Annotated in this window: 50 protein-coding genes, 1 tRNA gene and 1 pseudogene (2 of these 52 cut by a window edge); 27 read left to right on the plus strand and 25 right to left on the minus strand. The window is 69.8% G+C overall.

What is annotated here, in order from left to right; genetic code table 11:
* Nucleotides 1-1,409: the 5' portion of a bifunctional metallophosphatase/5'-nucleotidase gene (locus OG746_RS31080; RefSeq protein ID WP_266720729.1), read on the minus strand. Its footprint begins 397 nt before the window's first position; the window shows 1,409 of its 1,806 coding nt (coding positions 1-1,409); its start codon is at nucleotides 1,407-1,409; its stop codon lies beyond the left edge, outside the window.
* Nucleotides 1,410-1,559: 150 nt separating this feature from the next.
* Here OG746_RS31080 and OG746_RS31085 point away from each other — a divergent pair, with 150 nt between their 5' ends.
* Together OG746_RS31085 and pyk are read left to right on the plus strand one after the other, a co-directional pair.
* The gene (locus OG746_RS31085; protein ID WP_266720731.1) at nucleotides 1,560-2,255 is read left to right on the plus strand and encodes an SIMPL domain-containing protein; all 696 of its coding nucleotides are present in this window, start codon (nucleotides 1,560-1,562) and stop codon (nucleotides 2,253-2,255) included.
* 131 nt (nucleotides 2,256-2,386) lie between these two features.
* A complete protein-coding gene (pyk, locus tag OG746_RS31090; protein WP_266720733.1) occupies nucleotides 2,387-3,823 on the plus strand; it encodes a pyruvate kinase in 1,437 nt (478 codons plus the stop codon).
* A 123-nt stretch (nucleotides 3,824-3,946) separates the two neighbouring features.
* Here pyk and OG746_RS31095 read toward each other — a convergent pair whose 3' ends face one another.
* The 3 genes from OG746_RS31095 to OG746_RS31105 form a co-directional block, all read right to left on the minus strand.
* On the minus strand, nucleotides 3,947-5,908 hold the full coding sequence (locus tag OG746_RS31095; protein ID WP_266725547.1) for an alkyl/aryl-sulfatase: 1,962 nt from the start codon (nucleotides 5,906-5,908) through the stop codon (nucleotides 3,947-3,949).
* Nucleotides 5,909-6,044: 136 nt separating this feature from the next.
* Nucleotides 6,045-6,833, minus strand: a complete 789-nt coding sequence (locus OG746_RS31100; protein ID WP_266720735.1) for a helix-turn-helix domain-containing protein — start codon at nucleotides 6,831-6,833, stop codon at nucleotides 6,045-6,047.
* Nucleotides 6,834-6,917: 84 nt separating this feature from the next.
* Nucleotides 6,918-7,000 (minus strand) — tRNA-Leu (locus OG746_RS31105).
* Nucleotides 7,001-7,102: 102 nt separating this feature from the next.
* Between OG746_RS31105 and OG746_RS31110 the strand changes: the two genes are divergently transcribed.
* Nucleotides 7,103-7,759 carry an ANTAR domain-containing response regulator gene (locus OG746_RS31110; protein ID WP_266720737.1) on the plus strand — a complete coding sequence of 219 codons (657 nt, stop codon included), beginning with the start codon at nucleotides 7,103-7,105 and terminating at the stop codon, nucleotides 7,757-7,759.
* Nucleotides 7,760-7,842: 83 nt separating this feature from the next.
* On the opposite strand, the gene OG746_RS31115 is transcribed toward OG746_RS31110, so the two are convergent.
* The 6 genes from OG746_RS31115 to OG746_RS31140 form a co-directional block, all read right to left on the minus strand.
* The gene (locus OG746_RS31115) at nucleotides 7,843-8,559 is read right to left on the minus strand and encodes an ABC transporter ATP-binding protein (protein ID WP_266720739.1); all 717 of its coding nucleotides are present in this window, start codon (nucleotides 8,557-8,559) and stop codon (nucleotides 7,843-7,845) included.
* Nucleotides 8,556-9,410 (minus strand): ABC transporter ATP-binding protein, encoded by an 855-nt coding sequence (locus OG746_RS31120; RefSeq protein WP_266720741.1) that lies wholly within the window; start codon nucleotides 9,408-9,410, stop codon nucleotides 8,556-8,558. Before OG746_RS31120 ends, OG746_RS31115 begins: the two co-directional genes overlap by 4 nt.
* Nucleotides 9,411-9,415: 5 nt before the next feature.
* Nucleotides 9,416-11,209, minus strand: coding sequence for a branched-chain amino acid ABC transporter permease (locus OG746_RS31125; protein WP_266720743.1), 1,794 nt, complete (start codon nucleotides 11,207-11,209; stop codon nucleotides 9,416-9,418).
* Between the two features lie 5 nt (nucleotides 11,210-11,214).
* Nucleotides 11,215-12,144 (minus strand): branched-chain amino acid ABC transporter permease, encoded by a 930-nt coding sequence (locus OG746_RS31130; RefSeq protein ID WP_266720745.1) that lies wholly within the window; start codon nucleotides 12,142-12,144, stop codon nucleotides 11,215-11,217.
* A 117-nt stretch (nucleotides 12,145-12,261) separates the two neighbouring features.
* Nucleotides 12,262-13,500: a branched-chain amino acid ABC transporter substrate-binding protein gene (locus OG746_RS31135; protein ID WP_266720747.1), complete on the minus strand. Its 1,239-nt coding sequence runs from the start codon at nucleotides 13,498-13,500 to the stop codon at nucleotides 12,262-12,264.
* A gap of 342 nt (nucleotides 13,501-13,842) precedes the next feature.
* Nucleotides 13,843-14,235 carry a hypothetical protein gene (locus tag OG746_RS31140; protein ID WP_266720749.1) on the minus strand — a complete coding sequence of 131 codons (393 nt, stop codon included), beginning with the start codon at nucleotides 14,233-14,235 and terminating at the stop codon, nucleotides 13,843-13,845.
* Between the two features lie 273 nt (nucleotides 14,236-14,508).
* On the opposite strand from OG746_RS31140, the gene OG746_RS31145 reads away from it, so the two are divergent.
* The gene (locus tag OG746_RS31145) at nucleotides 14,509-16,437 is read left to right on the plus strand and encodes a Xaa-Pro dipeptidyl-peptidase (RefSeq protein WP_266720751.1); all 1,929 of its coding nucleotides are present in this window, start codon (nucleotides 14,509-14,511) and stop codon (nucleotides 16,435-16,437) included.
* A gap of 81 nt (nucleotides 16,438-16,518) precedes the next feature.
* Here OG746_RS31145 and OG746_RS31150 read toward each other — a convergent pair whose 3' ends face one another.
* Nucleotides 16,519-16,989, minus strand: coding sequence for a PaaI family thioesterase (locus OG746_RS31150; protein WP_266720753.1), 471 nt, complete (start codon nucleotides 16,987-16,989; stop codon nucleotides 16,519-16,521).
* Between the two features lie 98 nt (nucleotides 16,990-17,087).
* Complete coding sequence (locus OG746_RS31155) at nucleotides 17,088-19,382, minus strand: FdhF/YdeP family oxidoreductase (RefSeq protein WP_266720755.1); 2,295 nt, start codon at nucleotides 19,380-19,382, stop codon at nucleotides 17,088-17,090.
* Nucleotides 19,383-19,673: 291 nt separating this feature from the next.
* On the opposite strand from OG746_RS31155, the gene polA reads away from it, so the two are divergent.
* Nucleotides 19,674-22,343, plus strand: a complete 2,670-nt coding sequence (gene polA / locus OG746_RS31160; protein ID WP_266725549.1) for a DNA polymerase I — start codon at nucleotides 19,674-19,676, stop codon at nucleotides 22,341-22,343.
* An 81-nt stretch (nucleotides 22,344-22,424) separates the two neighbouring features.
* Here the strand turns inward: polA and OG746_RS31165 are convergent, their stop codons facing one another.
* Complete coding sequence (locus OG746_RS31165) at nucleotides 22,425-23,234, minus strand: DUF4184 family protein (protein WP_266720757.1); 810 nt, start codon at nucleotides 23,232-23,234, stop codon at nucleotides 22,425-22,427.
* Nucleotides 23,235-23,414: 180 nt separating this feature from the next.
* On the opposite strand from OG746_RS31165, the gene OG746_RS31170 reads away from it, so the two are divergent.
* The 3 genes from OG746_RS31170 to pgfA all read left to right on the plus strand — a co-directional run bounded on the left by OG746_RS31170 (nucleotide 23,415) and on the right by pgfA (nucleotide 26,485).
* Nucleotides 23,415-25,136 carry a lytic transglycosylase domain-containing protein gene (locus tag OG746_RS31170; RefSeq protein WP_266720759.1) on the plus strand — a complete coding sequence of 574 codons (1,722 nt, stop codon included), beginning with the start codon at nucleotides 23,415-23,417 and terminating at the stop codon, nucleotides 25,134-25,136.
* Between the two features lie 170 nt (nucleotides 25,137-25,306).
* On the plus strand, nucleotides 25,307-25,441 hold the full coding sequence (locus OG746_RS31175) for an SPW_0924 family protein (RefSeq protein WP_266720761.1): 135 nt from the start codon (nucleotides 25,307-25,309) through the stop codon (nucleotides 25,439-25,441).
* 39 nt (nucleotides 25,442-25,480) lie between these two features.
* Nucleotides 25,481-26,485: a cell envelope lipid trafficking protein PgfA gene (gene pgfA / locus OG746_RS31180; RefSeq protein WP_266720763.1), complete on the plus strand. Its 1,005-nt coding sequence runs from the start codon at nucleotides 25,481-25,483 to the stop codon at nucleotides 26,483-26,485.
* Here the strand turns inward: pgfA and hrpB are convergent.
* Nucleotides 26,475-29,048: an ATP-dependent helicase HrpB gene (gene hrpB, locus OG746_RS31185; protein ID WP_266720765.1), complete on the minus strand. Its 2,574-nt coding sequence runs from the start codon at nucleotides 29,046-29,048 to the stop codon at nucleotides 26,475-26,477. The genes pgfA and hrpB overlap by 11 nt on opposite strands.
* A gap of 47 nt (nucleotides 29,049-29,095) precedes the next feature.
* Entirely contained in the window at nucleotides 29,096-29,926 is an 831-nt protein-coding gene (locus OG746_RS31190; RefSeq protein ID WP_266720767.1) for a class I SAM-dependent methyltransferase, read from the minus strand.
* Between the two features lie 363 nt (nucleotides 29,927-30,289).
* Between OG746_RS31190 and rpsA the strand changes: the two genes are divergently transcribed.
* From rpsA to OG746_RS31220, 6 genes are all read left to right on the plus strand, one after another.
* Nucleotides 30,290-31,813 (plus strand): 30S ribosomal protein S1, encoded by a 1,524-nt coding sequence (rpsA, locus tag OG746_RS31195; protein ID WP_266720769.1) that lies wholly within the window; start codon nucleotides 30,290-30,292, stop codon nucleotides 31,811-31,813.
* A 357-nt stretch (nucleotides 31,814-32,170) separates the two neighbouring features.
* Nucleotides 32,171-33,697, plus strand: coding sequence for a flavin monoamine oxidase family protein (locus OG746_RS31200; protein ID WP_266720771.1), 1,527 nt, complete (start codon nucleotides 32,171-32,173; stop codon nucleotides 33,695-33,697).
* 105 nt (nucleotides 33,698-33,802) lie between these two features.
* On the plus strand, nucleotides 33,803-34,741 hold the full coding sequence (locus OG746_RS31205) for a PAC2 family protein (protein ID WP_266720773.1): 939 nt from the start codon (nucleotides 33,803-33,805) through the stop codon (nucleotides 34,739-34,741).
* A gap of 23 nt (nucleotides 34,742-34,764) precedes the next feature.
* The gene (coaE, locus tag OG746_RS31210; RefSeq protein ID WP_266720775.1) at nucleotides 34,765-35,373 is read left to right on the plus strand and encodes a dephospho-CoA kinase; all 609 of its coding nucleotides are present in this window, start codon (nucleotides 34,765-34,767) and stop codon (nucleotides 35,371-35,373) included.
* A complete protein-coding gene (locus tag OG746_RS31215) occupies nucleotides 35,370-35,762 on the plus strand; it encodes a DUF3592 domain-containing protein (protein ID WP_266720777.1) in 393 nt (130 codons plus the stop codon). The genes coaE and OG746_RS31215 overlap by 4 nt, the downstream gene beginning before the upstream one ends.
* A gap of 104 nt (nucleotides 35,763-35,866) precedes the next feature.
* Entirely contained in the window at nucleotides 35,867-36,229 is a 363-nt protein-coding gene (locus OG746_RS31220; protein WP_266720778.1) for a tetratricopeptide repeat protein, read from the plus strand.
* 14 nt (nucleotides 36,230-36,243) lie between these two features.
* Here OG746_RS31220 and OG746_RS31225 read toward each other — a convergent pair whose 3' ends face one another.
* Nucleotides 36,244-36,534, minus strand: coding sequence for a DUF6343 family protein (locus OG746_RS31225; RefSeq protein ID WP_266720779.1), 291 nt, complete (start codon nucleotides 36,532-36,534; stop codon nucleotides 36,244-36,246).
* Nucleotides 36,535-36,646: 112 nt separating this feature from the next.
* On the opposite strand from OG746_RS31225, the gene OG746_RS31230 reads away from it, so the two are divergent.
* On the plus strand, nucleotides 36,647-37,327 hold the full coding sequence (locus OG746_RS31230; RefSeq protein WP_266720780.1) for a class I SAM-dependent methyltransferase: 681 nt from the start codon (nucleotides 36,647-36,649) through the stop codon (nucleotides 37,325-37,327).
* A 144-nt stretch (nucleotides 37,328-37,471) separates the two neighbouring features.
* Here OG746_RS31230 and hslR read toward each other — a convergent pair whose 3' ends face one another.
* Nucleotides 37,472-37,909 carry an Hsp15 family ribosome-associated heat shock protein gene (gene hslR / locus OG746_RS31235; protein ID WP_266720781.1) on the minus strand — a complete coding sequence of 146 codons (438 nt, stop codon included), beginning with the start codon at nucleotides 37,907-37,909 and terminating at the stop codon, nucleotides 37,472-37,474.
* Between the two features lie 139 nt (nucleotides 37,910-38,048).
* Between hslR and OG746_RS31240 the strand changes: the two genes are divergently transcribed.
* The 5 genes and pseudogenes from OG746_RS31240 to pip all read left to right on the plus strand — a co-directional run bounded on the left by OG746_RS31240 (nucleotide 38,049) and on the right by pip (nucleotide 44,021).
* A complete protein-coding gene (locus OG746_RS31240) occupies nucleotides 38,049-39,425 on the plus strand; it encodes a M20/M25/M40 family metallo-hydrolase (RefSeq protein WP_266720783.1) in 1,377 nt (458 codons plus the stop codon).
* Nucleotides 39,422-40,954, plus strand: a complete 1,533-nt coding sequence (locus OG746_RS31245; protein WP_266720785.1) for a YfcC family protein — start codon at nucleotides 39,422-39,424, stop codon at nucleotides 40,952-40,954. The genes OG746_RS31240 and OG746_RS31245 overlap by 4 nt, the downstream gene beginning before the upstream one ends.
* A 16-nt stretch (nucleotides 40,955-40,970) precedes the next feature.
* Nucleotides 40,971-41,766, plus strand: a pseudogene (locus OG746_RS31250) (uracil-DNA glycosylase).
* Between the two features lie 9 nt (nucleotides 41,767-41,775).
* Entirely contained in the window at nucleotides 41,776-42,978 is a 1,203-nt protein-coding gene (locus OG746_RS31255; protein ID WP_266720787.1) for a nitrate/nitrite transporter, read from the plus strand.
* Between the two features lie 41 nt (nucleotides 42,979-43,019).
* On the plus strand, nucleotides 43,020-44,021 hold the full coding sequence (gene pip / locus OG746_RS31260) for a prolyl aminopeptidase (protein ID WP_266720789.1): 1,002 nt from the start codon (nucleotides 43,020-43,022) through the stop codon (nucleotides 44,019-44,021).
* Here the strand turns inward: pip and OG746_RS31265 are convergent.
* Nucleotides 43,999-44,412 carry a (2Fe-2S) ferredoxin domain-containing protein gene (locus OG746_RS31265; RefSeq protein WP_266720790.1) on the minus strand — a complete coding sequence of 138 codons (414 nt, stop codon included), beginning with the start codon at nucleotides 44,410-44,412 and terminating at the stop codon, nucleotides 43,999-44,001. The two genes, pip and OG746_RS31265, sit on opposite strands and share 23 nt — an antisense overlap.
* Nucleotides 44,413-44,432: 20 nt before the next feature.
* On the minus strand, nucleotides 44,433-45,098 hold the full coding sequence (locus OG746_RS31270) for a GntR family transcriptional regulator (protein ID WP_266720791.1): 666 nt from the start codon (nucleotides 45,096-45,098) through the stop codon (nucleotides 44,433-44,435).
* 146 nt (nucleotides 45,099-45,244) lie between these two features.
* Here OG746_RS31270 and OG746_RS31275 point away from each other — a divergent pair, with 146 nt between their 5' ends.
* The gene (locus OG746_RS31275) at nucleotides 45,245-46,705 is read left to right on the plus strand and encodes an NCS1 family nucleobase:cation symporter-1 (RefSeq protein ID WP_266720793.1); all 1,461 of its coding nucleotides are present in this window, start codon (nucleotides 45,245-45,247) and stop codon (nucleotides 46,703-46,705) included.
* 32 nt (nucleotides 46,706-46,737) lie between these two features.
* The gene (locus tag OG746_RS31280) at nucleotides 46,738-47,523 is read left to right on the plus strand and encodes a nucleotidyltransferase domain-containing protein (RefSeq protein WP_266720794.1); all 786 of its coding nucleotides are present in this window, start codon (nucleotides 46,738-46,740) and stop codon (nucleotides 47,521-47,523) included.
* Here OG746_RS31280 and OG746_RS31285 read toward each other — a convergent pair.
* Nucleotides 47,511-48,050, minus strand: a complete 540-nt coding sequence (locus tag OG746_RS31285; RefSeq protein WP_266720795.1) for a 2'-5' RNA ligase family protein — start codon at nucleotides 48,048-48,050, stop codon at nucleotides 47,511-47,513. The two genes, OG746_RS31280 and OG746_RS31285, sit on opposite strands and share 13 nt — an antisense overlap.
* Nucleotides 48,051-48,186: 136 nt before the next feature.
* On the opposite strand from OG746_RS31285, the gene OG746_RS31290 reads away from it, so the two are divergent.
* Nucleotides 48,187-49,998, plus strand: coding sequence for an FUSC family protein (locus OG746_RS31290; RefSeq protein WP_266720796.1), 1,812 nt, complete (start codon nucleotides 48,187-48,189; stop codon nucleotides 49,996-49,998).
* Nucleotides 49,999-50,027: 29 nt separating this feature from the next.
* On the opposite strand, the gene OG746_RS31295 is transcribed toward OG746_RS31290, so the two are convergent.
* Nucleotides 50,028-50,993, minus strand: a complete 966-nt coding sequence (locus OG746_RS31295) for an endonuclease/exonuclease/phosphatase family protein (RefSeq protein WP_266720798.1) — start codon at nucleotides 50,991-50,993, stop codon at nucleotides 50,028-50,030.
* A 259-nt stretch (nucleotides 50,994-51,252) separates the two neighbouring features.
* On the opposite strand from OG746_RS31295, the gene OG746_RS31300 reads away from it, so the two are divergent.
* Both OG746_RS31300 and OG746_RS31305 read left to right on the plus strand, forming a co-directional pair.
* Nucleotides 51,253-51,945, plus strand: coding sequence for a DUF899 domain-containing protein (locus OG746_RS31300; RefSeq protein WP_266720800.1), 693 nt, complete (start codon nucleotides 51,253-51,255; stop codon nucleotides 51,943-51,945).
* A 172-nt stretch (nucleotides 51,946-52,117) separates the two neighbouring features.
* The gene (locus OG746_RS31305; protein WP_266720802.1) at nucleotides 52,118-52,300 is read left to right on the plus strand and encodes a DUF8839 family protein; all 183 of its coding nucleotides are present in this window, start codon (nucleotides 52,118-52,120) and stop codon (nucleotides 52,298-52,300) included.
* A 21-nt stretch (nucleotides 52,301-52,321) separates the two neighbouring features.
* On the opposite strand, the gene OG746_RS31310 is transcribed toward OG746_RS31305, so the two are convergent.
* Together OG746_RS31310 and OG746_RS31315 are read right to left on the minus strand one after the other, a co-directional pair.
* Nucleotides 52,322-52,798: a hypothetical protein gene (locus OG746_RS31310; RefSeq protein ID WP_266720804.1), complete on the minus strand. Its 477-nt coding sequence runs from the start codon at nucleotides 52,796-52,798 to the stop codon at nucleotides 52,322-52,324.
* A gap of 58 nt (nucleotides 52,799-52,856) precedes the next feature.
* A complete protein-coding gene (locus OG746_RS31315; protein WP_323179754.1) occupies nucleotides 52,857-53,294 on the minus strand; it encodes an ATP-binding protein in 438 nt (145 codons plus the stop codon).
* Nucleotides 53,295-53,635: 341 nt separating this feature from the next.
* On the opposite strand from OG746_RS31315, the gene OG746_RS31320 reads away from it, so the two are divergent.
* Nucleotides 53,636-54,505, plus strand: a complete 870-nt coding sequence (locus OG746_RS31320; RefSeq protein ID WP_266720808.1) for a Sco1979 family transcriptional regulator — start codon at nucleotides 53,636-53,638, stop codon at nucleotides 54,503-54,505.
* A complete protein-coding gene (locus tag OG746_RS31325) occupies nucleotides 54,506-54,778 on the plus strand; it encodes a DUF397 domain-containing protein (protein WP_266720810.1) in 273 nt (90 codons plus the stop codon).
* A gap of 43 nt (nucleotides 54,779-54,821) precedes the next feature.
* Here the strand turns inward: OG746_RS31325 and gltD are convergent, their stop codons facing one another.
* Together gltD and OG746_RS31335 are read right to left on the minus strand one after the other, a co-directional pair.
* The gene (gltD, locus tag OG746_RS31330) at nucleotides 54,822-56,402 is read right to left on the minus strand and encodes a glutamate synthase subunit beta (RefSeq protein ID WP_266720812.1); all 1,581 of its coding nucleotides are present in this window, start codon (nucleotides 56,400-56,402) and stop codon (nucleotides 54,822-54,824) included.
* Between the two features lie 111 nt (nucleotides 56,403-56,513).
* Nucleotides 56,514-56,740, minus strand: partial view of an anthrone oxygenase family protein gene (locus tag OG746_RS31335; RefSeq protein ID WP_266720813.1) — the 3' end only. 259 nt of this gene lie beyond the right edge of the window; only the last 227 of its 486 coding nucleotides appear in the window; its start codon lies off the right edge, out of view; it ends in the stop codon at nucleotides 56,514-56,516.

The following is a 56,740-nucleotide window of genomic DNA, read 5'->3' on the forward strand; positions in this document are numbered from 1 at the left end:
GCCGAATACTCCAGATACGCCCGCACCTGCGCACCCGTCAGCAACTTCGCCACCAGCGTGTTGTCGTACACATACAGGCTCGACAGATCCCGGATGGTGACGTCCCCCGCCGGAATCTCCGACGTACGCGAGAACGGCGACGCCTGTGACAGGACCGGCAGCGACGCGTACTCCGTCGACGCCAACGCCTTCGTCACCACATCCGCCTGCACCTTGTTGATCAGATCGATGATCGGTGCATCCTTGTACCGGGCATCAACCGTCGTCAGCGCCTGCTTCGCCGTCCCCACGACCTGATTGACGTACTCCACCACCGTCTCGTGCTGCTCCCGCAGCAGCTTCGAGATCTCCGGATCGTCCGCCACCGCATTCGTGTTCCGCAGCGACGCCTTCACCGACTCGACGGTCCAACGACCCTTCTCCCAGACCAGATCGAAGTCGAACAGCGCCAACCGCTCGGCAAAACACAGAGGTTCGGAGAGAACGACCGTCTTCCCGGTCTTCTCGTTCGCCACCAGCTGCTGCTCGATCTCGACGTGCGCGTGCCCCACCAGAATCGCGTCGACCCCCGGCACCTGCTTCGCGACATTCGCCGCCGCGTTCTCCACATACGGCACCTGATCCCCGTACGAGGACTGCCCCGACGCCCCCGAATGCGCCGACACGATCACCACATCCGCGCCCATCGACCGCAGCTTCGGCACCCACTTCGCCGCCTGCTCCTCAAGCCCCGGGAACTTCAACACGCCCTGCACATACGCCTTGTCCCAGATCGCGATCCCCGGATTCGTCAGCCCCAGAACCGCGACCTTCACATCCTTGCCGTGCGGAGTACGCAGCCGCTTCATGAAGTACGGAGGAAACGCCGGCTTCTCCGTCTTCGCATCCACCGCATTCGCACCCAGCAGCGGAAACTCACACTGCGACTCGAACTTCCTGAGCGTCTCGATGCCGTAGTTGAACTCGTGATTGCCCAACGCCACCGCGTCGTACCCGATCGCGTTCATCGCCCGCGCCATCGGATGCACCGGACCACCGGCCGCCGTGATCGGATCGACCTTCGCGTAGTAGTACGTCAACGGGGTGCCCTGAATCGTGTCCCCGGCGTCGATGAGAAGGGTGTTCCCTCGGCCCCTCTCCGCACGCACCTGATCCACCAACGTCGAAACCCGCGCCAGGCCCTGCGCGTTGCCCGCCGCATCCACGTAGTCGGCGTTCTTGAAGTAGTCCCAGTTGAAGACGTGACCGTGCAGATCCGTCGTCCCCATCACCGTGAACGCGTACCGCTTCTGCTTCTTCGGCTTCCTCTGCTGCGCCGCCACGGCCGGCGAGGCCACGGCACCGGTCAGCGCGACACCCGCACCGGTCGCGGCTGATCTCTCCAGAAAGGACCTGCGGTTCAACGGCATCGAAGCTCTCCTCAGTCACGGAACGTGCGAACCCGAACGAACAGTTGCAACGCGCGTAGATTCTGGCGCAGAACCCACAACCCGCAACAGCCCCAACAGGTTTCGTTTCGATGACCAACCGCCGACCCCGCCCAGTGACAAGGTGGGCGCATGACCAACGACCACCCCACCGCCACCCCCAACGCACCGCGCATAGCGGTACGCGGAGAAGCCCACATCGAAGCCGAACCCGAACTCGCCCGCATCGGCATCACCGTCACCGCCCGCGGCACCGACCGCCGCACCGCCCTCGAAGACCTCACCCACCGCAACACCCACGTACTCGACCTCATCAAGGGATACGGAGACGCCGTCGACACAACCGCCACCGGCGCCCTCTCCATCACCCCCGAACTCACCAAACGCGGCCGCGGCGAACGCATCCGCACCTACCACGGCCGCGTCCACATCACCGCCGACCTCACCGACTTCACCGCACTCGGCGAACTCACCACCCGCCTCGCCGACCTCGACCTCACCAGCGTCGAAGGCCCCTGGTGGTCCCTGCGCCCCACCTCACCCGTACACGCCCAAGCAAGGCAACAAGCCGTACGCGAAGCCGTCCAACGCGCCCGCGAATACGCCGAAGCCCTCGACACCACCCTCGCCGCACTCATCGACATCGCCGACATCGGCGCCGACGACCCCACCATGTCCGACCGCGCCATGCCCCGCGCCATGATGCGCACGGCCGCCTTCGCAGGCGCCGAACCCGAACCCGCCCCCGCACTCGACCTCGAACCCCAACGCCAACGCGTACGGGCCCAGGTCAACGCCCGCTTTACGATGCACCCACCGACACTCTGAGCCACTCCGCCGCTCATCAGAGCGCAGTGTCGCCCAAATTCAAGCCTTGTCAATAGCCCTTCACGCAAAGGTCGTTGAGTAGTCATGACCGACCAAATCTCTACCCGTCGGTAAGGTTTAGGCTCGAAAGTATGCGCCGAGCAAAGATCGTCTGCACCCTGGGCCCCGCCACCGACTCGTACGAGCAGATCAAGGCACTCGTCGAAGCCGGAATGGACGTAGCCCGCTTCAACCTCAGCCACGGCACCTACGCCGAACACGAGGAGCGCTACCAGCGCGTGCGAAAGGCCTCCGACGAGACCGGCCGCAGCGTCGGAATCCTCGCCGACCTTCAAGGCCCGAAGATCCGACTCGGCCGATTCAGCGAAGGACCCGTACTACTCGAACGCGGCGACGAGTTCACCATCACCGTCGAAAGCGGCATCCAAGGCGACCGCCAAACCTGCGGCACCACCTACGACGGCCTCGCCCAAGACGTCACCACCGGCGAACGCATCCTCGTCGACGACGGCAAAGTCACCCTCGAAGTCACCGCAGTCGACGGACCCCGCGTCCGCACCCGCGTCATCGAAGGCGGCATGGTCTCCGACCACAAGGGCCTCAACCTCCCCGGAGTCGCCGTCTCCGTCCCCGCCCTCTCCGACAAGGACGAAGCCGACCTCCGCTGGGCCCTGCGCACCGGAGCCGACATCATCGCGCTCTCCTTCGTCCGCAGCGGCCGCGACATCGAAGACGTCCACCGCATCATGACCGAAGAAGGCCGCCACCTCCCCGTCATCGCCAAGGTGGAAAAGCCCCAAGCCGTCGACAACATCGACGACATCGTCGCCGCATTCGACGGCATCATGGTCGCCCGCGGCGACCTCGGCGTCGAAATGCCCCTCGAACAAGTCCCGATCGTCCAAAAGCGCGCCATCAAACTCGCCAAGCGCAACGCCAAGCCCGTCATCGTCGCAACCCAAATGCTCGACTCGATGATCGACAACTCCCGCCCCACCAGGGCGGAAGCGAGCGACGTGGCAAACGCCGTCATCGACGGCACCGACGCCGTCATGCTTTCCGGTGAAACCAGCGTCGGCAAATACGCGATCGAAACCGTCAAGGTCATGGGCCGCATCGTCACCGCAGCCGAAGAAGACATCCTCGCCAAGGGCCTCCCGCCCCTCACCGAACGCAACAAGCCGCGCACCCAAGGCGGAGCAGTCGCCCGCGCCGCAGCCGAAATGGGCGACTTCCTCGGCGCGAAATTCCTGGTGGCCTTCACCCAGTCCGGCGACACCGTCCGCCGCCTCTCCCGCTACCGCTCCCCGATCCCCCTGCTCGCCTTCACCCCGCAGGCAGCAACGCGGTCGCAGCTCAACCTCACGTGGGGCGTAGAGACGTTCCTCGGCCCGCACGTCGACTCCACCGACGCGATGGTCGCCCAGGTCGACGAACAACTCCTGAAGATCGGCCGCTGCAAAAAGGGCGACACCGTCGTCATCACGGCCGGCTCCCCTCCCGGCGTCCCCGGCTCCACGAACCTCGTCCGCATCCACCACATCGGCGAGGACGACAGCCCCAAGTAGCAGGCAGTTGTACGTAATTGGGGCCGCGACCCATCGACAAGGGTGCGGCCCCTACGCATGATCCTGGGCATGAACCCCGTACATGCCCAGGACGACTACGGGGCCCCGATTACGAGGCCACGACTACGGGGTCACGATCGCGAAATTCGGATCCGGCTTCTCCACCACGCCCAGCAACTTCTGCAACAGCGACGCATCACCCGACACCTCGATGTCCCCCAGCCCCTTCCCGCCCAACAAGGCGAGCAACTGCGGCTTGGTCATGGACAGCGTCACACCCGCACCGCTGTCGGCCTTGTCATCGCTCTTGTACGTCAACACACCGTTCTGCAACGTCAGGTGATAGACGACACCCAGCGCCGGGAAGCTCCAGTCCATCCTGATCTTCAGATCCCACGCCTTGGGCCCATTGATCCGGATCGCGACCGAGTCGATCAGCTGGTCGATGCTCAGCGCCATCATCATCGTCGGACTCACCGACGTCGACCTACCGGGCGTGACCCCGTCCGTCAGCTCCATCGCACCCGTGAGATAGAAGTTCCGCCACACCGCGTTCTCGGTCGCGTACCCCAACTTCGTGTAAATCGCCGCCAGTTCAGTCTTGGCCGCCTTGTGCTCCGGATCCGCGAACACGACATGATTGAGCAGCGTCGCCGCGAACCGCAGATCCCCGTCCCTCACGAACCCCTTCGCCTTCGCGACCGTCGCAGTCCGCCCACCCAGGGCCTTCACGTACCGCTTCGCCTCATCGACCGGCGTGTGCTCCCAGAGATGGGCCGGATTGGCGTCGAACCAGCCCATGTAACGCTGATAGATGCCCTTCACGTTGTGGCTCAGCGAACCGTAATAACCGCGGTTCGCCCACACGTTCAGCGCGGGCGGCAGCTGAATCTCCTCCGCGATCTCCCTACCGGTCATCCCGATATTGATCATCCGAAGCGTCTGATCATGCATGTACGCATACAAGTCCCGCTGCACCGCCAGCAGTTCGGAGATCTCCTCACCACCCCACGTCGGCCAATGATGCGACGCGAACGCCACATCCACCCGACCGGCGAACAGATCGATCGACTCGTTCAGGTAATGCGCCCACTCACGGGCATCCCGCACCTGCGCACCACGCAGAGTGATGATGTTGTGCATCGTGTGCGTCGCGTTCTCCGCCATACACACCGCACGCAGATCAGGGAAGACGAAGTTCATCTCGGCCGGCGCCTCGGTCCCCGGCGTCATCTGAAACTCGATCCGCACCCCGTCGAACGTCTCGACCTGCCCGGTCTTGGTGATGCTTTTGGTGGGCGGGATGAGCCCGACAGTCCCGAGCGATACGTTCTGCCCGAGGCCGCAACCGATCTGCCCCTTGGCCGACTTGGGCAGCTGCGCGCCGTACATGTACGAGGAACGGCGCGTCATCGCCGTACCCGCGTACACGTTCTCCGAGACCGCGTGCTCCAGGAACCCTTCGGGCGCGACGACCGGAACATCGGCCGAGGCCCCGTCCGGCAGAATTCCGTACGCGCCACCGAAGTGATCGACGTGCGGGTGCGTGTAGATCAGCGCCGTGACCTTCTTGTCCGCGGCGTCACGGTGGTCCCGGTACAGCTTCAGTGCGGCGGCGGCCGTCTCGGCGGAGATCAGCGGGTCGATGACGATGAGCCCCGTGTCGCCCTCGACGATCGTCATGTTCGACAGGTCGAGCCCACGGACCTGGTAGATCCGGTCGGTGACCTTGTACAGCCCCTGCTTGCTGACGAGCTGCGACTGCCGCCACAAGCTCTTGCTCGCGGTCTTGGACGCGCCTTCCTTGAGGAAGTCGTACCCGTCGGCGTCCCAGACGACCTTGCCGTCCGCGTTCTTGATCACGCCCGGGGTGAGCGCCGCGATGAAGCCCTTGTCGGCGTTGGTGAAGTCGGTGTCGTCGTCGTAGTTCAAGTCGCCCTCGTCCGTCGCGCTGATGCTGTTCCCTGAGGCCTGGCCGCCGCCGGGTCTGTGTGCGGCAAACGCGGACTCCGGGCTCACGGCAACGGCAGCCGCAGCGGCACTTGCCGCGGCCGCGACGAAGCGGCGCCGGTTGATCGGGCTCATGCGTACCTCTTCGGGCGGGTGGTGGGTGTGAACCCGAACTTCCGTTGAGGCGGGTGGGGTGGTCAAGGGTTCCTGGGGGAATTGGGGCAGGTCCCAGGGGGTGGGTGGGGCGGGTGTGACGGGTCCTATTGCGGGGTCAGTACTTGGGGCCTACGTGGGTGTCCATGAGGGCGACGTCCGCTTTGCGGGCGACCGAGATGTTGTACGGGTTCCCGTGCCGCGTGCAGTGCGTCCACGCGACGCCGAGCCGGTCGAGGGTGTCGGTGTACAGCTGCCGGATGCAGTCCGACTTGTTGGTGAAGAAGTACCGCGGGTACTCGTAGCGCTTGCGCTCACCACCGACGAGCCGCGTCGTCCAGTTCGTGATCCGGCACCCGTCGGAGTGGATGAGCCCCCGGACGAACTCCCACGGGTGGGCATCGACGATCTCCTGCTGCCAGGAGGCGAGCGTGATCTTGCGGTCGTGCTTCTTGCCGGGGCCGTGCTGGGGGAAGAGGCAGGGGAGGTGCTTCGAGTACACCTTGACGTTGTGGCAGCCGGTCCGCTGTACGCGGCAGACGCTGTTGTCCGGGAGGACGGCCCGCATCGCCCGTTCCGTCTCGTCCGCGATGCCCGGCCAGGCGTCGGCGCAGGTGATCATCAGGTTGGGGACGCGGTGCCCCGAGTAGTGGCTGATGTGGCCGTCGCCCAGGTACTGGCCCAGCAGGTACGAGTACGCGGCCGCGTCCAGCGGCCGACCGTCACAGCGCGGGCAGGTCGGATCGTGTGAGCCGGGGCATTCACCCCGTTTCGCTCGGTCCATGTGGAGCCAGTACGAGACTGTGCCGAGAGGGACGGCGAGGCTGCGCGCCACGTCTGCGTTCTTGGCGCCGTCCCTGAGCAGTGTGAGCGCCCGCTGTCGTACGGCTGTTCCGTGATAGTTCATGTGAGCACAGTGCGTGACGGCCGGTGACGCCATGCAGCAAAAAGCGGATGTTCACGAGAACGTGAACATCCGCTTCTAGCGAAGTGCCCGGTGTGGGATTCGAACCCACATGCCCGTAGGCACGGTGGTTTGAGCACCGCGAGTCTGACCAGTTCCTCCAACCGGGCGGGCTGTCGAACTGTCGGGAAGTGTACCGGGTCATCGGAGGCAGTCGCAGCTAGGTAGGCTCTAGGGGCAGCCCCTAGCCTGCCCAAACAAGGAGCGCCCCCGTGACCGCCCCCGAGACGCCCGAGCCCGTAGACGCAGTCGACGACGACAAGTCGCACGTCCCGCCGCTGACGACCCGCGTCGTCATCGCCGAGGACGAGGCCCTCATCCGCCTCGACCTCAAAGAGATGCTCGAGGAAGAGGGCTACTCCGTCGTGGGCGAGGCCGGCGACGGCGAGCAGGCCGTTGAGCTGGCCCGTGAGCACAAGCCCGACCTGGTGATCCTGGACGTGAAGATGCCGAAGATGGACGGCATCAGCGCGGCGGAGAAGATCGCCGGTGAGTCGATTGCCCCTGTTCTGATGCTGACCGCGTTCTCGCAGCGCGATCTGGTGGAGCGTGCGCGCGACGCCGGTGCGATGGCGTATCTGGTGAAGCCGTTCAGTAAGAGTGACGTCGTCCCGGCGATCGAGATGGCCGTGTCGCGCTTCACGGAGCTGAAGACGCTGGAGAACGAGGTCGCGGATCTTACGCAGCGTCTTGAGACGCGGAAGCTGGTGGACCGGGCGAAGTCGGTTCTTCAGACGGAGTACGGGCTCACCGAACCCGCCGCGTTCCGTTGGATTCAGAAGACGTCGATGGATCGCCGGTTGTCGATGCAGCAGGTGGCCGAGGCGGTCATTCAGGATGCCGAGGAGAAGAAGGCGTCGAAGGGCTGACGTAACCCGTCACGTGTATGAGGCCCGCGCCCCGAACCTGGAGCGCGGGCCTCAGCCACATCCACGTAAAGCACGTAAAGCCATCAGTCCTCGCCGAGGTAGGCCTTCCGTACGGATTCGTCGTGCAGCAGGTCTTCGCCGCTGCCGGAGAGGACGATGGAGCCGACTTCCATCACGTGTCCTTGGTCGGCGAGTGACAGCGCCGCTTGGGCGTTCTGCTCGACCAACAAGATGGTCGTGCCTTGGGCCTTGAGTTCCGAGATCGTCGACATGATCTTCTGCATCATGATCGGTGAGAGGCCCATGGACGGTTCGTCGAGCATCAGCAGCTTGGGTTGGGACATCAACGCCCGTCCCATTGCCAGCATTTGCTGCTCGCCGCCGGACAGCGTTCCCGCCGCCTGCTTCCTTCGCTCGCCGAGGATCGGGAACAGCTCGTAGGCCCGCTGCATGTCCTTTTCGACGGCCGCCTGGTCGCGGCGGAGGAACGCGCCGAGTTGGAGGTTCTCCGCGATGGTGAGGCGGGGGAAGATGCGGCGGCCTTCGGGGGAGTGGGCCAGCCCCATCGCGACGATCTTGTGCGCGGGTACGGACGCCAAGGGTTCCCCGGCGAAGCTGATCTTGCCGGCCGAGGGTTTCAGCAGTCCGGAGAGGGTGCGCAGCGTGGTGGTCTTGCCGGCGCCGTTGGTGCCGATCAGGGTGACGACCTGGCCTTCTTCGACGCTGAAGGTGATGCCTTTGACGGCTTCGATCTTGCCGTAGGCGACCTTGAGGTCCTCGACCTCGAGCAGTGCGGTCACTGGTCGTTTCCTTCCCCGCCGGCCTGGGCTTCCGCGGCCTGGACTTCTTCGATCGCGGTGTCTTCGGGGGCGCCTTCGAAGGGGGTGCCGAGGTAGGCGGCGATGACGCGTTCGTCGCCCTGGACTTCTTCGCTGGTGCCTTCGACGAGTTTTTCGCCTTGGACGAGTACGGCGACGCGGTCGCAGAGGTTGAAGATGAAGCGCATGTCGTGCTCGATGACGAGGACGGCGATGCCCATGTCGCGGATGGCGACGACCAACTCTTCGGTGGCGCGGGTCTCTTGGGGGTTCATGCCGGCCGTGGGCTCGTCCAGGAGAAGGAGACCCGGTTCGCTGGCCAGTGCCCTCGCGATTTCGAGCTTGCGCTGTTCTCCGTAGGGGAGGTTGCGGGCGAGGTGGTCGCGTTTGTGGGAGAGGCCGATGAAGTCGAGGAGTTCCATGGCGCGTTCTTCGCTGCCGCGTTCGGCTTTGCGGAAGCCGGGGCCGCGGAGGAGGGCCGACCACAGGCCTTCTTTGGTCCGTGTGTGGCGACCCACCAGCACGTTTTCGAGGACGGTCATGTTGGCGAAGAGGCGGATGTTCTGGAAGGTGCGGGCGACGCCTGCCTGGGTGACGAGGTGGGGTTGGGGCGGCAGGGTGTTGCCCTGGAAGGAGACTTTGCCTTCGGTGGGGACGTAGAGGCCGGTGAGGCAGTTGAAGAAGGTGGTTTTTCCGGCGCCGTTGGGGCCGATGAGGCCGACGATTTCGCCTTGGTCGACGTGGAGGTCGACGCCTCGTACTGCGGTGAGGCCGCCGAAGCGCATGGTGACGCCGCTTGCCTGGAGCACCGTGTTGGTCGTCGCTGTGGTCATGGTGGTCACGCTCCGGCCTTGGTGGGTGCCGTACCGGCGCCGGTGAGGCTTGTTTGTTCGGGGACGTCGAGTTGGCCGGTGTCGTGGAATTCGAGTTGCCGGCGTTTGTCGGCGACGAGGCCTTCGGGGCGGAAGCGCATGAGGAGGATCAACGCGATGCCGAAGAGGAGGAGTTGGTAGTCGCCGATGAATTGGAGTTTCGCCGGGATGAGGTAGAGCAGGGCCGCGCCGATGAGGGGGCCGCTGACGGTTCCCATGCCGCCGAGGATGACTGCGGCGAGCAGGAACGCGGAGTTCGGTGGTGCGTTCTCGACGAATTTGTACTGGTCGGGGGTGACCGAGTATTGGACGTGGGCCTGGACGCTGCCGGCCATGCCTGCGAGGGAGGCGCCGAGGGCGAAGGCGAGGAGTTTGAGGCGGAAGGCGTTGATGCCCATGGCGCGGGCGGCTGTTTCGTCTTCGCGGATGGCGACCCAGGCGCGGCCGATGCGGCTGGCGCTGGCGCGGCGGAAGACGGTCACGACGATGATCGTGAAGAACAGCATCAGTAGGTAGTAGTTGGCGAAGCGGCCGAGGTCGACGCCGAGGACGGTGTGGGTTTCGCCGAGGTCGAAGCCGAAGATTTTGAGGTCGGGGATGTTGGGGATGCCGTTGGGGCCGTTGGTGACGTCGGGTCCTGAGTCGCCGTCGAGGTTGTTCATGGTGATGCGGAAGATTTCGCCGAAGCCGAGGGTGACGATGGCGAGGTAGTCGCCTCGGAGGCGGAGGGTGGGTGCTCCGATGGCGATGCCGAAGACGAGTGAGGCTGCGGCGCCGGTGAGTACGGCGGCCCAGAAGGGGAAGTGGACGCCGATGGTGGAGTCGGGGCTGCCGGAGACGAGGGCTGCGGCGTAGGCGCCGACGCCGAGGAAGGCGACGTAGCCGAGGTCGAGGAGTCCTGCGAGGCCGACGACGACGTTGAGGCCGAGGGCGACGGTGGCGAAGACGAGGATGTTGGCGGCGACGTTGGTGTAGGTGTCGTTGGTCTGGGTGAAGGGGAAGGCTGCTGCGGCGACGAAGGCGGCGGTGAGGCTGATGTTGCGGTGTTTGTTGGTGAGGCCGGTGATGCGGGCGAGGAGGCCGGCTTTGGCGAGGCCTGCTGCGCCGAAGGAGACGAGGATGAGGTAGCCGACGAAGAGTTCGCCGTATTCGGTGTCGATGCCGTACGTGAAGACGTAGAGGCCGATGCCGAAGGCGACGGCGATGAGGAGGATTTCGGCCCACGCGGGGAGCTTGATGGTGCTGGGGCGTGGGGCCGGGGCTTTGAGGGCGGCCCGGAAGCGGCGCCAGGGGTTGGTGGCTTCGGGGTCGGGGGTGTCGGCGGGGAGGCCGAGGGCGAGGAGGGTGGTGGCGAGGGCGACGATGCCCGCGATCCAGGCTCCGGGTTCGAGGTTGGCGGTGCCGCCGAGTTTCGCGGAGATGGCGCCCATGGTGTAGCCGGTGGTGCCGAGGGTGCCGAGGGCGAGGAGGAGGGTGGGGGCGGTGGTGCCGCCGGGGGTGAGCCATTGGAGGCCGCGGGTGCCGAGTCCGGAGAGGGCGAGCAGCAGGGTGAGGAGTGCGCCGACGAGGGTGAGGACTTGGAGTCCGCCGGGGTAGCCGGTGACGGTGAGGTCGCCGGGGAATTCGTCTGTCCAGGTCCAGGCGAGGAAGGTGCTGGCGAGGGTGAGGAGGGCTCCGGCGGCGGTGCCGTAGCGGGCTGCTTTTTCGGGGAGCGGGAGGGCGGCGGTCTTGGCGCCGGCTGTGGCTGTGTTTGTCGTCATGGTGGTCACGCCCTGTCCGAGACGCGTTCGCCGAGTAGGCCTTGGGGCCTCAGCAGGAGGACGAGGATGAGGAGGGCGAAGGCCCAGACGTCCTTCCAGGCTCCGCCGCCGAAGAGTTCCATGCCGGGGATGTCGCCGATGTAGGCGGTGGCGAGGGCTTCGGCGAGGCCGAGGGTGAGGCCGCCGATCATGGCGCCGTAGATGTTGCCGATGCCGCCGAGTACGGCTGCGGTGAAGGCTTTGAGGCCGGCGATGAAGCCCATTTTGAAGCCGACTTGGCCGTATTTGAGGCCGTAGGCCATGGCGGCGACGGCTGCGAAGGCGCCGCCGATGGCGAAGGCGGTGACGACGATGCGGTCGGTGTTGATGCCCATGAGCTTGGCGGTGTCGGGGTCTTGGGAGGTGGCTTGCATGGCGCGGCCTGTGCGGGTTTTGGCGACGAAGTAGGCGAGGCCGGCCATGCAGATGGGGGCGGCGATGATGAGGAAGAGGTCGCCGCGCTGGAGGGTGATGGCGCCGAGGTCGATGGGCCCGCCCTCGAACTGGGGGAAGGTGCGGTCGGCCTTGGCGTCGGGGTAGAAGGCCCAGACGGCTTGCTGGAGGGCGATGGAGAGGCCGATGGCGGTGATGAGCGGGGCGAGGCGTGGGGCGTTTCTGAGGGGCCGGTAGGCGAAACGTTCCGCGCCGACGGCGATGAGGACGGAGCAGGCGATGCCCATCAGGAGCATGAGGGGCAGGGCGACGATGAGTGATGTTCCGCCGGGGAGCAAGAGCCACATGGTGAGGGCGCCGAAGCCGCCGATCATGTAGATCTCGCCGTGGGCGAAGTTGATGAGCTGGATGATGCCGTAGACCATGGTGTAGCCGACGGCTATGAGGCCGTACAGGGCTCCGAGGATCAGGCCGTTGACCAGCTGTTGCGGCAGATCGTGCACCGCTGGGCCTCCGTGGGTGGTGGTGTCGAGTACAGGTGCGCGGGGGGCTGTTGGTGGGCCCCCCGCGCTTGCTGCGGTACTGGGGGAGCGTCCGGGGTGCCGGGCGCTCCCTTCGCGTTACTGCGCTTCCAGCTCGCCGGTCTTGACCGGGGTGTGCTCGCCGCCCTTGACCTGGTAGACGGTCAGGGTGCGGTTGGTGGTGTCGCCGTACTTGTCGAAGGAGACCTGTCCTGTGACGCCGTTGAAGGAGACCTTCTGGGTGGCTTCGCTGATCTTCTTGCGGGCTTCCTTGGGGTCGCTGGGAAGCTTGCCGTCGTTGTCGGCCATGACCTGCTTGACGGCCTGGATGATGGTCCAGGCGGCGTCGTAGGAGAGGGCGCCGTAGGTCTCGTAGGGCTCGTCGTAGCCTGCGGCCTTGTAGTCGGCGATGAACTTCTTGGCGGTGTCGAGCTTCGCGGGCGGGGCGCCGACGGAGGTGGCGAAGTCGCCTTCGGCGGCCTTGCCTGCGAGCTTGGTGTAGTCGGCGCTCTGGAGGGCGTCGCCGCCGATGACGGGGATCTTGGCTCCGGCGTCCTTGATCTGCTTGGACAGGGGCGCGCCGGCCGGGTATTCGCCGCCGTAGTAGACGAAGTCGGCCTTGGAGTTCTTGATCTTCGTGGCGATGGCGCCGAAGTCGCGGTCGTCGGGGTTGATGTGGTCGGTGGTGATGACCTTGCCGCCGAGCTTGGTGAATTCCTGGCGGAAGGTGCGGGCGAGGCCTGCTCCGTAGGTCTTCTTGTCGTCGACGGAGTAGACGGTCTTCAACTTGAGGGTGTTGTACGCGTATTGGGCGGCGTAGGGGCCCTGCAGCGCGTCGGTGGTCGCGGTGCGGAAGTATGTGTCGAACTGGCGCGCCTTCTTGGTCGCGTACTTGGCGCCCTGGGTGAGTTCGGGCGCGGTGTTCGCGGGGGAGACCTGGACCAGGTTGGCGGAGGCGAAGGTCTTCTGCATCGACTGGGCGACGCTGGAGTTCAGCGGGCCCACGACGCCGAGGACGTCGTCCTCGCCGACGAGTTTCGTGGCGTTCTGTCCGCCGGTGGAGGGGTTGGCGACGTCGTCGAGCGGCTGGGTCTTGAAGGTGACGCCGTTGACTTCTTTGTTCTTGTTGGCGGTCTTCGCGGCCAGGTCGACGGAGTTCTTGATGCCGATACCGATGGCCGAGAGGTCGCCGCTGAGCGGGGCGTCGACGCCGATGACCACGGTGGTGTTGTCTCCGCCGCTGGACTTCTTGTCGTCGTCGCGCGAACCGCAGGCGGTGAGCGTGAGTGCTCCGGTGGTGAGCACGGAAGTGAGTATGAGCAAAGAACGGTGTCGCACGATCATTCCTCTCCCTGGCGCGGTCCCCTGGTCCAGGGGCCGTGTGTCTCGCCGGGCCGTACGGAGTGGTACAGGGGCCGTGCAAGTGGAGCGCCCGGCGGCGCGGTGACTGGCCGTGACTATAAGCGCAGGTGGCGGGGTGGAGCGTGGGTGCGGAAGAGGCTGTGACGTTCTTGTTATGCCGGGCGTCCCGGCTGGGCGGGGCGGACCAAGATCACCTCAAGTCCCGTCGTGGAGCGGGGTGTTCTCAAGATCGACATGGTCGGGTACGCCCCGTGTGCGTCGACAGGGCTACGCGGTGCGACGTTCGCATTGCTTCGTTGCGGCAGAGGTAACCGAGTGTTACCGCTGTGTGAGTTCGGTGCGAGGTTCTTTGCAGCGGGCGCGCAGCAGGGTGAGCAGGTCGTGCGGATAGCGCTCGACGAAGATGAAGCTGTGCAGTTCTCTGGCCCGCCGGTTGGTGAGCGTGAGGTCCAGGTAGGTCATGTCGAGGGCGCGGGGCAGGGGTCGGGTGGCGCCGGGGTGGGGCCGCTCGGGGCGGGGGAGTAGGAGGGTGCCCGCGGCGGCGGTCACGGCGAGGAGTCCGGCGAGGAGGCGGCGCCTGCGCGGGGGCTGTGCGGTCCAACGGTCGTACGGGCGCGGGGAGTCGGCGCCGAAGACGTCGGTGGGGTGCGGCGCGCGGGGGTGGCGGTCGGCCGCCGGTTCGTGCGGCTCGACGGGCCCGATGCCGGTCATGCTCGACGGTAGGGCGGAGGGGGTGGGTCCGCCAATGGTGGGGCGGGGTGGGGGAGTTGGAGCGGGTCCGTTGATGTCGGTACAGGGTGCGTGAGTTGGAGCGGCTCTGTCGGTGTCGGTACAGGGTGCGTGAGTTGGAGCGGCTCCGGCGGTGGCGGTACAGGACGCGTGAGTCGGGGACGCCCCCTGGCCGGACAGGGCGTGGCGCGATGGAATGCCTCACGTCACCTCCCGTCCCATGAGTGAACTCCTGAACGCGCCCTTGGAGGCACGATGGTGAGATCCACCGGTAAGAGACGCTTCGGCCTGGCCCTGGTGTGTGCGCTGGTGGCGGCCGTGGCCGCCCCGTCCGCGTATGCCGTGCAACCCTCCGCCGGGCAGGCGGAGTTGAAGATCAAGGATCGTGAGACGCAGCCCGTCTTCTCGCGCGCGGACGCCGTGCTGCAGAAGGTCGACGTCCAGACGGAGGCCGACAGTGACGGCGACGGTAAGCGCGACACCGTGCGCATGCGGATCCTGCGGCCCAAGGAGACGGAGACGGCGGGCCTGAAGGTCGCCACGATCGTCGAGGCGAGCCCGTACTGGGCGGGTGGTAACGATGTCCCGAACCATGTCGTCGACCTGGACGAGGACGGGCTTCCGGAGTCGGGCGGAAAGTTCCAACAGGCTCCGGACAAGGCAGGGTTGACGGGACCGGCCGTGGCGTACGGCGGGTACTACGACAACTACTTCCTGCCGCGCGGCTACGCCGTGGCCGAGGTCGACAGCCTCGGTACCGGCGACTCCACCGGCTGTCCGACCTCGGGTGGCCGCAACGAGACGCTGGGCGCGAAGGCCGCGATCGACTGGCTGAACGGCCGCGCCAAGGGCTGGGACACGGAGGGCGACCCGATCCGCGCGGACTGGTCGACCGGTGACTCCGCCATGATGGGCATCTCCTACAACGGCACGCTGCCGACCGCGGTCGCCAGTACGGGAGTTGAAGGCCTGAAGGCGATCGTGCCGATCTCCGGGATCTCCTCCTGGTACGACTACTACCGCGCGAACGGCGGTGTCGTGGCGCCCGGCACGTACCAGGGCGAGGACACCGACGTGCTCGCCAGGTACGTGTACTCGCGGGCCGACCGGGAGATCTGCAAGCCGGTGCTCGACTCGCTGGAGCGTGATCAGGACCGGGCGACCGGTGACTGGTCGCCGTACTGGCAGGAGCGCGACTATCTGAAGGACGCGGGCCGGATCAAGGCGGCGACGTTCGTCGTGCACGGCCTCAACGACTGGAACGTGAAGACGAAGAACGCGGGCCAGTTGTGGGAGGCGCTGAAGAAGAACCATGTGCCGCGCAAGCTGTGGCTGCACCAGGCCGGGCACGCCAATCCGATGCCGCTGCGCATGGAGGAGTGGCTGAGCCAGGTCCACCACTGGTTCGACCACTATCTGTACGGCATCGACAACGGCGTCACGAAGGAGCCCAGGGTCGACGTCGAGCAGGCCGACTTCAGCTGGAAGCAGCAGAGTGACTGGCCGGCGGCCGGTACGCGCTCGACGACGCTTCGGATGCGCGCCGACGGCACGCTGGGGAGCAAGGCGGGCCCGAAGCGTGTGCAGTCGCTGACGGACGCGGGCCGGACGGTCGCCGCGGAGAAGCTGGTGACGTCGCCGGACGACGCGAACCCGAACCGGCTCGCGTACACGACGGGGGCGCTCGACAAGGACGTCCGGCTCAATGGCGTGCCCGAGGTCGATGTGCGGGCCTCGCTGGCCGGTACGTCGCCGTACGTGACCGCGCTGCTCGTCGACTACGGGCGGGACACCCGCGCCACCTCCGGCACGGTCACCGACACCTCGCAGCAGGTCTGCTACGGCGAGGGCGTGCCGGGCCTCGCCGGTGAGACGGGGTGCGCGTACCGCTCGAAGCACCGCACCGAGACGGCCGACTACAAGATCGTGACGCGGGGCTGGCTCGATGCCCGCAACCGGGTGTCGTACGCGCGTCAGTCGAAGGTCGTCGAGGGCCGCGAGTACCGGCTGAAGTGGGACATGCAGCCCGAGGACTATGTCTTCAAGGCGGGGCACCGGCTCGGTGTCGTCCTGATCTCCACCGATTACGACTACACGCTGCGCTATCCGGCGGGCACGAGGATGACCGTGCGCGCCGGGGACAGTGCGGTGACGCTGCCGGTGGCGCCGACCGCCAAGCGGTAGGCGTCCGGCTGTCCTCCGCTGTGCGGTGGGTGCTCCGGTGCTTCCTCCGTTATGGGGTGGGCGCGTCCGGGGCTTCCTCCGCTATGCGGTGGGCGCGTCCGGGACTTCCTTGAGCATGCAGGTCAGGCGGGCCGAGCAGACCCGTCTGTCCTGCTCGTCGGTGATGACGATCTCGTACGTCGCCGTGGAGCGGCCGCGGTGCAGCGGGGTGGCGACGCCGGTGACGAGGCCGGAGCGGGCGCTGCGGTGGTGCGTGCAGTTCAGGTCGACGCCGACGGCGATCCTGCCGCTGCCGCCGTGCAGCATCGCGCCGACGGAGCCGAGGGTCTCGGCGAGCACGGCGGAGGCGCCGCCGTGCAGCAGCCCGTAGGGCTGGGTGTTGCCCTCGACGGGCATGGTGCCGACGACGCGCTCGGCCGAGGCCTCCTTCATCTCGATGCCCATGCGCGTGCCGAGGTGTCCGGCGGAGAACAGGGCGACGAGGTCGATGCCGAGTGCCGCGTACTCGTCGATGACCTCTTGCGGGAACTGCGTGTGGTTCTGCTCGCCCATGGCGCCCGGCTCCGTTCGTCGTGCCTTGCTTGAGTCGTCTACGTGGCTTGAGTCGTCCGCGTGGGCGTCTTGAGCCGCCCACGCGGCTGAGCAAACGCTCAGTCGGTCCTGGATTGTTCCAGGCGGATCACGACGGACTTGCTCGCGGGTGTGTTGCTGGTGTCGGCGGTGGCGTCCAGCGGCACCAGCACGTTCGTCTCCGGGTAGTAGGCGGCCGCGCAGCCGCGGGCCGTCGGGTAGTGCACGACGCGGAAGCCGGGCGCGCGCCGCTCGACGCCGTCGCTCCACTCGCTCACGAGGTCCACGTAGGAGCCCTCGGCGAGGTCGAGGTCCTTGGCGTCGTCGGCGTTGACGAGGACGACGCGGCGGCCGTTCTTGATGCCGCGGTAGCGGTCGTCGAGGCCGTAGATCGTGGTGTTGTACTGGTCGTGGGAGCGCAGCGTCTGCAGGAGCAGGCGGCCCTCGGGTACGCGCGGGTACTCGACGGGCGCGGCCGTGAAGTTGGCCTTGCCGGTGGTGGTGGGGAAGCGGCGCTCGTCGCGCGGGGCGTGCGGGAGCGCGAACCCGTTCGGATCGGCGACCTTCTTGTTGAAGTCCTCGAAGCCGGGGACCACGCGCGCGATGCGGTCGCGGACCGTCGCGTAGTCCTTCTCGAACTCCTCCCAGGGCGTGGCCGATTCGGCGCCGAGGACGCGGCGGGCGAGGCGGGCGACGATGGCCGGTTCGGACAGCAGGTGCGGGCTCGCCGGGTCGAGGCGGCCGCGGGAGGCGTGGACCATGCCCATGGAGTCCTCGACGGTGACGAACTGCTCGCCGCTGCCCTGGAGGTCGCGCTCGGTGCGGCCGAGGGTGGGCAGGATGAGGGCGCGGGCGCCGGTGACGGTGTGCGAGCGGTTCAGCTTCGTGGAGACGTGGACGGTGAGGCGGGCGCGGCGCATCGCCGACTCGGTGACGTCCGTGTCGGGTGAGGCCGAGACGAAGTTGCCGCCCATCGCGAAGAAGACCTTGGCCTGGCCGTCGCGCAGGGCGCGGATGGCGCGCACGACGTCGAAGCCGTGCTCGCGCGGCGGGGCGAAGCCGAACTCCTTCTCCAGGGCGTCGAGGAACGCGGGCGCGGGGCGCTCGAAGATGCCCATGGTGCGGTCGCCCTGCACATTGGAGTGGCCGCGGACGGGGCACACGCCGGCACCGGGCCTTCCGATGTTGCCGCGCAGCAGCAGGAAGTTGACTACTTCGCGGATCGTCGGCACGGAGTGCTTGTGCTGGGTGAGGCCCATGGCCCAGCACACGACGGTGCGCTTGGAGGCGAGGACCATCTCCAGGGTGCGCTCGATGTCGGCGCGGGACAGGCCGGTCGCCGCGAGCGTCTCGTCCCAGTCGGCGGCGCGGGCGGCCGCGGCGAACTCCTCGTAGCCGTGGGTGTGTTCGGCGATGAAGGCGTCGTCGGTGGCGCCTCCAGTGTCGAGGATCATCTTGTTGAGGAGGCGGAAGAGGGCCTGGTCGCCGCCGAGGCGGATCTGCAGGAACAGATCGTTGAGCGCGGCGCCCTTGGTCATCCCCTTCGGGGTCTGCGGGTTCTTGAACTTCTCGAGCCCCGCCTCCGGCAGCGGGTTGATCGAGATGATCTTCGCGCCGCCGGCCTTCGCCTTCTCCAGGGCGGAGAGCATGCGCGGATGGTTCGTGCCCGGGTTCTGCCCGGCGACGATGATCAGATCCGACTTGTAGAGGTCCTCCAGGAGGACGCTGCCCTTGCCGATGCCGATGGTCTCCGTGAGCGCGGAACCGGACGACTCGTGGCACATGTTCGAGCAGTCGGGCAGGTTGTTCGTGCCGAACTCGCGGGCGAACAACTGGTAGAGGAACGCCGCCTCGTTGCTGGTGCGCCCCGATGTGTAGAAGACGGCCTCGTCGGGGGAGGCGAGCGCTTCGAGTTCCTTGCCGATGATGTCGAAGGCGCGCTCCCACGAGACGGGCTCGTAGTGGGTGCCGCCCTCGTCCGGACCCCCTCCTTCCAGAAGCATGGGGTGGGTGAGCCGGCCCTGCTGGCCCAGCCAGTACCCGGAGCGCGTCGCGAGGTCCTTGACCGGGTGCGCGGCGAAGAACTCCGGCGTCACGCGGCGCAGCGTGGCCTCCTCGGCGACCGCCTTCGCCCCGTTCTCACAGAACTCCGCCGCGTGCCGGTGCTCCGGCTCGGGCCAGGCGCAGCCGGGGCAGTCGAAGCCGTCCTTCTGGTTGACGCGCAGCAGCGTCAGCGCGGTCCGCTTCACGCCCATCTGCTCGCGGGCCATCTTGAGCGAGTGCTTCACGGCGGGGAGCCCGGCGGCATGGTGCTGCGGCGCCGCGACCTGCGGCGCGTCCTGTACCGGGTCGGATGCGGGCGGCTTGCTTGCCATGGTTCGGCTCCCCTTTGAGCAGGTCCTGCGATGCTGCGATGCCGTGCTGTGAGCTACGTCTCCGATCTTCGCACGGGGGTGTGACAACGCCGGTGGCGGTCCGAGGTGGAGTCAGGAGGGGCATCGCGCAGCGATTCTTTGCAAGGGCGGGGGTGGGAGACGGGCGGGCTGTCAGTGGGGCGTGGCAGGATCGTGGGCGTGGCAGAGAAAGCAGCAGCGAAGACGGCGAAGAAGACGGTGGATCCGGTGGCGAAGGCAGCAGACAGCAGCTCGGGCGGGCGCCCCCGCCTGATGCTCATGGACGGGCACTCGCTGGCGTACCGGGCATTCTTCGCGCTGCCCGCGGAGAACTTCACGACGGCGACGGGGCAGCCGACGAACGCGATCTATGGTTTCGCGTCGATGCTGGCGAACACGCTGCGCGACGAGGAGCCCACGCACTTCGCGGTGGCGTTCGACGTGTCCCGCAAGACGTGGCGCTCCGAGGAGTTCACCGAGTACAAGGCGAACAGGTCGAAGACGCCGGACGAGTTCAAGGGCCAGGTCGAGCTGATCGGCGAGCTGCTCGACGCGATGCACACGCCGCGCTTCGCGGTCGACGGCTTCGAGGCCGACGACGTCATCGCGACGCTCGCCACGCAGGCCGAGGCCGCGGGCTTCGAGGTGCTCATCGTCACCGGCGACCGGGACTCGTTCCAGCTGGTCTCGGAGAACGTGACGGTGCTGTACCCCACCAAGGGCGTCTCCGAGCTCACGCGTTTCACGCCGGAGAAGGTCGAGGAGAAGTACGGGCTCACGCCGGCCCAGTACCCGGACTTCGCGGCGCTTCGCGGCGACCCGTCGGACAACCTGCCGGGCATCCCCGGAGTCGGCGAGAAGACGGCCGCGAAGTGGATCAACCAGTTCGGTTCGTTCGCGGAGTTGGTCGAGCGCGCCGAGGAGGTCAAGGGCAAGGCGGGGCAGAACTTCCGGGACCACATCGAGGCCGTGAAGCTGAACCGGCGCCTCACCGAGATGGTGCGTGACGTCGAGCTGCCGAAGACGGTCACCGACCTGGGGCGCGAGGCGTACGACCGTACGGCGATCGCGATGATCCTGGACACGCTGGAGATCCGTAACCCGTCGCTGCGCGAGCGCCTGTTCGCCGTCGACCCGGGGGCCGAGGAGGCCGAGGAGACCCCGGCGGAGCCGGGCGTCGAGCTCGACGGGAAGGTCCTTGCGTCGGGCGAGGTCGCCCCGTGGCTGGCCGAGCACGGCAAGGCCGTCCTGGGCCTCGCGTCCGTCGACACCTGGTCGCTGGGTACGGGCTCGGTCACCGAGGTCGCGCTGGCCGCCGCCGGGGGAGAGGCTGCCTGGTTCGACCCGTCGACGCTGGACGAGGGCGACGAGAAGGCCTTCGCCGCGTGGCTCGCCGACGCGAAGAAGCCGAAGGTGCTGCACAACGCCAAGTCCGTGATGCGGGTCTTCGCCGAGCACGGCTGGAGCGTCGACGGCATCACCATGGACACGGCGCTCGCCGCGTACCTGGTCAAGCCGGGCCGCCGCTCCTTCGCGCTCGACGCGCTGTCCCTGGAGTATCTGGGCCGCGAGCTGGCCCCGGCCGGCGCGGCCGACGGTCAACTCGCGTTCGGTACCGACGAGGACGACCAGGCGGAGGCCGACGCCCTCATGGTGCAGGCCCGCGCGATCCTCGACCTGGGCGAGGCCTTCGGCACGCGCCTGGGCGAGGTCGGCGCGGCCGATCTGCTCACCGACATCGAGCTGCCCACGTCCACGCTCCTCGCGCGCCTGGAGCGGCACGGCATCGCCGCCGACCGCGCCCACCTGGAGTCGATGGAGCAGATGTTCGCGGGCGCCGTGCAGCAGGCGGTGAAGGAGGCTCACGACGCCGTCGGGCACGAGTTCAACCTCGGCTCCCCCAAGCAGCTCCAGGCCGTCTTCTTCGAGGAACTCGACCTTCCGAAGACGAAGAAGACCAAGACCGGGTACACGACGGACGCCGACGCGCTCGCCTGGCTGGCCACGCAGACCGACCACGAACTCCCCGTGATCATGCTGCGCCACCGTGAGCAGGCCAAGCTCCGCGTCACCGTCGAGGGCCTGATCAAGACGATCGCGGCGGACGGCCGCATCCACACCACGTTCAACCAGACGGTGGCGGCGACGGGACGACTGTCGTCGACCGACCCGAACCTGCAGAACATTCCGGTCCGCACCGACGAGGGCCGCGCGATCCGTCGCGGCTTCGTCGTCGGGGAGGGCTACGAGTCGCTGATGACGGCCGACTACAGCCAGATCGAACTGCGCGTCATGGCGCACCTGTCGGAGGACGAGGGCCTCCTGGAGGCGTTCAACTCCGGCGAGGACCTGCACACGACGGTGGCCTCGCAGGTCTTCGGAGTGGAGCGGGACGCGGTCGACGCGGAGATGCGCCGCAAGATCAAGGCGATGTCGTACGGGCTCGCGTACGGCCTCTCCGCCTTCGGCCTCTCCGGCCAGCTGGGCATCGACCCGGGCGAGGCGCGCGGCCTGATGGACACGTACTTCGAGCGGTTCGGCGGGGTGCGGGACTACCTGCGGCGGGCCGTCGACGAGGCGCGCGCCACCGGGTACACGGAGACGATGCTGGGGCGCCGCCGCTACCTGCCCGACCTGAACTCGGACAACCGGCAGCGCCGCGAGATGGCCGAGCGGATGGCGCTCAACGCGCCGATCCAGGGCACCGCCGCGGACATCGTGAAGATCGCGATGCTGAACGTGGACAAGGCGCTCACGGAGGCGAAGCTCAAGTCGCGGATGCTGCTTCAGGTCCACGACGAAATCGTGCTTGAGATCGCCCCCGGTGAGGCCGCTGCGGCGGAGGAGCTGGTGCGGCGTGAGATGGCGGGGGCGGTTGAGCTGCGCGCTCCGCTGGATGTGTCGGTGGGGCTTGGTGCGGACTGGGAGTCTGCGGCGCATTAGCCTCCGGCGGTCGGGTGTGGGTTGCGTTGTCGCGGCCCGCGCCCGGCTCACGTCACGGGGCTCCGCCCCGGACCCCGCGCCTCAATCGCCGGCGGGGCTAGAGGTGCGCGGCCTGACGTGGCTCACCAGTGCGTACAGCACCACCCCCACGCCGAGGCCCGCCCCCGCGCCGAAGCACAGCGCCGGGATGATCTCCCACGGTTGCCAGGTGAGTCCCGCCCCGTCGACGTACGACAGCCAGTTCGCCACCCGCAACGCGCCCGCGACACAGGCGCAGCCCGCGATCAGGGTCCACGCCAGCCACCGCTCGCCGGGGGACGGTGCCGGGCCCGTCTCGGCGGGGGTGGCGCCCCGTACCGCCCACCACGCGAACGCGGCGAGTACGGCGAGGGCGGCGGCCGAACCGGCGTACTGGACGTACCAGTAGAGCGGCGACCCGACGAACGTCTCGCCGAGGACGGGGAAGAGGCGCAGGCCCCAGCGGCCCGGGTGCGTGAAGGCGTCCCACACGACGTGCGTCGTGGCGCCGAGCGCCGCGGAGACGTACCACCACAGCGGCCACCATCCCGTACGCCGCCGAGAAGGCCGGAGCACCGCCCCCACCCGGCCCCGCACCCGCCCCGGTACGAGCCCGAGCACCGGCTCCCGGATCAGCGCCCACAAGGCCACCAGCGCGAGCGCGAGCCCCACGTCCACGGTGAACACACCCGTGAACGAGTGCGTGAACGAGCCGAATCCCATCGCCCCCGGCAGCACGCCCGCCGCGTAGTACGTGAGGTCGGGCGCGAACGACCCGGCGACGAGCAGCGCGGGAACGAGCGGACCGCGCCCCGAGCCGTCCCGCCGCACAAAAGGCAGCACAGCCGCTGCATGGCTGATGGTGAACGGCACATGGCCCCCTGTCGTCCCGTACGTGCAAGCGTGGAATCGTACGGCAGCCGTTGTGGCGCAATCGTTCAATACCGGGCACGAACGGGTGTCTGTGCGGCGGAAGTTGTCGTAGGGTCGGCGGGATCCGTGCGCTGGGGAGCGTGGCGGGTCGGTAAAGGCGACAAGGGGAGGGCTCGCGGAATGGCGGCGGTATTCGGCAGGCGACTGCGCAGAGGAGTCATGACGGCCGCGGTCGCCGCCGCGGCGGTGGCGGCCCTGTCCGCGTCCCAGGCACCCGGAGTGAGCCCTCCGCACCCGGACGGCGGCAGTTCCGCGGCGGACCGCTCCGGCGACACTCCGCCGGACTCGGCGACGGACCCGGACTACTACAGCGACCTGCCCTCGCTGGACAGCCCCACCGACGACCCGACCACCTCGCCCGGCACGGGCGGGAAGGGCGGCGACGACTCCGGCATACCCGCGACCGTCCTCGACGCCTACAAGAAGGCTGCATCCGAGATAGGCACCACGAAGCCCGGCTGCAATCTGGACTGGCAACTGCTCGCCGCGATCGGAAAGGTCGAGTCGGGCCAGGCCCGCGGCGGCGACGTCGACGCGGACGGCACCACGCTCCACGCGATCCTCGGCCCGCCCCTGAACGGCAACGGCTTCGCGAAGATCACCGACACCGACGGCGGCTCCTACGACGGCGACACCACCCACGACCGGGCGGTGGGCCCCATGCAGTTCATCCCCTCCACGTGGGAGTGGGCCGGCCGCGACGGCAACGGCGACGGCAAGAAGGACCCGAACAACGTCTACGACGCCGCCCTCGCCGCGGGCCACTATCTGTGCCGCGCCGACCGCGACCTGTCGAACGCCTTGGATCTCAACAAGGCGATCCTCAGCTACAACAACTCCTCGGACTACCTCGCCACCGTCCTGAAGTGGCTGGAGTTCTACCGCAAGAACTCCCACTCGGTCCCCGACGGCACCGGCGTGCTGCCCAGGCACCCGAGCGGCGGCGCGAGCACGTCGCCGAGCCCCACCGGCCGCCCGTCGGACTCGCCGACCACGAAGAACCCGTCCAAGCCCCCGTCCGGCGGCGGTTCGACGTCTCCCGGCGGCTCGACGAGCCCCGGTGGCGGTTCGACCACGCCCGGCGGGAACACCGGCGGTGGCGGCTCGGAGAGCCCGGGCGGGACCACTCCGCCGCCCACCACCAGCCCCACCGCGTCCGTCACCAAGCTCGCCGACGCGGGCACCGGCACCCTCGCCGCGTTGCAGGACGACTCCTTCAGCGCGCGGGTCAAGGTGAAGGCGAAGAACGCGGCGGGCTCCGCCGTCGGCTCCGCGAAGATCCGCTTCGCGATCGTCGGCGCCACGGACGCCACGTTCTCCGGCGGCGCCACCAGTGCCACCGTCACCACGAACAGCTCGGGCGTGGCCACCGCACCGGCGCTCAAGGCGGGGAAGAAGACCGGCCAGTTCAAGGTCAGCACCACCGTCGTCGGCCGCAATGTGAGCGGCCCCGCCCACACGGCGACGGTCACCGCGCGCGCCGACAAGCTGGAGCGGGCCGACGCCGACGCGCTGACCTGCGAGGCGGGCGGCACCTTCGCCAAGGCCGTCGAGCTGAAGGCCACATACAAGGGCGCCGCGGCCGACAAGGTCGCCGCTTCCGCGACCCTCATCACGTCCAAGGAGGACGCGACCGAGGCGGACAAGGGCCCCTACTTCAAGGACGCGGACGGCAAGACGATCCGCACCCTCAAGGGCCTGAAGGCCGACGCCGACGGACACTTCACGCTGCCGAAGCTGTACGCGGACGACACGGCCGGCACGTTCCTGCTGCGCGTCACCACGACGGGCGGCGCGACGCTCGACGTCGAACTGAAGGTGACCGCGCCCGCTTCCTCGTAACACCTGCCGCACGGCCCCGAGTTGAGCCCCCGACCGGACACCGGTCGGGGGCTCAACTACGTCCCGTACAACGTGTTCTCATTCCCGCTCCGCGTTGCTACGGTGCACCGACCCAGAGGCCTGACGCCTCATCAGATTCCGTGTGCCGCAAGGCTGCAGGGAGGTCGGACATGCGTGCTCTCGTCGCCGCGGCGATCGGTCTCGCCGCGGCGCTCGCCCTGGTCCTCACCATGACCGCGGTCGGTGCCCCGCCGGGCGAGACATCCCCGAAACCACTGCTGCACTCCGTGCCCAAACACCCGTAAGAGCCCGTGCCACGACCGTAGTTGAGGAGGGCCGCCGCGATGCGCCGCAAGGCCAGCCTGATCCTGCTCGCCTTCGCCGTGTTCTTCACGGCGATGTCCCCGCTGATGCGCTGGTACGCGTTCCCGCGCCTCGCGAAGATCCCGCCGAGCCAGTACCAGACGATGGTCCTGGAGGCGAAGAACGCGACCCTCGTCGACTACGGGACCATGAAGGAGAAGAAGGTCCCCAAGCTCAGCATCGTGCAGACCCTCAAGGGCAACGTCGAGGCGTCGAACAAGGTGGAGGAGTCCGCCGGGCGCGATGTCGTCGTCTGGGACGGCCTCACCTACGTAGTGGGGCCCGACGGCAAGATGGTCTCCCAGATCCCCGAGCGCTACATCTTCGACGCCCACAGCTCGGCGCCCGTGCACGCCAAGGGCGAATCGGTCGACGGCGACGCGGTCAAGCGCGAGGGCATCGAGTTCAAGTGGCCCTTCCTGACGGAGCGGCGCGACTACGAGTACTTCGACGCGCGCGCCCGCGTCACCCGCCCCATCCACTACAAGGGCACCCAGAAGTTCCACGGCCTGGACGTCTACTACTTCGAGCAGACGATCCCGTGGACAAAGGTCCCCTTCCCCAAGAAGCTCCCCGTCAAGGGCATCACCCCGGAGTCCGTCGCCAAGACCGGCACCAAGATGTACTACACGACGGTCCGCAAGTTCTGGGTCGACCCGACGACCGGCGCCCCCGTGTACGGGGAGGAGATCCACAAGGAGGAGATGCGCGGCGGCACGCTGCTCGCGAGCGACCCCGACAAGAAGATCACCGCGTTTGCCGGCCACGTCAAGATGCGCCCCGACTTCACCGAGTCGACGGTCGACCTGGTCAAGTCCCAGCGCGTCCTCGTCCTCCTGCTCACGTCCTACCTGCCGTGGGGCTTCCTCACCCTCGGCGTGGTGCTGCTCGCGCTGTCGCTGTGGCTGGAGGCGCGCAGCCGGCGCCCCGGCGAGCCGGAAGACGCGCCGGTGACCGAGCCGGAGCCCGACCCGGTCAGCGTCTGAGGCGGGCGTTCGTGTGCCGCGTGGGCTCGGCCGCCGCCGGGTCCTCCGGCCACGGATGCTTGGGGTAGCGGCCGCGCAGATCGGCCCGCACGGAGCGGTAGCCGTCGCCCCAGAACGAGGCCAGGTCCGCGGTGACGGCAGCGGGCCGCCCGGCCGGCGACAACAGGTGTACGAGCACGGGGACCCCGGCCACCCGCGGTGTCTCCCGCAGCCCGAACATCTCCTGCAACTTCACCGCCAGTACCGGCTGTTCGGGATCGGAGTAGTCGAGCCGCACCCGCGAGCCGCTGGGCACCCCGAGGCGCTCCGGCGCCAGTTCGTCCAGGCGCGCCGCCTGGCCGCCCGCCCACGGCAGCAGCCGCCGCAGCGCCTCCCCGGCGTCGATCCGCCCGAGGTCCGCCCGGCGCCGCGTCGCGCTCAACTCCGGCTCCAGCCACTCGTCCACGCGCGCGTGCAGCGCATCGTCGCTCACGTCCGGCCACGGATCCCCGACGTGCCGCCGCAGAAACGCCAGCCGCTCCCGCAGCGCCACGGCGTCCTTGCTCCACCGCAGCAGCCCGAGCCCTTCGCGCCGCAACCCTTCGAGCAGAGCGTCCCGTACGAGGCCGGGGGCGGGGTTCTTGAGCGGCCGTACGGCGAGTTCGACGGCGCCGAGCCGGGTGACGTGCCGGGCCACCAACTCGCCGCCCGCCCACGCCACTTCGTCGCCCTCGTGCAGCAGCGACGCGGCGGCCCGTCGGGCGACCTCCTCGTCCACGACCGCGCCGAGCCGCACGCGCGCGTGCCCGGCCCCCACGGGCCGGTCGGCGACGGCGACGGCAACCCACTCGGCGTCCCGCAGAGCGGACCCGTCGGGGACGTCGGCGCGGGTCCCGGAAACCATGAGGAACGAGCCGCCGACGCGCCGGGCAACCCGCTCGGGAAAGGCGAGCGCGGCGACGACTCCGGCGACGTGATCGTCGCTACCGGAACCTTCCGGTGCGGCGTTTCGCGTGGGTGGGTGGGGCGTCTCCCGCGCCGAAGGCGCGGACTCCGAGACCAGACGGGCCAGCCGTCGAACCTCACGCGCCCACCGCCCGGCATACGCGTCCCGCCCCCGCCGAGCGGCCCGCAACGCCCCGCCAAGATCATCCCCGTACTCCCGCGGCGGCTCCTCGCTCAGCAGCGCGACCACCTCGGCCGCCCGCTGCGCGCCCACCACGGGAGCCGCGTCTACAAGGGCACGCCCCAGCCGCGGATGCACCCCGAGCCGAGCCAACCGCCCACCCCGCTCGGTGGCTCGCCCGGATTCCCCCTCGACCGCACCCACCACGGCCAGAGTGGCCCGCGCCGCCGCCATCGCCCCGCCGGGAGGAGCGTCGAGCAGCGCGAGCCCCGACGCGTCCGGGTCGCCCCAGCACGCCACCTGAAGCGCGAACGCCGTCAGGTCCGCCACCTTGATCTCGGGGGAGGGGAAGCGGGGAAGACGCCCGTCCTCCGCCTCCTCCCAGCACCGGTACACCACACCCGGCGCCTCACGCCCGGCCCGTCCCGCCCGCTGTGTCCCGGCCGCACGGGAAGCCCGTACGGTCGTCAGCGCGCTCAACCCGCGCGCGTGGTCCACCCGCGGCTCCCGCGCGAGCCCCGCGTCCACGACGACCCGCACCCCCGGCACGGTCAACGACGACTCGGCGACGGCCGTGGCGAGCACGACCCGCCGCCGCGCACCCGCCGACAGCACCGCGTCCTGCACGGCGGCCGGCGCCCGCCCGTGCACCTGCAGCACGTCCACCTCGCCCAGGGCGCCCAACTGCCCGGCCACCCGCGCGATCTCCCCGACGCCCGGCAGAAAACACAGCACGTCGCCGTCCCGCTCGGCGAGCGCACGCCGCACCACGGACGCCACATGCGTGAGCAGCGCCGGGTCCACCCGCATCCCGTGCGGCGGCCGCACCGGACGCGCGGGCGGCGCCCACACCACGTCCACCGGGTACGAGACGCCCTCGGCCTCGACGACCGGGGCGCCCCCGAGCAGCGAGGCCCACCCCTCGGCGTCCGTCGTCGCGGACGCCGCGACCAGCTTCAGCTCCGGCCGCAGCGCCTCACGTACGTCCCACAGAAAGGCGGCCACGGTGTCCGCGTCCAGGTGCCGCTCGTGCACCTCGTCGAGCATCACGGCATCGACGCCGCTCAACTCCTGGTCCCGCTGCAGCCGTTGCAGCAGTACGCCCGTCGTGACCACCTCGACGCGGGTGCGCGGCCCGACGACGCGCTCGCCGCGCACCGTGTAGCCGACCCGCTCCCCGACCTTCTCGCCGAGCAGCCACGCCATCCGCCGCGCCGCCGCCCGCGCCGCGATCCGCCGCGGCTCGGCGACCACCACACGACGTACGGGAGCGCCCTCGTCGAGCAGCCCGGCCAGCACCAGCGGTACGAGGGTCGTCTTGCCGGTGCCGGGCGGCGCCACGAGCACCGCGGCCCCGTCCGCGTCGAGAGCGGACGTCAGCGCGGGCAGCGCGGACCGTACGGGGAGGGCTTGCAGCGCCTCGTCACGAACAGAAGAGGGGGAGGAGGGAGCGGTCACCCCCTCAGTCTCTCCCCCAGCCTCCGGCCGGGGGCGACCCCTACTCGCTACTCGCTTCGCTCACACACGAAGATCGACGTTCCCGGGATCAGGTTCCCGCGCAGCGGCGACCAGCCGCCCCACTCCTGCGTGTTCCACTCGGGCCACTCCGGCTCCACGAGGTCGACGAGCCGGAAGCCGCCCGCCACCACGTCCCGCACCCGGTCCCCGATGGTCCGGTGGTGCTCGACGTACACGGCCCGCCCCTCCTCGTCCTGCTCCACATAAGGAGTGCGGTCGAAGTAAGAGGCGGCGACGGACAGGCCCTCGGGGCCCGGCTCGTCGGGGAACGCCCAGCGGATCGGGTGCGTGACGGAGAAGACGAACCGCCCGCCGGGCCGCAGCACGCGGTGCACCTCGCGCATCACCTGCACCTGGTCCGCGATGAAGGGGAGCGCCCCGTACGCGGAGCAGGCCAGGTCGAAGGAGCCGTCCTTGAAGGGGAGCACCCCGGCGTCCGCCTCCACGAGCGGCACCTTGCCGCCGTCGATGCGCAGCGCGTGCTGGAGCTGGCGGTGCGAGAGGTCGAGGGCGACGGGGCGCGCGCCCTGGGCGAGCAGCCAGCGCGAGCACTGCGCGGCGCCCGCCCCGATCTCCAGGACGTCCTTGCCCGCGAGGTCGTCGAGCGGGCCGAGCAGCTCGGCCTCCATCTCGTCGAGCCCCTCGGGGCACCACACGAAACGGTCGTCGCCGAGGAACGTGCCGTGCTCCACCTGGTAGTCGTCCGCGTTCCTGTCCCACCAGCCGCGGTTGGCCCGCGAGCTCTCCGTGGTGTCCGCGTCCCGCCGGGTCGCCGTCGAGTCGTCGTCGACCGTCGAGGGGGAGTCGTGCGCTTCCATTGGTCCGGACTCTTGGATGATCGGCTCCCTCGTAATAATGTGCCGCTCTGCGATGCCAGTGGCCTTGTGAGACAGGTTTTGTGCCGGGTATGCGGCGATCCGCCCCGGGTGTGCGCCTTCGCGCATTGACCCTGTCCGGCTGCCCCCGTATGCTACAAGTTGCGCTGCGGGCCTGCGCACCTCGGACATAGCAGGCTGTGCTCGCATCTGTTGCATGTCCCCTCGGTTGTCGAGGCGCCACCGGTTTCCTCACGGAACTCCGGATTCGGCGCTTCCAAGGCTGTCCGGCTTCTTCAGAGCGAAACGGGCTCCCGGCGTAGCAGTACCCCCCGACTTTCAATGTCCGCCGGAGCCCTTTCCCACATGACGAGCAGCACCGAGACCACCGCCACCACCCCGCAGGTTGCGGTCAACGACATCGGTAACGAGGAAGCATTCCTCGCCGCCATCGACGAGACGATCAAGTACTTCAACGATGGCGACATCGTCGACGGCGTCATCGTCAAGGTTGACCGGGACGAGGTTCTCCTCGACATCGGTTACAAGACCGAAGGTGTCATCCCGAGCCGAGAGCTTTCGATCAAGCACGACGTCGACCCGAACGAGGTCGTGGCCGTCGGCGACGAGATCGAGGCCCTGGTTCTCCAGAAGGAGGACAAGGAAGGCCGTCTGATCCTGTCCAAGAAGCGTGCTCAGTACGAGCGCGCCTGGGGCACGATCGAGAAGATCAAGGAAGAGGACGGGATCGTCACCGGTACCGTCATCGAGGTCGTCAAGGGTGGTCTCATCCTCGACATCGGCCTCCGTGGCTTCCTGCCGGCCTCCCTCGTCGAGATGCGCCGCGTCCGCGACCTTCAGCCTTACGTGGGCAAGGAGCTCGAGGCGAAGATCATCGAGCTGGACAAGAACCGCAACAACGTGGTCCTGTCCCGCCGTGCCTGGCTCGAGCAGACCCAGTCCGAGGTCCGCCAGACGTTCCTCACCACCCTGCAGAAGGGTCAGGTCCGCTCCGGCGTCGTTTCCTCGATCGTCAACTTCGGTGCCTTCGTGGACCTGGGTGGCGTCGACGGTCTCGTCCACGTCTCCGAGCTCTCCTGGAAGCACATCGACCACCCGTCCGAGGTTGTCGAGGTCGGCCAGGAAGTCACCGTCGAGGTCCTCGACGTCGACATGGACCGCGAGCGTGTCTCCCTGTCGCTGAAGGCGACGCAGGAAGACCCGTGGCAGCAGTTCGCCCGTACGCACCAGATCGGCCAGGTCGTTCCCGGCAAGGTCACGAAGCTGGTTCCGTTCGGTGCGTTCGTCCGCGTCGACGAGGGCATCGAGGGTCTGGTCCACATCTCCGAGCTGGCCGAGCGCCACGTGGAGATCCCGGAGCAGGTCGTCCAGGTCAACGACGAGATCTTCGTCAAGGTCATCGACATCGACCTCGAGCGTCGTCGCATCAGCCTCTCGCTGAAGCAGGCCAACGAGGCCTTCGGCGCCGACCCGTCGGTCGTCGAGTTCGACCCGACCCTGTACGGCATGGCCGCGTCCTACGACGACCAGGGCAACTACATCTACCCCGAGGGCTTCGACCCCGAGACCAACGACTGGCTCGAGGGCTTCGACACCCAGCGCGAGGCTTGGGAGGGCCAGTACGCCGAGGCGCAGCAGCGCTTCGAGCAGCACCAGGCCCAGGTCATCAAGTCCCGCGAGGCCGACGCTCAGGCCGAGGCCGAGGGTGCTGCGGCTCCCGCCGGTGCTGCGGCTCCGGCCGCCTCCGGTGGCAGCGGCGGCGGTGGCGGCGGTTCGTACTCCTCGGAGACGGCCGACAACTCCGGCGCGCTCGCCTCGGACGAGGCGCTTGCCGCGCTTCGCGAGAAGCTGGCGGGTGGCCAGAGCTGAAACGCTCTGCGCTAGCAGGTAGTTAGCGGTTGGGTCGCACCTTTTGGTGCGGCCCAACCGTTTTTTTGTGCCCTGGGCCACAGAGGGGGGGCCTTGTCCGCTGTGCGGCGTAGGGCGTGGTTGCGCGCGCAGTTCCCCGCGCCCCTGGGCTACCTGCCCCCTGGCTCAAGAGAAACGTGGCGGATACACGAGGTGGGGGCGGGGTGTAACAGGGCGTTGGCACGATCCCCGGGTCGTTCTTGATCGAGTGCGGTCCGAGGGGAGCTGGGCATCGTGGCGGCAGCACAGGCAAAGGTCGGTGGCAGTAGTCGGCGGGCGTTTTTGCGGAACGTGGGGGTCAGTGGGGGTGCCGGGGCCATGTTCGCCACCATGGGGGCGCTGGGACTCGCGCCCACCGCGCAGGCGGCGGAGCGTGAACTGCCTTATCGGGCGCCGCGGTCGGGGGACTTCTCGCTGAGCGGGCGTGGCGCCGCGAAAGTCGTGATCGTGGGTGGCGGCATCGCCGGGCTCGCCACCGCGTACGAGCTGGGCAAGGCCGGCTACGACTGTACGGTCCTGGAGGCCAGGGGCCGGACCGGTGGCCGCAACTTCACGGTGCGGGGCGGCGATTCGACCGTCGACACGTACGGGAACAAGCAGACCGCCCGGTTCAGCGACGGGCAGTACATGAACGCGGGTCCGGCGAGACTTCCGCAGTGGATGGTCACCCTGGATTACTGTCGTGAACTCGGCGTACCCATCGAGGTGTTCACGAATACGAATGCCGATGCCTATCTGTACAACGAAGGCGCCGGGATGACGAAGCCCGTGCGGTATCGGACCGCCAAGGCCGACGTCTATGGGTATGTGAGTGAGTTGCTCGCGAAGGCTTCCGACAAGGGGGCGCTGGACAAGGAGCTGACCGCTGCCGACCAGGATCGGCTCGTGGAGTTCCTGAAGGACTTCGGGTCGCTGGGGGACAAGCTCACCTACGAAGGGTGCGACCGGCGCGGGTACTCCACCGTGCCCGCCGCGACCGGGACGCCGGGCACGGTCCTCGGGGACGTACCGTCCGCGTCCGACGTGTTCGCCAGTGGGGTCGGGCGCTACTTCTCCTTCGAATTCGGCTACGACCAGGCCATGTTGATGTTCCAGCCGGTCGGCGGGATGGATCAGATACCGAAGGCGCTGACGAAGGCGATCGGCGCGGAGCGGATACGTACCGGGGCCGTCGTCGGGAAGATCACGGACAAGGGGGACGGGGTTTCCGTCACGTATACGCAGGGCGGGCGGACCCGGGTCGTCGAGGCGGACTACTGCGTGGGCGCGCTGCCGCCCAACATCCTCGCCAAGATCCCGCACAACCTCGGCTCCGGCGTACAGAGCGCCCTGCAGGCCATCACGCCGCAGTCCGCGGGGAAGATCGGCCTGGAGTACCGGAGCCGGTGGTGGGAGACCGACCACCGGATCTACGGCGGCATCACCGAGACCGATATGGACCTCAGCCACATCTGGCACCCGTCGTACGGGTTCCACGGCGAGCGCGGCCTCATGATCGGCTACTACAACTACGACACCGACGCCGACAAGTACGCGAAGCTCAGCCCCGCGGCGCGCGAGGCGCGGGCCGTCGCGCAGGGCGTGAAGATCTACGGCGAGAAGTACCGGACCGAGCTGGCGACCTCGTTCTCGCACCACTGGCGGCAGACCCCGCACCTGGAGGCCGCCTGGCACGACACCCCCGGCGGGCCCGACGACCCCCGCTACAAGCCGCTCAACGAACCGACGGGCCGCGTCTACTTCGCCGGCGACTGGCTCAGCTACACGGACGCCTGGCAGCACGGGGCGTTCACCTCGGCCAGGCGGGCGGTCGGCAAGCTGCACGCGCGCGTGATGGCCAACTGACGCGCTGCTTATGTTCGTAAGAGGCTGCTGAGAATGGGTGCGGGCGGGAATGCCCGCACCCGTTCCGTGCGTTCTTGTGGTGGAACACGAGGAGGAGCGGTCACTGTGCTTGATCCGCAGGAACTGTATTCATGGGAGCCGAAGGGGCTCGCCGCCGTGGACATGGCGCTTGCCCAGGAGTCGGCCGGACTGGTCATGCTCTACCACTTCGACGGCTACATCGACGCCGGTGAGACCGGCGACCAGATCGTCGAGCGGCTCATCGACTCGCTGCCGCACCAGGTGGTGGCCCGCTTCGACCACGACCGGCTCGTGGACTACCGGGCCCGCCGCCCGCTGCTCACGTTCCGCCGCGACCGGTGGACCGAGTACGAGGTGCCGGTGCTCGAGGTGCGGCTCGTGCAGGATGCGACGGGTGCGCCGTTCCTGCTGCTCGCCGGGCCCGAGCCGGACGTCGAGTGGGAGCGTTTCGCGGCCGCGGTGCGGCAGATCGCGGAGCGGCTCGGGGTGCGCCTCGCGGTGAACTTCCACGGGATCCCGATGGGCGTCCCGCACACCCGCCCCGTCGGCCTCACGCCGCACGGCAACCGCACCGACCTGGTGCCGGGGCACGCCAGCCCGTTCGACGAGGCGCAGGTGCCGGGCAGCGCCGCGGCCCTCGTCGAGTACCGCCTCATGGAGGCCGGGTACGACGTCCTCGGCGTCGCCGCGCACGTCCCGCACTACATCGCCCGCTCCGCGTACCCGGACGCCGCGCTGACCGTCCTGGAGGCGATCACGGCGGCGACCGGCATGGTGCTGCCGGGCGTCGCGCACGGGCTGCGCACGGACGCGCACCGTACGCAGACGGAGATCGACCGGCAGGTGCAGGAGGGCGACGAGGAGCTGGTCTCCCTGGTCCAGGGCCTTGAGCACCAGTACGACGCGTCCGCGGGAGCTGACCAGCGGGGCAACATGCTGGCGGAGCCGTTGGACATCCCGTCGGCGGACGAGATCGGCCAGGAGTTCGAGAAGTTCCTGGCGGAACGCGAAGGCGACGCCTGATCACAGGCTCTAAGCTTCCGCTTATGTTGAAGGTGGGGCTGACCGGCGGAATCGGTGCCGGCAAGAGTGAGGTGTCACGGCTGCTCGTGGAGCGGGGGGCCGTGCTGATCGACGCCGACAAGATCGCGCGGGAGGTCGTCGAGCCCGGGACCGAGGGGCTCGCGGCCGTCGTCGAGGCGTTCGGTAGCGAGGTGCTCGCCCCGGACGGGAGCCTGGACCGGCCGAAGCTCGGCTCGGTCGTGTTCGCGGACTCCGACAAGCTGGCCACCCTCAACAAGATCGTGCACCCGCTGGTCGGCACCCGCTCCGCCGAGCTCGAGGCCACCGCGGGCCCCGACTCCGTCGTCGTCCACGACGTGCCACTGCTCACGGAGAACGGGCTGGCCCCGCTCTACGACCTGGTGATCGTCGTCGACGCGAGCACCGGGACCCAGCTCGACCGCCTCACCCGGCTTCGCGGCATGAGCGAGGAGGACGCGCGGGCCCGGATGTCCGCGCAGGCCACCCGCGAGAAGCGGCTGGAGATCGCGGACATCGTGATCGACAACGACGTACCGCTGGAGCGATTGCGGGAGCGGGCCGACGAGGTCTGGGCGGAGCTGGCGCGCCGGGCGCGTGCCGCGACCGCGTGATCGTTCTCGCCGCCTGCACCGCGCTCGGCGGCCTGGTGGCGCTGGTCGCGGGCGCGTACGGACTGCAGCGGAGCCGTCGCGTGCAGGACTCGGGGAACATCGCGCAGGCCCTGGTCAAACCGCCGCAGCCGGGGTCCGAGCGGCCGCTGCTCCAGTTCGAGACGGGCGACGGGCAGGTCGTGGAGGTCGTCTCTCCGGTGCCGCCCAGCAAGCGGCGGCCGCTGCCCGCCGGCGGTGTCGTCAGCGTCGCGTACGACACCGAGGACCCGCGCGAGACCGTGCTGCTCGGTGGCGAACGGCCCGGCGTGGATCGGGCCTTCATGATCGCCGGCGCCCTTCTCGTGCTCGTGGGCATGGTGCTCACGGTGTCCCTGAGCCGCTCGCGCTGATCGCGCCGCGTGTTCCGGGCACGTGTTCTCTGTAGGGGCCGCGGGCAGGAATAGCCCCTACGGTCCATGGTGTTGACCATGTCGACACCAGGAGGAGGTTCGTCGTGCCCGATGCCACCCCGGAGACGCACGTCATCGACTATCGCGCCGCCGAGCAGCTCTTGGCCGCGCGCGATCCGCGCGGAGCGGTGAAGCTCCTGGACGACGTGCTCGCCCTCTATCCGGAGCACACGGCGGCCCGGCTGCTGAGGGCCCGCGCGTTCTTCGCCGCCGCGCAACTGCGGGCGGCCGAGCTGGAGTTCACGATCGTCCTGGAGCGCGAGCCGGACAACGCGTTCGCGCATTTCGCGCTGGCCAGGACGTACGAGCGGTGGTCGCGCCCGAAGCAGGCCCGGCGACACTTCCGCCTCGCCGCCGCGCTCGACCCGCAGCCGGACTACCTGGCGGCGGCGCGCTTCGACGACTGAGGGCCGCCAGGGCCCTACCGGGGCTTGCGGTACGGCGGAACGTCCCGGCCCGGTTGGTAGTGCGGGCCCTGGCGGATGTGCCGAAGGATCATGAACAGATCGACCGTCGTGATCAGCCACAGGATTCCGCAGGCCAGCGCCCACCCCGGACGGTGCGCGAGCAGGAACGCGACGGTCCCGAAGACCGTCCACACGAGCCCGAACAGCGCGAGGCCGAGCCGTAGGCGCAGCGGGCTGCGGGCGGTGACCGGTTCGTCACCGGTGCGGACGAAGCGCGGCGGGTGTGGCGGGGGCGTCGGGCGCATGGTCACCATCCCCTCGGGGTGCTGCACCTCCCAGCATGCCACTCACGGGTGAAGCGGCGTAGGGCGGGAACGGCGCCCGCGGGCGGTTCGTTGGCTCTGCATGGGTCTTGAGATGCGTACGGGATATGAGGGCACGGGGCCGGGCGCGATCACGCCGGACGGCTGTGCCGTGGAGCTCTACTCGCGGCTCGTGGTCGAGGACGAGCCGGATGTCGTCGCGGGCGCCGTGCCCGCAGGCGCGACTCTGCTGGAACTCGGCTGTGGGGTCGGCCGCGTGACGCACCCGCTCGTCGAGCGGGGCTTTCGGGTGACGGCGGTGGACGAGTCGTCGGAGATGCTGGAGCGGGTCCGGGGTGCGCGCACGGTGCGCGGCTCCATCGAGAGCCTCGACCTCGGCGAGACGTTCGACGCGGTGCTGCTCGGGTCCATCCTCGTCCACACCGGGGACGCGGAGGTGCGGGCGGGGATGCTCGCCACGTGCAGGCGCCATGTCGCCGACGACGGCTGCGTGTTGATCCAGCGCGAGCGGCCGGGGGCGCACGAGGGGCTGCCGCGTGAGGTGACCGGGCCGGGCGGTGGGTTCACGATCCGCAAGCTCCACTCGGAGCCGGTCGGCGACGGCGTGCGGTCGGTGAAGGTCGAGTACGTGTTCCCTGATGCGGTGTGGACGCAGACGTATCGGGCCCGTCCGCTCACCCCGGAGGAGTTCGAACAGGCGCTGGCGCAGGCGGACTTGAAGGTCGACCGGGTGCTGACGGAGGACGGGTCCTGGGTGCGGGCGGTGCCGGTGTGACGGGGCGGGGCGTCGGTGGGGCTCGGGCGTCACTTCCACGTCACGGGGCTCCGCCCCGGGCCCCGCTCCTCAATCGCCGGAGGGGCTTGATACGGCTCAATCGCCGCAGGGGTATGAAGTGGCTCAAGTTCCGGAGGTGGAGGCTTAGTTCGTGCCGCCCTGGCCGAAGATGTCGCGTAGGCGTTCCAGCTCCCTGCGGTCGCGCTTTGTTGGGCGGCCCGTGCCGCGGTCGCGGATGCCGATCGGGGTGATCACCTCGCGCGGGGGCGGCGGCGGGGAGTTGTCGACGTAGGCCTCGGCGGCGACCGGTGCCCCGACCCGCTTGCGGATGAGGCGTTTGACCTCGACCAGGCGCTCGTGCTCGCCGGGCCGGCGCACCCGCACCTCGTCGCCGATGCGCAGCGCGTGGGCGGGCTTGACGCTCGTCCCGTTGACCTTGACGTGCCCGCCCTTGCAGGCGGCGGCGCCCGCCGAGCGCGTCTTGACCAGGCGTACCGCCCAGATCCAGCTGTCGACCCGCACGCTCCCGCCGCCGCCCGACCCGTCCGGCGCCTGTGGTGTCCCCGGTGTCTGCGATGCCATGCGTCCGACGATAGTCCCGCGTGGGCCGCGCCCCGAACCCGTTGTCGTGACCCTCGGCGAGCCCCGGCCGAACCGCCCCCGCCCAGACCGGATAATCCCGGCGAAAGGAGCGTAATCGACAGCGAGGGGTGCACAAGACATGGACGGCACGGATGCCATCGACCCGACCGGCGACCCGCGGGCCGCGGTCGACCGACTGATGGACGGGCTGCGGTCCGACCTGGAGCGGCTGGCCGCCATCCCCTCCGTCGCTTTCCCCGGCTACCCGGAGGAGCCGGTGCGCGAGGCGCACGACCTGCTCGTCGGGCTGCTGCGGGACGCGGGCGTGGAGCACGTCGAGACCCTCGACCTGCCCGACACCGCGCCGGTGATCTTCGGCGAGATCCCGCCGCCCACGCCCGACGCCCCGACCGTCCTGCTCTACTCCCACTACGACGTGCAGCCGCCCGGCGACGAGAGCTTGTGGAAGTCGCCGCCCTTCGAGCCGACCGCGATCGAGGGCGGGCTGCGGGCCCGTGGCATCGCCGACGACAAGTCGAACGTCATCGCGCATCTGGGCATGCTGCGGGCCTTCGGCGGCCGACCGCCCGTCGGCGTCAAGATCGTGTTCGAGGGGCAGGAGGAGTACGGCAGTCCCTTCGACGGCTATCCGCCGACCGACCCCGAGCGGTTCGCCTGTGACGCCATGGTCATCGCCGATCTCGGCAATCTCCGGCCCGGCACTCCCACCCTCACCACCGGCCTGCGCGGCGCCGCCGAGGTCACCGTCGAGGTCCGTACGCTCGAAGAGGCCCGCCACAGCGGCGAGTTCGGCGGCGCGGCCCCCGACGCCCTGCTCGTCCTCCTCAAGGCCCTGTCCACGCTGCACGACGTGCACGGGGACGTCGCCGTCGAGGGGCTGCGCCGCGACCCGTGGACCGGCGCCGGCTACACCGACGAGGAGTTCCGCGAGCTCGCCGGCGTTGAGGAGGGCCTCCCGCTGCTCGGCAGCGGCACCCTCGGCGAACGCCTCTGGCGCGGCCCCGCGATCACCGTCATCGGCCTGGACGCGCCGAGCGTGGCGGGCGCCGCCTCGGCCGTCGTCCCACACGCCCGCGCCAAGCTGAACCTGCGCTTCCATCCCCAGCAGGACCCGCGCGAGGCCCAGGACCTCCTCGTACGGCATCTGCGCTCCCTGCGGCCCTTCGGCGTCGCGCTCACCGTCACCCCCGGCGACACCGGGCCCGGATACGAGGCGGACACCGGCGGCCCCGCCTACCGCGCCGCCCGCGCCGCGCTCAAGGAGGCGTGGGGCGCCGACGCCTCGTACGTCGCGACCGGCGGCTCCATCCCGCTGGTCAGCGGCCTCGCGCAGGCCGCGCCGAACGCCGAGGTACTGCTCTTCGGCGCGCAGGACAACCTCTGCAATCTGCACGCCCCCAACGAACGCGTCCTGTTCTCCGAACTGCACGCCACGGTCGTCGCGATGTGCGCGTTCGTACGCGAGTACGCGGCCGACTTCCGGAGCGGCTCATGAGCACCGCCGACACCACCGAGGCCCCCGAACAGCCCCCGGCCAAAAGGAAGTTCACCTTCCCCAGTGCCCTCACCGTCCTCGCCGTCGTCACGATCGCGATCTGGCTGCTCGCGTTCCTGATCCCGTCGGGGGAGTACGACAGGAACCGTGAGGGCGCGCCCGTCGAGGGCACGTATCAGCGCGTCGACTCCGGGCAGTCCTTCGTCGACCGTCTCAACGACCTGTTCCTCGCCCCGGTCAACGGCCTCTACGGCATCCAGGACCCGAAGACCGCCCTCGTCTCGCCCGACAACTCCGGTGATCTGTACGGCAGTGCGGGCGTCTTCCTCTTCGTGCTCGCCATCGGCGCGTTCATCACCGTCGTCTTCGCGACCGGCGCCCTCGACCGCGGCATCGGCCGCCTCGCCCACCGGCTTCGCGAACGCGGGGCGCTGCTCATCGCGGGCGTCATGGCCGTCTTCTCCGTCCTCGGCACGGTCGAGGGCTTCGCCGAGGAGACGCTCGGCTTCTACGGCCTGATCGTGCCGCTGATGCTGGCGCTCGGCTACGACCGGATGACGGCGGTCGGCGCGATCATCCTCGGTGCGGGCGTCGGCGTGCTGTGCTCGACGGTCAACCCGTTCGCGACCGGCGTCGCCTCCTCGGCCGCCGACATTTCACTGGGCGACGGCATCGCGCTGCGGTTCGCGATGTGGATCGTGCTGACCGGGGTCACCATCGCGTACGTCATCCGCTACGCGAAGCGGGTGCGGAGCGACCCGGCACGCTCGGTCTCGGGTTTCCTGCCGGGGGACCGGGACCTCGACGAGACGGCCACCGAGGCGGCCGATGTGCCCGAACTGACCGGCCTGCACAAGGGAGTTCTGGTCGCCACGGCGCTGGTCTTCGCCTTCATGATCTTCTCGGTGGTGCCCTGGGCGAGCGCCCTGACCGGAGACGCGGACGCGGCCCCGTACGGCTTCGAACTCGACTGGTCCTTCCCGCAGTTGGCGGCGCTGTTCCTCGTCGCGGCCGTGCTCGTGGGGATCGTCGCGCGGATGGGGGAGCAGAAGCTCAGCTCGACGATCGTCCAGGGCGCCGCCGACTTCGTGTCGCCCGCGCTCGTCATCCTGCTGGCCCGCGGCGTCACCGTGATCATGAACAACTCGAAGATCACGGACACGGTGCTGCACGCGATCGAGGGCGTCGTGAAGGGCACCTCGTCCGGCGTCTTCGCGATCATCGTCTTCCTCGTGAATCTGCCGCTCGCCTTCCTCATCCCGTCCACGTCCGGGCACGCCACGCTCGCCATGCCGATCCTCGCGCCGCTCGCCGACTTCGCGGACGTCTCGCGCGCGGTCGTCGTCACGGCGTGGCAGGCGGCCAGCGGCTGGATGAACCTGTGGGTGCCGACGACCGCCGTCACCATCGGCGGCGTGGCCCTCGCCAAGGTCGGCTACGACAAGTACCTGCGGTTCGTGTGGCCGCTGCTGGCCATCCTGTTCGTGCTGATCTGCGCGTTCGTGGCGCTGGGGGCCGCGTTCACGTAGCCCTGTCGTCGGGTGCATGGACGGTCTCGGTGAACTCGACGAGCGGATCAGCGGCTGCCGGGCCTGCCCGCGGCTCGTCGAGTGGCGCGAGGAGGTCGCGCGCACCAAGCGCGCCGCCTTCGCCGACTGGACGTACTGGGGGCGCCCGGTGCCCGGCTTCGGGCCGCACGACGCGCCGCTCCTGATCGTCGGCCTCGCGCCCGCCGCGCACGGCGCCAACCGGACGGGCCGGGCCGGGGGTCTGGGGGCGTCCCCCAGTAGAAGCAGCCACGGGGGACCGGTCGGGCGACGTCCTCTACCGGGCCCTGTACGACATCGGGCTCGCGTCCCGGCCGGACGCCGTGAGCGCCGACGACGGGCTGACCCTGCACGGCGTCCGCATCACGTCGCCCGTGCACTGCGCGCCACCCGCCAACAAGCCGACCCCGGCCGAACGCGACACCTGCCGCCCCTGGCTCGTCCAGGAGCTGAACCTGCTGCGGCCCACCCTGCGCGCGGTCGTCGTGCTCGGCGCGTTCGGCTGGCAGGCGGCGCTGCCGGCCTTCGCCGAGGCGGGCTGGGCGGTGCCGCGCCCGCGCCCCACCTTCGCCCACGGCACTCGCGTCGACCTCGAAGGGACTGGAGGGACTGAGGGGGCTGAGGGCATCGAGAGGCTCTCCCTCTTCGGCTGCTTCCACGTGAGCCAGCGCAACACTTTCACCGGCCGGCTCACCCCGGAGATGCTGCGCGGCGTGCTGCGGGACGCGGCGCGCGCCGCCGGGCTCCACCCGTTCGGCCCAACTCCGCAGGCTGAGAGCCCGCCCGCTTCCTAGCGTGGCCGTGTGGCAGCACAGACAGCGCAGGAGACGACGTCCAAGCCGCCCGCGGCGGCCTACCGCAACCTCATCGTGGCGACCGTGGGTTTCGCGCTCACGTTCTGGGCGTGGAACCTCATCGCCCCGCTCGGCAGTGCCTTCGGCGAGTCCCTGGGGCTCAGCTCGTTCGAGCAGTCCTTCCTGGTCGCGGTGCCGGTGATCGTCGGCTCGCTGGGCCGGATCCCGGTCGGCGCCCTGACCGACAAGTTCGGCGCCAAGATGATGTTCCCGCTGGTCACAGCGGCGACGATCATCCCCGTGCTGCTTGTGACGGTGGCCAGGGACTCGTATCTGGCCATGATCCTGGTCGGTTTCCTGCTGGGCCTCGGCGGCACCACGTTCGCCATCGGGGTCCCGCTGGTGAACTCCTGGTTCCCGCCCGCCAAGCGCGGCGCTGCGGTCGGCATCTTCGGCATGGGCATGGGCGGCACGGCGCTGTCCGGCTACCTCACGCCCCGCATCGCCAAGCACGGCGAGAACCTGCCGTTCTACGTCGTCGCGATCGCGCTCGCCGCGTTCGTGGTGATCGCCTGGTTCCTCATCAGCGACCACCCCGGCCGCACCATCCCGACGACCTCGCTCGGCCAGCGCCTCGGCGAGGCCGGGAAGCTGAAGGTGACCTGGGAGCTGTCGGCGCTCTACGCGATCGGCTTCGGCGGCATCGTCGCGTACGGCACGTATCTGCCCACGTACCTGAAGACCTGGTACGACCTCGACCCCGTCGACGCGGGCACCAAGGCCGCCGGGTTCGCCCTCGTCACCGTGATCTTCCGGCCGATCGGCGGCTGGCTCTCCGACCGGGTCCACCCGGCGGTCGTCACCGCCTGGGCGCTCGCCGTCGTCGCGATCTTCGCCATCGTGCAGGCCTTCAACCCGCATCTGGCCCCGGGCGGCACGCTCGACATGCTCGTCATGGGCGCGGGCCTCGGCACAGCGAGCGGCGCCGTCTTCGCCCTGGTCGCACAGGTCACCCCACCGTCCCAGGTCGGCTCGGTCACCGGCATCGTCGGCGCCATCGGCGGCCTCGGCGGCTTCGTCCCGCCGCTGGTCATGGGCGCGATCTACAGCGCGCAGAACTCGTACTCCATCGGCTTCATGCTGCTGTCCGACCTGGCACTCGCCGGCTGTGTGTACGCGTACGGGCGGATGCGCAGCATCAAGGTCCATTAACTCGGAGGCGGTGCGCGGCGGACGGGTAGTAGGTTCGCCGGATGCCTCTGTATCCGCCGCTCGAACCCTATGCCCAGGGCCTGTTGGACGTGGGTGACGGCAATCGGATCCACTGGGAGACCTGTGGCAATCCGCGGGGCAGGCCCGCCGTCGTGCTGCACGGCGGGCCCGGGTCCGGGGCCGCGCCCTTCACCCGGCGCCTGTTCGACCCGGAGCGCTACCGGATCGTGCTGCTCGACCAGCGCGGCGCGGGCCGCTCCACACCGCCGGCGAGCGCGTACGACACCGACATGAGCGTCAATACGCTGCCGAAGCTGATCGCCGACCTGGAACTGCTCCGCGCCCACCTCGGCATCGAGCGCTGGCTGGTGTGGGGCGTGTCCTTCGGGTCCGTCCTGGCCCTGCGGTACGCGCAGACGCACCGGGACGCCGTCTCCGGACTCGTTCTGACGGGTCTGGCGACGGGCAGCCAGGAAGAAGTCGACTTGTTGACGCGGGGCCTCGGCGCGGTGTTCCCGGAGGCGTTCGCCGCGTTCCTCGACGGGCTGCCCGAGGGGGAGCGGGACGGTGACCTCGCGGCCGCGTACAACCGGCTCCTGGAGTCGCCCGACCCGGCCGTGCGCGAGCGGGCGGCGCTCGCCTGGACCGACTGGGAGACGGCGTGCGTCTCGCAGCCGCCCCGCTCCGTGCCCCGCTACCAGGACCCGGACTTCCGGTACGGCTTCGCGCGTACCGTCACGCACTACTTCTCCCGCAACCACTTCCTGGACGGGCCCGACACGGTGCTGCGCGATCTGCCGCTGCTCAAGGGGGTCCCGGCGGTGGTGGTGCAGGGGAAGGTGGACCTGGGCAATCTGCTCGGCATCCCGTGGCGGCTCGCGCAGGCCTGGCCGGACGCCGAGCTGATCGTCGTGGACGACGTGGGGCACAACGCGGGCGCGCCCGGCATCACCGATGAACTGGTCGCGGCCCTGGACGGGTTCGGCGGGCCGGGCGACCGGTTCGCCGGGCCGGACAGGCTCAGCGGGAGCGGCGCCGCCTGACGCGCTCGCCCTGCGCCTCGATGAACTGCAGCTCCAGGGCGATCGGGGCGGGCGCGAGACCGGGCCCTCCGGCCTCCGCCCACGCCAGGACCTCGTCGGTCGCGTCGTCGCCCATGGACCAGCCGATCCACGTGGCCTTCCCGCCACGGGCGCGCCCCTGGGCGGAGGGCTGGAGGACGACGACGTTCGCCTGGTCGCACGGCCCCAGGCAGTCGACGACCCGCACGGCGAACCGCCCCTGCGAGGCCCGCACCGCCGCCTGCCAGCGCTCCAGCTGCCAGTCGTGGTCGTAGCCGGGGTACTTGCGGGCGTCGCCGCAGCAGCAGCCCCGGCACACGACGAGGGTGCAGGGGCGGGTGCGGGCGGCGCCGATGAGGGTGGTGGTGCGCACGGGCTCGAGTACTCCTGCTGCTACGCGGTGGGGTCGTCGTCGAAGAGATGACGCACGGTGAAGTGGTAGTTGGTGCGGACGTGCGTGAGGGCGACCGCCCGCGCCCGCTCGGCGTCGCCGCCGGCCATCGCCTCGTACAACTCCCGGTGCTCGACGAGCTGTTGGGCCCATTCCTCGGCGCGCCGGGTGAGCCAGCGCAGCCGACCGCCGACGGGCTGCATCACGGACACGATGAGCTCGTTGCGCGCCATCTCCAACAGCCGGTCGTGGAAACGGGAGTTGACGTCCGTGTTGGTCTCGGCGTCGCCCTCGCGCGTGGCGCGCGTGGCCCGTTCGAGCAGCCCTTCCAGCTCCTTGAGGTCGTCCGGGGTGGCCCGCTCGGCCGCGAGTCCGGCGGCGTAGACCTCCAAGGCCTCGCGCAGCTCGTACAGTTCGGTGACATCGGTGCGGGTCAGGGTGCGCACGACGGCCCTGCGGGGCGTCTCGTACGTCACGAAGCCCTCGGCGAGCAGCGCCCGGATCGCCTCGCGGACGGGGACCCGGGACACGCCGAAGCGCTCGGCGAGCTCCCGCTCGACGAGCCGGTCGCCGGGCCGCCGGTGCCCGCCGATGATGTCCTCGCGCAAGGCCGTGAGCACGCGCTCGCGCACCGCGCCCAGGGGCTCCACCGATCCTGCCGTCGTCATGGGTCCATCTTCGTCGATGTCCCCGAGGGGCAGGGGAAGCGGGGTGGATTTACGGAGATGTAACCGCGCGGACATGGCCGGGCGGTGTCGGCAGCGGGACCATCGCGCGGTATTGGTATACCAAACCTTCTTGCCGGAGGAGCGCCATGTCCGTGGCCGAGCCAGTGCATTCCCAGTCCATCACCCCCGTGCCGCCCGATCCGCGCCTGACCAACGAGGACCTGGCGCCGGCCCGCGAGCGCAAGTGGAAGGTCTACGACCTCTTCGCCCTGTGGATGTCCGACGTCCACAACCTCGGCAACTACACGTTCGCGGCAGGCCTGTTGGTGCTCGGCCTCAACGCCTGGCAGGTCTTCACCGCACTGCTCATCGGCTTCGTCCTGATCTACATCGGCTGCAACGCGATGGGCCGCATCGGCCAGCGCCACGGCGTCCCGTTCCCGGTCGTCAGCCGGATCAGCTTCGGCGTCTGGGGAGCGAACATCCCGGCGCTCGTCCGGGCCGTGATCGCCATCATGTGGTACGGAATCCAGACGTACCTGGCCTCGGTGGCGGTGAACGTGATGGTGCTGGCGGCGTTCCCCGGCACGAAGTCATGGACGGAACACTCGTTCCTCGGCCTGCACGCGCTGGGCTGGGCCTCCTTCCTCACCCTGTGGCTGATCCAGTCCCTGATCATCACGCGCGGCATGGAGTCGGTCCGCAAGTTCCAGGACTTCTGCGGACCCGCGATCTGGGTGGTGATGCTCGCCCTCGCGATCTGGATCTGGGCGAAGGCGGGCTGGACGATCTCGCTCACGTCGACACCGCACCCGGTCTCCACGGGCGAACAATTCCGCCAGTGGTTCGGCGCGATCGGCCTGATCCTCGCCACGTACGGCACCCTGATGCTCAACTTCTGCGACTTCTCCCGCTTCGCGCCGGACTACCGGACCGTGCGGCGCGGCAACTTCTGGGGCCTGCCGGTCAACTCAACTGCCTTTGTGGTGCTGTCCGTTGTGGTGACGGCGGGCAGCGTCGAGGTCTTCGGCGAGGCGATCACCGACCCCGCGATGCTGGTGGCGAGGATCGGCAACACCTGGGTCCTGGTCTTCGGCGCCCTGACCTTCGCGATCGCCACGATGGGCGTGAACATCGTCGCCAACTTCGTCTCCCCGGCCTACGACTTGGCGAACGTCTGGCCGCAGAAGATCACGTTCAAGGTGGGCGGCGCGATCTCGACGGTGCTGGCCCTCCTGGTCACGCCATGGAACCTGTACTCGAACCCGGACGTCGTGAACTACTTCCTGGGCGGCCTCGGCGCGTTCCTGGGCCCGCTCTTCGGCATCCTGATGCTCGACTACTTCTGGGTGAAGCGGGGCCGGGTGGACACGGAGGCACTCTTCGACGCGCGGCCGGGCTCCCGCTACTACTACCGGCACGGCGTGAACCCGAAGGCCCTGGCGGCATTCGTACCGTCCGCGTCGCTGGCCGTGGTCCTCGCCCTTGTCCCGTACTTCGACTCGGTGGCGGCGTATTCGTGGTTCATCGGGACGGCGGTGGGGGCGGGGGTGTACGGGGTGGTGTGCCGGCGGGAGCGGGCCGAGTCGGCCGCACTGGCGGCCTGACGCCGGAGCCTTCGCTCGCTTAGCGTGGCCGCATGACCGCCGAATCCGTCACCGATGACGTCTTCCTCGACCGCCTCGCAGACCGGCTCGACGCCCTGCCCGGGGTGCACGCCGTGACGCTGGGCGGGTCGCGGGCGCAAGGGACGCACACCGCCGCGAGCGACTGGGACACCGCCGTGTACTACCGGGGGAGCGAGGGGCTGTTCGAGCCCCGGCACCTGCGGGACGTCGGGTGGGAGGGGGAGGTCTCCGAGATCGGTGGCTGGGGCGGGGGCGTCTTCAACGGTGGTGCCTGGCTCAGCGTCGACGGGCGGCGCGTCGATGTGCACTACCGGGATCTCGATGTCGTCGAGCACGAGCTGGCCGAGGCCGAGGCAGGGCGGTTCCACTGGGAGCCGTTGATGTTCCACCTCGCCGGAATCCCGTCGTATCTCGTCGTCGCCGAGCTCGCCGTCAACCGGGTGCTGCGCGGCGAGACACCCAGGCCCGACGGGTACCCCGCCGCCCTGCGCAAGGCGGCCCCCGAAGTGTGGTGGGGGCGCGCCTCGATCACCCTCGATTACGCGAAGGGGAACAGCGTGCCCCTCGGCGCGCGCACCGAGGTTCTCGGGGCCGTGGCCAGTGCCGCGATGCAGGCCGGTCACGCGGTGCTCGCCGCGCGCGGGGAGTGGGTGACCAACGAGAAGCGGCTGCTGGAGCGGGCCGGGCTGCGGGGAATCGACCGGGTGGTCGGGGACCCGGCGCTCGGCCTCGAAGAACTCGTGGACCGGGCGCGGGAGCTGATGGCGCGGGCCGTCGCCGAGGCTCAGCAGGCCTGAGGGCCGAGCGCGTACGTGCGGATGTCACGCCACCCCGTTCCCGCGCCATCCGTCACGATCAGCTTCACCGACTCCACGCGCGCGTGCAGCGGCAGCGCCGTCGTGAACTCCGTCTCCGGGATGTCGTCCGTGCCCGCGCCGCTCGCCAGCGTGAGGTGGGGGTCCAAGCCCTCGTCGCCGAAGATGCCCCGGTACGGCACCGCCTCCGGCCAGCGTTCCCGTACCGACTTCGTCAGGGCGCGGAGGGGGTCGTCCGGGGCCGGGGGCAGATAGAGGACGCCCGGCCAGCGGCGTACCGCGGTGAAGCCGAGCGCGATCTGTGGGGTGGCAGCGAACAGGGCGCGCAGGTCGGCGTCCGCCTCCGGCGTGATCCGGTCCAGCGGGAGGAACGGGTAGAGGAGCGTGACGTGGGCCCTCGACGGCGTGCGGACCAGGGCGTCCGCCTCCGGGACGTGGATGGTCAAGGCCGTGTCGCCGGGAAGATCCGGCCAGCCGCCATGGTTCTCAGGAGTACGTCGCGTGGGCACGGTCAAGTGTCACATTCCGGAAACCTCGCTGTTTCCTCCTCTCCAACAACTCCGCTTACGCTTGAGAAACCAGTTCAGGCTGGCCGACGGCGCCCGGCACCCTCCGTGTTCGTACGACAGGAGTCTGCTCACCGTCATGCGCCGCCCCCATTCGCTCCCGCCCTGGCTGAGTCACGCCCTGCGCGCCCAGCGCGCTCCCGTGCCCTGGCCCGCCGTCGTGCGCGGGGCCCTGGCCGGCGGGCCGCTGCTGCTCGTCGCCGTCGCCGCCGGGCGGCCTTCCAGTGGGGTGCTGCTCGCGCTCGGGGCGATGCTCGCCGGGGTCAACGACCGGCCGGGTCCGCGGCTCGCCGCCGTCTCGCGGCTCGGCGGGCCCGCGCTCGCCGGTGCTCTGGGGATGACCGTCGGCAGTTTCATCGGCGGTGCGCTGCCGACCGGAGCGCTCATCGCCTGCCTCTTCGCCGTGCTCGGGCTCGTGGGCGGCGCCTTCAGTGCCGTCGGGCCCGTCTCGTCCTCCGCCGGGACCCAGTTCCTCGTCACCGTCGCCATAGGCGCCGGGATGCCGCTTCCGGAGCCCGCCTGGCAGCGCGCGCTGCTGTTCGCCGGGGGCGCCGCGTGGCTGATCCTGCTGCGACTGCTGCTGCCCTCTCCCGTACGTACGAAGGGGCTCGGCTACCTCTACGACGGTGAGCGTGCCGCCGTCGCCTCCGTGTACGAGGCCGTGGCCCGGCTGCTCGACGCCGTCGGCGGACCCGAGGCCCAGGCCCGACGCGTCGCGCTGACCGCCGCCCTCGACCAGGCGCAGGACGCCCTGCGGCCCGGCCGCTCGGCGGCCACCCGGCGCCTGCGCCGCCAGTACTCCGCCGCCCTCCCGCTCGCCGAGGCCGCCACCGCGCTCGCCTGGACCGGGGAGCCGGTGCCCGCGCGGGCCGGGGAGGGTCCGCGCCGGCTCGCCGCCGCCGTGCGGACCGGGGATGCGCCCGGCGCGCTGCCCGCTCCCGCCCGCGCCGGCGCGGGTCTTCGCGCCCTCGACGAGGCGCTGCTGCGGGCCGCCGAGGCCTTCGACGGGGCCGCTGTCCACCTGCCGTCGGGCCGGCGGCGCGCGTCCGTGCGCGGAGTGCTGCGCAGGGTGGCCGGTCCCGCAGGCCGCGAGTACGGCGTCCGGGTCGGGCTCTCCTTCGGCGCCAGCGCCGCCGTCGCCCAGGCCCTGCACCCGCTGCACTGGTACTGGCTGCCCGCCACCGCCGTCTTTCTCGTGAAGCCGGACCTCGGACCGCTCGCCTCGCGCGCGCTGTGCCGGGCCGCCGGGACCATCGCGGGCGCGGTCCTCTTCGCGGGGCTCGCCGCCGTGCTGCCGCAGCCCCTCGGGCTCGTCGCGCTCGTCGCCGCCTGCGGGGCGCTGATCCCCGTCGCCACCCGGCACTTCGCCGCGCAGACCGCCGTCGTCACCGTTCTCGTACTGTCCCTGGTGATGGTGGGCGGGGAGCCGCAGGCATCCTGGGGCCGGATCACCGAGACGCTGCTCGCCTGCGCCATCGTGCTGGTCGCCGGGCATCTGCCGCTGCCGGGCGGGCACCGCGGCGGCGGGGTGCGGGTGCGGCTCGACGTCGCGCACGACGCCGCCCACGCCTACGTACGGCATGTGCTGAGCGAATCCCAGCAAGGAGCCAAGGGCGCCGGGGGAGCGGAGGGCGTCGACCGGCACGGGCGGTGGGCGCTGCGGCGCGAGGCGTACCGGACGCTCGCGCAGGCGCGGGCCGCCGTCGACCTCGCCGCCGCCGAACTGCCGGTGCTCGCGCGGCACTCGGACGGCTCGCGGCAGGTGACCGTCGTACTGGAGCGGCTCGTCGACGCGACGACCGCGTGCGCGGTGCAGGTGGACGACACCGGGCGGGTGCCCGAGCAGCACGCGCGCAGGATCGACGTGCTGCTCGCGGAACTCGCCGCGTAACGGGGAGTTCAGGGGCGCAGACAGGGGGTTCAGGGGCGCAGGTCGACCCATACGGGGGCGTGGTCGGACCCCGGCGCGTCCCGCCGCTCGGCCGGATCGTCGCTCACCGACGGCAGCTCCTCGAGCTCGGCGTCGGACTGCTCCCGGGACGGGCCGGTGCCCGCGCGGACGACGTGGCCGAGCAGTTCGTGCGAGACGAAGACGTGGTCGATCAGCTCGCGGCGGCCCTCGTGCACCCGCGAGTACCGCCGCTCCTCGGGGATCAGCGGCGCCACGTTCCACAGCCGCCGCGCGTCGCCCTTGTCGGGGTGGTCGAAGCCGGGCGTGCCGATCTCGGAGCCGGGCGGGCCCTGCAGGATCTGGGTGGTCGAGGCGGCCACCTCGTCGTTGAAGTCGCCCATGAGAGCGACACGTACGCCCTGGCCGCCCGCCCCGATGAGGGTGTCCGCGAAGGTGCGCACGGTGGCCGCCTCCGCCGCCCGCCGTTGCAGCGCGTACGCCGCGTAGCGCGCCCGCTCACCCTCGTCGCGCGGGAAGAACCTGCCGCCCGGATACCCGAGCAGCTTCGACTTGAGGTGGCAGACGGCAGCCGTGAGCCACGTCGCCCGCGTCGAGAAGTGCACGGCGAGCACGCCCCGCCCCATCCGGTCCGCGGTCCTGCCCGTGTCGTCGACCTGCACCGGGCGCAGGCCTGCGGGGAACTCGGCCGTGTCCCCGACCACGTTCATGAACACGCTGGTGAGGAAGCCGACCCGGATCCCGCGCTCGTCCGGGTACTCGGACAGCAGCACCCGGTACCGGCCGTCGAGCAGCTGCACCAGATCGTCGAGCGCCGCCGGGTCGCCGACCTCCTGCACGCCGAGCAGGGTGGGGCTCAGGCTCTTCAGGGTGGCGGCCAGCGAGGCCAGTTTCGCCTCGTACGCGGCCTTGTCGCGCGGGCCGTAGGGGCCGCCGGGGCGGTAGAGGTTCTCCAGGTTCCAGGTACCGACGAGCATGGTGTGCTCCGTCCTAGGGCCGGCCCGGAAGGGCCGGGGCGGCCAGCGTGCCAGCGGCTCCGCCGGGAGGACAGCGCTCCTTCAGGAATCAGGGCCGCTTCCGGGGAATCAGGGCCGCTTCCAGAAAATCGGGACCGCTGCCAGAGAACCAGGGCCGCTTCCGGGAAATCAGGACCACTTCAAAAAACTTTCGCCGAAGCGATGAGTTCCGCACAGCCCTCCGGTCACCCCTCCGAGAGACACGACCCGAGGAGGAAGCATGGGGCTGCCGAAGGTGGTCACGCGCGAGGAATGGCGCGCCGCGCGCGAGGAGCTGCTCGCCCTGGAGAAGGCGGCGACCCGGGCGCGGGACGAACTGAACACGCGGCGCCGCGAGTTGCCCATGGTCGAGATCGACAAGTCGTACGTCTTCGAGGGCCCGGACGGGAAGTCGGAGCTGCTCGACCTGTTCGAGGGGCGTCCACAACTCGTCGTCTACCACTTCATGTTCGCGCCCGACTGGGACGCGGGCTGCCCCAGCTGCTCCGGATTCCTCGACCAGATCGGGCACCTGGCGCATCTGCGGGCCCGCGGCACGGAGTTCGTGGCGGTGTCGCGCGCGCCGTTCACCCGGATCCTGCCGTTCAAGGCGCGGATGGGCTGGACGGTGCCCTGGTACTCGTCCCATCTCAGCGATTTCAACCAGGACTTCGGCGCCACGTTCACGGGTGAGGACGGCACCCTCCAGGAGCAGCCCGTGATCAGCTGCTTCCTGCGCGAGGGGGAGCGGGTCTTCCACACGTACTCGACGTTCGCCCGCGGCATGGACCACATCGGGTTCACCACGAACTTCCTGGACCTCACCGCCCTGGGCCGTCAGGAGGAGTGGGAGAAGCCGGAGGGGCGCGCGTCGGCTCTCGGGGCCCCTGCGGGCAGTGCGCGCGTGCGCTACCACGACGAATACGTCGACTGAGGACGAATACGTCGACCGAAGACGTCGACCGAGCGACCTGACCTCGTATCAACTCGGTGTCATTATCGTCACGTTGCGAGCCGGGAGTGCCCCTGTCAGCGTTCTCCCTCATGAAGCGCCCGGACGCGTGGGGCGCCGTACATCGGCACGATCACGGGGGCAGGGACGAACGATGGTGAATGGACGAGTGGTTCTGCAACGATTCCCGGCAGGCGGGCCCCGCGGCTCCTGGCCCGCGGAGGAGTACGCGAACCGGCGCCGCCAGGAGGGCCAACCGGCCGAGGTGATCATGGACTTGGCGACGGACGCGTTCCTGGTGATCGTGCGGGAGCCGGTGGCCGATCTCGTGGGCTGACGTCGTCGCGGGAAGAGTGCGTTACGAAGCGCCGACCGACCGCGACCACACCGGTGTGGTCCCCGTGACCCGGCACAGTGCGAGATACAGCGGAATCGGCGGCGTGTACGGCACCGAACCCTCCGGACGGTGCACCAGGGCGGGTGCCCGCGGCACGTCCGGCACCAGGGCGCCCGCCGTGTAGCGCGCGGGCGCGGGCCACTCCAGGGACACGTCGGAGTCCGAGGGCACGAGCCACCACCAGTGCGCCCCGTCCGCGTAGACACAGCCCATCCGCGGCAGGCGCTTCGCCATCGCCCGGCCGAACTCCTCGGGCACCGCGACGGCGTCGCAGCCGAGCGGCGCGGTCATGCCCGCGGGCACACTGAGCCGCACGGGAGGCGCGCAGCCCGGACGCGGAGTCTCCGCCTGCTCCGGACGCCGGGGGCGACGCCTCCGGGCCAGTCCGGCCAGCGAGTTCAAGTGCATCGTCCGCTTGCCCGTTGTCACCACGCCCATCCGATCCTGTTTCGCACGTTCGTCGTTCCTCCGCCCGCCGTCCGACAGGGGCGGGCGTTCACCAAGCCCATCCGGCGCCGTCCGATGCGCCGGGGACGGGGCCGGGCGGCTGCGGCTCCCGCTCGTCGCGGGGCAGTTCGGCCCAGACGAGGAGGCCGGGCCCGGTCTCCTGGGCGCCCCACGCCGTGGCGACCGCGGCCACGAGGAGCAGTCCTCTGCCGTGCTCCTCCTCGGGCGCGACGCGGCCCACGCGGGCGTCGCCGGGTATGCACCCCTCGTCCCGGACCGCTATACGCAGCCGGTCACCGGAGTCGTCGCGCAGCTCGCGCAGTTCGCAGTGGATGCGCCGGCTCGCGGTGTGCACGATCGCGTTCGTGACCAGTTCGGACACGACAAGGGCCGCCGCGTCACAGGTGTCCTCGCACGCGCCCCACGCACTGAGGTGGGTACGCGTCACGCGCCGGGCCTGAGCGGCGGAGCCCGGGTGGGGAGCCAGTTCGAAACTGCTGCGACGGGCAGCCGACGGGTGGGCCCCTGTCGGGGTACCCGAACGGTCACCGAGCGTAGTTTCGCCGACTTCTGTTCCTAAAGGCGCAGACGGAGTCACGCTTGCCACTATCTCCCCGCCATGAACACTTGGCAAGGGCCACTCTGAAAAGTGCAGAGTGGCGTATGCCGTGTGGAGTGGGCATGGCAGACTGCTCGCAACAGCGCGCCACACGGCCCCCATCGGGGGTGAATCGCAGGGAAACGGCCGGTGAGGGACGTCTTTCGGACCTTTTCCCGCGATGAAAAGTGGCGGGATTCAGACATCGGGACTACTGGGAGGTAGGGGGCGTGAGCGAACCTCGGTCCGCGCCGACGGTCGGCCAGGTCGTTCTCGGCCGCCGACTGCAGGACCTTCGCGAGGGCGCCGGGCTCAAGCGCGAGGAGGCCGCGAAAGTACTCCGCGTGACCGCCGCGACGATCCGCCGCATGGAAACCGCCGAGGTCTCCCTGCGCATCCCCTACGTCCAGCTGCTCCTCAAGGCCTACGGCGTCGCCGACGACGAGACCACGTCCTTCGTGCAACTCGCGGAGGAGGCGAACAAGCCGGGCTGGTGGCAGCGCTACCACGACATCCTGCCCGGCTGGTTCTCCATGTACGTGAGCCTGGAGGGCGCGGCCCGGCTCATCAGGTCGTACGACCCGCACTTCGTGCCCGGCCTGCTCCAGACCGAGGACTACGCGCGCGGGGTGTTCACGTCCGGGGCGATAGGCCGCGCTGTCGCCGACGACCCGGACGTGGTCGAGCGGCATGTCGCCCTGCGGATGCAGCGCCAGGCCCTGCTCACCCGCGAGGACGCGCCCCGCCTGTGGGTCGTGATGGACGAGACCGCCCTGCGCCGCCCCGTCGGCGACATGGACGTGATGCGCGCCCAGATCGACCGGCTGCTCGAGGCGATGGAGCTGCCGAACGTGACGCTTCAGGTCGCGGAGTTCGCCGCGGGCCCGCACCCGGGCACGTACGGACCCTTCGTCCTGTTCCGATTTGCCATGTCAGAACTGCCGGACATGGTCTACAGCGAGTACCTGACAGGCGCCGTCTATCTCGACGCGCGCCCCGAGGTGGCCACCCACCTGGAAGTCATGGACCGCATGGCGGCGCATGCCGCGACGGCGCAACGCACAAAGGAGATCCTCCGCGATCTCCGCAAGGAGCTGTGAATGGACTCGATCAAGGACCGAATACGCGGCGTCGACGGCGAGCCGATCTACAACGGCATGCCCGCGCGCGAGCTCGGCAGCGAAGGCTGGCACAAGCCGTGGAGCGGCGGCAACGGAGGCAACTGCCTCGAAGCCATGAAGCTGGCCGACGGGCGCGTCGCCGTACGTCAGTCCTCGGACCCGGACGGGCCCGCGCTGATCTACACCATCGGTGAGATCACCGCGTTCATCGAAGGGGCGAAGTCGGGGGCCGCGGACTTTCTGCTGTCGTGACGCGCCACGGATCGCCCGCGTTCGGGTGGGCGATTCGGGCCACTCAGACGGTCATCGGGCGGTCGTGCGCCCCGATCGGCTCCGGCAATTGCGTCCGCCCCGTCAGCCAGCGGTCGACCGCGGCGGCCGCCGCCCTTCCCTCGGCGATCGCCCACACCACGAGCGAGGCGCCGCGCCCCGCGTCACCAGCGACGAACACGCCCGGCACATTCGTCGCGAAGGCGGCATCGCGCGCGAGACGGCCCCGCTCGTCGACGTCGAGGCCCAACTGGTCGATGAGGCCACCGGGTTGACGCTCGGGCCCATGAAAGCCGAGCGCGAGCAGCACCAGATCGGCGGGCAGTGTCCGCTCCGTTCCCGGCAGCGGCCGGCGCGCCGCGTCCACCTCCTCGAGGCGCAGCGCACGAACATGTCCCGCGGCGTCCCCTGTGAGGCGCAGCGTGGAGGCGGCGAAGAGCCGGGCGTCCGCGTCGGCCGCCGGGGCCGTGCGCAGCTCACCGGCCTCCTCGTGCGCGGCGGAGAGCCGGTACAGCTTCGGGTACGTCGGCCAGGGCTCGACGTCCTCGTCGCGCGTGTCGTCCGGCCTGTCGTAGATGTCCAACTGCGTGACGGACGCGGCCCGTTCACGGACCGCCGTGCCCAGGCAGTCGGCGCCGGTGTCGCCGCCGCCGACGATGACGACGTGTTTGCCGGTGGCGGTGAGCGGTGACTCCTGGGTGTCCTGTGCCTGCTGGGTGTCCTGGGGTGTGCGCTTCGCTTTCTCGTACGTGCGGTTGGCCCACGGCAGGTACTCCATCGCCTGCTCGACGCCTGCCAACTCGCGCCCAGGAACGTCGAGTTCGCGCCATTTTGTCGCCCCGGTCGCGATGATCACGGCGTCGTAGCGGGACCGCAGGTCGGCGGCTTCGAGGTCCCGGCCGATCTCCGTCGACGTACGGAACCGCACACCCTCCTTGGTCAACTGGTCGAGGCGGCGGTCCAGATGGTGCTTCTCCATCTTGAACGCGGGGATCCCGTAGCGCAGCAGTCCGCCCGGCCGGTCGTCCCGCTCGTACACGGCGACGGTGTGCCCGGCCCGCGTCAGCTGCTGCGCGGCCGCGAGCCCGGCGGGGCCCGAGCCGATGACGGCGACGGTCCGCCCGCTGTGCCGGTCGGGCGGCTGTGCGGACACGAAGCCCTCGTCCCAGGCCCGGTCGGCGATGGCGACCTCTACGTTCTTGATGGTCACAGGAGAAGGAGGGGCGGCCCGTAGGGCCTCGGTTGAGGGTGGTGGTGGGAGACGGGTGGGATGATTGATGGCGAGGACGCAGCCCGCCTCGCACGGGGCAGGGCACAGGCGGCCGGTGAACTCCGGGAAGTTGTTCGTGGCGTGCAGGCGCTCGCTCGCCGCCTGCCAGTCGTCCCGCGAGACCAGGTCGTTCCACTCGGGGATCAGGTTCCCCAGCGGGCACGCCTCGTGGCAGAACGGGATCCCGCAGTCCATGCAGCGGTCGGCCTGCGCTTCGATGATCGGCAGCAGGCCGCCGGGGACGTACACCTCGTCCCAGTCGCGGACCCGCTCCCCGACGGCGCGGCGCGGCGCATCCCGCCGGGGCGTGGTGAGGAAGCCCTTGGGGTCGGCCATGGCCGTCTCCCTACGCCGTGACTGCTGGCTCTGGCTTTGGCTCTTTTCGTCACGATACGTCGGGTGGGCGCGGGGCGCCCCAGCTCATGCCGCCCCGGCTCAGGTCAGGGCTCACGTCAGGGCCAGCACGAACAGGCCCGAGGCGGCGGCGCCTGTCGCGGCCCGTACGTGGTTCCATCGCACCCACTCGGCGAGATACGTCCGCCACTGCGCGGCGCTGCTCTCGGACTCCTCGTCGCCGGAGAGGCCGGCGAGAGCAGCGTTGCGCGGCACGTTCGCCAGCACCGTCACGCCGAAGGTGCCCGCCAGATACAGCGCGCAGCCGAGCAGCAGCTCGA

Source organism: Streptomyces sp. NBC_01016, from assembly GCF_026341035.1.
In the GTDB taxonomy this organism is placed as follows: domain Bacteria; phylum Actinomycetota; class Actinomycetes; order Streptomycetales; family Streptomycetaceae; genus Streptomyces.

Bases quoted from the DNA above. Each gene is read 5' to 3' on its own strand.
- OG746_RS31085 (WP_266720731.1), top strand. From the start codon at position 1,560: ATGACCAACGACCACCCCACCGCCACCCCCAACGCACCGCGCATAGCG.
- pyk (WP_266720733.1), top strand. From the start codon at position 2,387: ATGCGCCGAGCAAAGATCGTCTGCACCCTGGGCCCCGCCACCGACTCG.
- OG746_RS31095 (WP_266725547.1), bottom strand. From the start codon at position 5,908: ATGAGCCCGATCAACCGGCGCCGCTTCGTCGCGGCCGCGGCAAGTGCC.
- OG746_RS31100 (WP_266720735.1), bottom strand. From the start codon at position 6,833: ATGAACTATCACGGAACAGCCGTACGACAGCGGGCGCTCACACTGCTC.
- OG746_RS31120 (WP_266720741.1), bottom strand. From the start codon at position 9,410: ATGACCACAGCGACGACCAACACGGTGCTCCAGGCAAGCGGCGTCACC.
- OG746_RS31125 (WP_266720743.1), bottom strand. From the start codon at position 11,209: ATGACGACAAACACAGCCACAGCCGGCGCCAAGACCGCCGCCCTCCCG.
- OG746_RS31140 (WP_266720749.1), bottom strand. From the start codon at position 14,235: ATGACCGGCATCGGGCCCGTCGAGCCGCACGAACCGGCGGCCGACCGC.
- OG746_RS31145 (WP_266720751.1), top strand. From the start codon at position 14,509: ATGGTGAGATCCACCGGTAAGAGACGCTTCGGCCTGGCCCTGGTGTGT.
- OG746_RS31150 (WP_266720753.1), bottom strand. From the start codon at position 16,989: ATGGGCGAGCAGAACCACACGCAGTTCCCGCAAGAGGTCATCGACGAG.
- OG746_RS31155 (WP_266720755.1), bottom strand. From the start codon at position 19,382: ATGGCAAGCAAGCCGCCCGCATCCGACCCGGTACAGGACGCGCCGCAG.
- polA (WP_266725549.1), top strand. From the start codon at position 19,674: ATGCTCATGGACGGGCACTCGCTGGCGTACCGGGCATTCTTCGCGCTG.
- OG746_RS31170 (WP_266720759.1), top strand. From the start codon at position 23,415: ATGGCGGCGGTATTCGGCAGGCGACTGCGCAGAGGAGTCATGACGGCC.
- OG746_RS31175 (WP_266720761.1), top strand. From the start codon at position 25,307: ATGCGTGCTCTCGTCGCCGCGGCGATCGGTCTCGCCGCGGCGCTCGCC.
- pgfA (WP_266720763.1), top strand. From the start codon at position 25,481: ATGCGCCGCAAGGCCAGCCTGATCCTGCTCGCCTTCGCCGTGTTCTTC.
- OG746_RS31190 (WP_266720767.1), bottom strand. From the start codon at position 29,926: ATGGAAGCGCACGACTCCCCCTCGACGGTCGACGACGACTCGACGGCG.
- rpsA (WP_266720769.1), top strand. From the start codon at position 30,290: ATGACGAGCAGCACCGAGACCACCGCCACCACCCCGCAGGTTGCGGTC.
- OG746_RS31200 (WP_266720771.1), top strand. From the start codon at position 32,171: ATGTTCGCCACCATGGGGGCGCTGGGACTCGCGCCCACCGCGCAGGCG.
- coaE (WP_266720775.1), top strand. From the start codon at position 34,765: ATGTTGAAGGTGGGGCTGACCGGCGGAATCGGTGCCGGCAAGAGTGAG.
- OG746_RS31225 (WP_266720779.1), bottom strand. From the start codon at position 36,534: ATGCGCCCGACGCCCCCGCCACACCCGCCGCGCTTCGTCCGCACCGGT.
- OG746_RS31230 (WP_266720780.1), top strand. From the start codon at position 36,647: ATGCGTACGGGATATGAGGGCACGGGGCCGGGCGCGATCACGCCGGAC.
- hslR (WP_266720781.1), bottom strand. From the start codon at position 37,909: ATGGCATCGCAGACACCGGGGACACCACAGGCGCCGGACGGGTCGGGC.
- OG746_RS31240 (WP_266720783.1), top strand. From the start codon at position 38,049: ATGGACGGCACGGATGCCATCGACCCGACCGGCGACCCGCGGGCCGCG.
- OG746_RS31245 (WP_266720785.1), top strand. From the start codon at position 39,422: ATGAGCACCGCCGACACCACCGAGGCCCCCGAACAGCCCCCGGCCAAA.
- pip (WP_266720789.1), top strand. From the start codon at position 43,020: ATGCCTCTGTATCCGCCGCTCGAACCCTATGCCCAGGGCCTGTTGGAC.
- OG746_RS31270 (WP_266720791.1), bottom strand. From the start codon at position 45,098: ATGACGACGGCAGGATCGGTGGAGCCCCTGGGCGCGGTGCGCGAGCGC.
- OG746_RS31275 (WP_266720793.1), top strand. From the start codon at position 45,245: ATGTCCGTGGCCGAGCCAGTGCATTCCCAGTCCATCACCCCCGTGCCG.
- OG746_RS31280 (WP_266720794.1), top strand. From the start codon at position 46,738: ATGACCGCCGAATCCGTCACCGATGACGTCTTCCTCGACCGCCTCGCA.
- OG746_RS31290 (WP_266720796.1), top strand. From the start codon at position 48,187: ATGCGCCGCCCCCATTCGCTCCCGCCCTGGCTGAGTCACGCCCTGCGC.
- OG746_RS31295 (WP_266720798.1), bottom strand. From the start codon at position 50,993: ATGCTCGTCGGTACCTGGAACCTGGAGAACCTCTACCGCCCCGGCGGC.
- OG746_RS31300 (WP_266720800.1), top strand. From the start codon at position 51,253: ATGGGGCTGCCGAAGGTGGTCACGCGCGAGGAATGGCGCGCCGCGCGC.
- OG746_RS31305 (WP_266720802.1), top strand. From the start codon at position 52,118: ATGGTGAATGGACGAGTGGTTCTGCAACGATTCCCGGCAGGCGGGCCC.
- OG746_RS31310 (WP_266720804.1), bottom strand. From the start codon at position 52,798: ATGGGCGTGGTGACAACGGGCAAGCGGACGATGCACTTGAACTCGCTG.
- OG746_RS31325 (WP_266720810.1), top strand. From the start codon at position 54,506: ATGGACTCGATCAAGGACCGAATACGCGGCGTCGACGGCGAGCCGATC.
- gltD (WP_266720812.1), bottom strand. From the start codon at position 56,402: ATGGCCGACCCCAAGGGCTTCCTCACCACGCCCCGGCGGGATGCGCCG.